This is a genomic window from Methylobacterium aquaticum, assembly GCF_001043915.1.
Taxonomy (GTDB): Bacteria; Pseudomonadota; Alphaproteobacteria; order Rhizobiales; family Beijerinckiaceae; genus Methylobacterium; species Methylobacterium aquaticum.
The window spans coordinates 1-46,553 of record NZ_LABX01000256.1 but is presented as its reverse complement, the minus strand read 5'-3'; the positions used below and the strand labels follow the sequence as shown (position 1 = coordinate 46,553).

Below are 46,553 nucleotides of genomic sequence, written 5' to 3'. Positions count from 1 at the left end.
CGGTGGTCGCCACCGGCATCGAGCCGGCCCTGATCAACGCCAACGCCATCGGCTCGCCGGAGATCGCCCAGACCGAGCAGCGCATCGCCGAGGTCGCCGAGCGCCTGCGCGCCGAGGCCCGGGCCCGGGCCGCCGCCCCGTCGGCGCCCCCCTCCACCGCCTCCTTTCGTCCCGCCGAGGCCCCGGTAGCGCGGGCCCCGGCGCCGGAGCCGGTGGCGCATGCCCCGATCCATGCCCCGCTGCATGTCCAGACCTCGGCGCCCGAGCCGGCCCGGATGGACCTGTCCGCCGCCCACCAGGCCGCCAGCCTGCTGCGCGACGAGGTGCAGATCACCCCGGCCCAGCCGCGCAGCCCGGTCTACGAGCCGGCCCCGGCCCCGGTCGCCACGCACGATCCGTCGATGCCGATGTCCTCCGGCCCGTTCATCCCGCCGTCCCCGGCGGTGGTGCGCGCGCCGCGCATGCCCCGGGTCCAGGACCTGCCGATGCCAGCCCAGAACCAGATCCGGGCCAGCCGCGGCGAGGAGCCGGTGCAGCAGGTGACCCCGGACGCCAAGCGCACCTCGCTGCTGCGCCGTCTGGCCACCGTCGGCTTCGGCGGCCGGCGCGAGGACGAGGCCAGCCACCCGGCCCCGGCTCCGGCTCACGCCCCGGCGGCCCATGTGCCCCAGCCGGCGCCGCGGCCGATGCCCCAGGCTCCGGTGCAGCAGCATCACGCCGCCCCGGCGGCGCCGCGCCAGCCCGCGCCGCAATACGCGCCGCAGGCAGGCTACCCGGCGCAGCCCCAGGGGTACCGCCCGGCGCAAGGAAACCTCGACCCGCAGGGGCGGACGGTGCCGGCCGGCAACCGCATCGATGACGACCAGCTCGAGATCCCGGCCTTCCTGCGCCGCCAGGCGAACTGAGCCAAGCGAACTGAGCCAAGCCAGCCGAGCCAAGCCAACCGAGCCGGATCGGCCCCGCCGGGCCTCCGCCTTTCGGCGGAGCCGGCCGGCGGGCGGCGGTTGCCACGATCCCGCCACGGAAGTGGCCGGTGCCACCCAAAAGACACACCCCGAGGCCGCCCGGCCTCGGGGTTTACGCATTCTTTAAGTTTTTGATCTAGAAGGCGTTTTTGCGAACCGCGTGGGGTCGTTGGGCTGTAACAGATCGTAAGAATCCGTGATTTGGCCGTGCTTTCGAGCGCGACTATAGGTGTCTTACGCACAAGGGCGAAGGCCGCGCGGGACCGCCGGCACGGACACCCACAGGGGCTTCAAGCAACGGACGGATCGCCTCGAACGTGAGCCTGGCAACGGGACACGGTGGTGAGTCGCGGCCGAGGGCTGAGGTAATGAGAACAAGTCAGCAGACGACCCTACGCTCCGCCGCGCCCCTGTCAGGCATCGGCGTCCATTCCGGTAACCCCGTCTCGATCACTCTCCACCCCGCGGAAGCGCATCACGGCATCGCCTTCCTGCGCACCGGCCTCCCCGGAGGCCGGGACCGCCTGATCCAGGCGCAATACGCCCAGGTCGGCGCGACCGAGCTGTGCACCGTCATCGGCAATCGCGAGACCGGTGCCGTCGCCACCATCGAGCATCTGATGTCCGCGCTGTGCGGGCTCGGCATCGACAATTGCCTCGTCGAGATCGACGGGCCCGAGATGCCGATCCTTGATGGCAGCGCCGCCCCCTTCGTGGCGGCGATCGAGGGGGTCGGCACCACCTCCTGCGGCACGCCCCGCCGCTTCATCAAGGTCCTCAGGACCGTCCGGACCGAGAAGGGCCGCGCCTATTCCGAGCTGCGCCCATTCGAGCGCGGCTTCCACCTCGACGTCGAGATCGACTTCGAGAGCCCGGTGATCGGCCGCAGCCGCAAGGCGCTGACCCTGACCCCCGCCGCCTACCGCCGTGAGATCGCCCGCGCCCGCACCTTCGGGATGATGCGTGACGTCGAGCGGTACTGGAAGGCCGGCTTCGCCCTTGGCGCCTCGCTGGAGAACACCGTCGCGGTCGGCGACGGCGGCGTGGTCAACCCCGAGGGCCTGCGCTACCCGGACGAGTTCGTGCGCCACAAGATCCTCGACGCCGTCGGCGACCTGGCGCTGGCCGGCCTGCCGATCCTCGGCGCCTACCAATCCTTCTGTGGCGGCCACGGCCTCAACGTCGCGGTCCTCGGCGAGCTGTTCGCCGACCGGGCCAACTACGCCATCGTCGAGGGGGCTGGCCTCCGTCGCGAGCCGGCCTTCGCCGAGTTCGGCGTCGGCCTCGGCGCCGCGGTCTACGCGCCCGAGCGCTGAATGCCTCCGGCCCCGCGTTGCGGCAGGGCCACATCCGGTCGATTTCGTCGCCGTGGCGCAGCAAGCCGCGGATTCTCCACCGCCTTGCGCCGTCTTGGCGCCCCATTCGCCCGGCACTGTCAGAACATCCCTGACCGACGGTCCCGCGCTGTGGCCGTCATGGGCTTGGCGCGCCGCGCCGGCCTGGGCTAAGGGGCTCGTGGACCAGCGGCCGTACACGCCGCCTGCTTGGGGAAGGACCCGAATGCCGTTCGCCCACCCGCTTCGCGACGCGAAGGTGACCGTTCTGCGGACCGTGCTGCTCGCGGCGTGCGGCCTGGGGCTCGCCGGTTGCGACGCGATCGACTCCATCAACCCGTTCGCATCCGAGAAGTACAAGACCGAGATCGTTCCCGACGTTCCGGCCAACAAGCTCTACAGCCAGGGCCTCGCCAAGCTCGAGGATCGTGACTACGAGGGCGCCACGAAGAAATTCGAGGACCTCGACAAGCAATACGCCTATTCCGACTGGTCGCGGAAGGCGGTGCTGATGACCGCCTACTCGAACTACGAGGGCGGCCGCTACGAGGACGCGATCACCGCGTCGAAGCGCTACCTTCAGCGCCATCCGGGCTCGAAGGATGCGGCCTACGCCCAGTACCTGCTGGCGATGTCGCATTACAAGCAGATCCCGGACGTGACCCGCGACCAGGAGCGCTCCGAGAAGGCTCTGGTGGCGCTCACCGAGCTGGTGCAGAGATACCCGACCTCGGAATACGCTCCCGACGCCAAGGCCAAGATCCAGATCACCCGCGACCAGCTCGCCGGCAAGGAGATGGAGATCGGCCGCTACTATCTCGAGCGGCGCAACTTCCCGGCGGCGATCAACCGTTTTCGGGATGTGGTGAGCAAGTACCAGACCACCCGCCACGTCGAGGAGGCGCTGGAGCGCCTGGCCGAAGCCTACATGGCGCTCGGCATCACCGGTGAGGCGCAGACCGCCGCGGCGGTGCTCGGCCACAACTTCCCCGACTCGCCCTGGTACAAGGATGCCTACAACCTTCTCCAGAGCGGCGGTCTCCAGCCGCGCGAGGAGAAGGCATCCTGGATCAGCAAGGCGTTCCGCGGCGTGATCGGGATGGACACGCGCACCGCCGAGGCGCAGTAAGAGCCGCGCGGCTCACAGTCAGGCATGCGGCCGTGGCGCGCACTCGCGCCGCGGCCCGTTCGTCTGTAGAGACCCACCCCGTTCCCTCTTTCACGTCCCGGCAAGGGTGGCATGCTGGTTCAGCTCGCGATCCGCGACATCGTCCTGATCGATAAGCTCGAGCTGAACTTTCGCGACGGCCTGAGCGTCCTGACCGGCGAGACCGGCGCCGGCAAGTCGATCCTCCTCGACGCCTTCACTCTGGCTTTGGGCGGCCGCGGCGACGGGCGGCTGGTGCGTCAGGGCGAGGCGCAAGGCCAGGTGACCGCAGTCTTCGACGTCCCCGCCGGCCATCCGGCCCGCACCCTGGCCGCCGCCGCCGAGATCGACACCGAGGGCGATCTGATCCTGCGCCGGGTCCAGGTCGCGGACGGGCGCACCCGCGCCTTCGTCAACGACCAGCCGGTCGGCGTTCAGGTGCTGCGCTCGATCGGGGCCGCTCTCGTCGAGATCCATGGCCAGCACGACGACCGGGCCCTGGCGGATTCCTCCACCCACCGGGCGATCCTCGACGCCTTCGGCGGGCTCGGGGCCAAGCAGGCCGCCGTCGCGGAAGCGTCGCGCCGGGTGCGCAAGGCCCGTACCGCCCTCGCCGAGCACCGCGCCCGGGTCGAGGCCGCCCGCAAGGAAGTGGATTTCCTGCGCCACGCCGTCGAGGAACTGGCCGCCCTTGATCCGAAGCCCGGCGAGGAGACCGGGCTGGCCGAGCGCCGCACCGCCATGCAGCAGGGCGAGAAGGTCGCCCGCGAACTCAACGAGGCCCTCGACGCCGTCGCCGGCCAGGGCTCGCCCACCGCTCATCTCTCGGCGGCACTCCGCAAGCTTGAGCGCCGCGCTGCGCAGGCGCCGGGCCTCGTCGAGCCCAGCATCGCCGCCCTCGACCATGCTCTCGTCGCCCTCGACGAAGCCCGTACCAGCCTGGAGGACGCGATCCAGGCGGCGGAGTTCGATCCGCGCGAACTGGAGCGGGTCGAGGAGCGCCTGTTCGGCCTGCGCGCCGCGGGCCGGAAGTACAATGTCGCGGTCGACGATCTCGCCGCCTTGCGCGCGCGCTACGAAAGCGACGTCGCGGTGATCGATGCCGGCGAGGAAGCCCTCGGCCGGCTCGAGGCCGATCTCGCCAGCGCCGACGCGGCCTATCTCGAGAAGGCGCAGGCCCTGAGCAAGGGCCGGCGCAAGGCGGCCGCCGCCCTCGACAAGGCGGTGCAGGCCGAGCTGCCGCCCCTGAAGCTGGAGCGCGCCCGCTTCATCACCGAGATCGCCACCGATCCGGACGCCCGCGATCCGGCTGGCCTCGACCGGGTCGAGTTCTGGGCACAGACCAATCCCGGCACCCGGCCCGGTCCGATGATGAAGGTGGCCTCCGGCGGCGAGCTGTCGCGGTTCATGCTCGCTCTCAAGGTGGTGCTGGCCGACAAGGGCTCCGCCCCGACGCTGATCTTCGACGAGATCGATACCGGCGTCGGCGGTGCGGTGGCCGACGCGATCGGCGCCCGGCTCGCCCGGCTCTCGGCCCGGGTCCAGACCGTCGCGGTCACCCACGCGCCGCAGGTCGCCGCCCGCGCGGCGACGCATTTCCTGATCGCCAAGGAGGCGGTGACGGGCTCGGACCGGGTTGCCACACGGGTGAAGCCCCTGGCGGCGATGCCGCGCCAGGAGGAGATCGCCCGCATGCTGGCCGGCGCGATCGTGACCGAGGAGGCCCGGGCCGCCGCGGCCCGGCTGCTCCAGGCGGCGGAGGCGTAAGCCGGCCTCACGGGCGGGCAGGGCGGCCGGCGATGATGGGGCGGAGCGGTTAAGATCGATGCGTGATCGACGACGCCGCCATCGGCTTCCGCCGGCATGGTAAACGAAGCACGAATGTTAACACTTTCTTTACCATGGTCGACGAGAGTCCTGTGTCTCGGCACGGGTCGGTCTTTCCCTCGGACTCGTGCGACGGTACGGGGCCAGTGGTCCGATGAAACAGGACGTGAGTGCGTGCCGGGAGACCGTTCAGGATCCGGTCATGCCGGCCATCTGCATCGAAGCGCAGCAGCGGCTCGGACAGACGCTGCGCTCGCTCTACGAGCGCACGGTCGATGGCGAGCCCATCCCCCTCGATCAGGTCGACCTGCTGCTGCGCCTGCGGCAACGGGAGCGTGAGTTGAGACGTCAACGCTGACGCGGAGCGACTGCGGTCGGTCCGAGACGGGATCGTGCGTGCAGTCTACTCTGCCATCGGGCAGAGCGGAGGGGCGGAGCCGACATGGCCCCGCTCAGAAGAGCCGGTCCCGCCTGCAACCAGCAGGGGCGGGACTAAGCAGGCTTGCGTTGGAAGGCCAACGCTTCGCCCGCTTAGGTTTTTGTTTTGTCTCAGATTTTTATCGCCGAACCGGTGACCACTTCGGCGAAATCTGCTTAGCAGGGGAGGGCGGTCGGTCAGCGCCGCCGGCGGTCGCGCACGCGCACCGGCACTAATGCCGGAGCCTGCTGCGCCCGCGCCCCGGCGAGCGCGACGGCGCCCGCGAGACCCAGTGCCGTGAGGATGCCGGTCACCACCATCGGCGAGGCCGTCAGAAGACCCGCCAACAGGGCGAGCAGCACGAGGCCGGCACGCAGGGCATTGGAACGGATCATCATAAAGCCTCCATCCAGACGCCGGTGAGAACGTGTGGCGCGAAACCGAGGTTCCGCCCGGCCGCCTCCCGGCCCTGTCCACAATGTGGGGTGTCCGGGCCGTCCGCGCTACCTGCGACAAAGCGGAACCCAAAGTCATGCTTGACGTTGTCTGCTCACGATCGGCCGAAGGCCGAGAGAATCAGACAAGAGAGGGTCTCGCCATGCTGGGTTGGGCTGTCACATTCCTCGTCGTGGCCCTGGTGGCCGCGCTGTTCGGGTTCGGCGGGATCGCCGGCACGGCGGTCGAGGCCGCCAAGCTCATCTTCTTCGTTGCCGTCGTGCTGTTCGCCATCTCGGCCGTGGTCGGCCTGATGCGGGGCCGCTCGCCGACGCTCTGACGTCGGCTGCGTGACACGGTCGGCCGTTCCCGCCGTCCCTCTTGCCCGCCGTCCCTCTTGGCGAGGGGCGGCGCCTGTCCGCGAAGCCGGGCCGGACCCCAGGCGGTCACGTTTCCGGGGGGGATCGCTGGAGGGGGGCAAGTCCGAGCCGCGCTCGAGCCGGGCGATGAGGTCGACGAAGCGGTCGGGAATGGGCTGCTGCATCAGTTCGTCATACATGGCACGCAGATGCGAGCCGATTCGCCCCTGGACGATGCGGTCGAGGGTGGGCTGCTCGGGCCCGGCGGCGGGATCATCCTCTTCCCGGGGCGCCCGCGGGCCCTGCATCCCCTTGCCTTCGATCATGCCATTCCCCTTCGCCCCTCCTGGACACGCGGACAGGGCGATGCCATGGCGCCCGGCATGCCGGGTCGCGTTGCGGCGACAACGCGCGCCGGCCGAGTCAGTTCCAGCCCGCCCGGAACGAATGCGCCTGCAAGGCGTTGAGGCGTGAGGGCCGACGCGCGCAAACGGCAACACCCAAGGGGACCTGAATGTCGACAGCACAACTCGTGGTGCAGCACCTGCCTTACCTGCGCCGCTACGCGCGCGCCCTGACGGGCAGCCAGGTGGCCGGCGATGCCTACGTGGCCGCGACGCTCGAGACGCTGGTGAACGAGCCCGAGACCCTCGGGCGCAGCACCAACGTGAAGGCCGACCTGTTCCGCGTCTTCACCCGGATCTGGAATTCGCTCTCCGTGAATGGCCAGACCGAGCAGGCGCAGCACGACCTGCCGGCCGAGGTGCGGTTGGGCCAGATCACCCCGCTGCCGCGGCAGGCTTTCCTGCTCTCCTGCCTGGAGGGTTTCTCCGAGGAAGACGCCGCCACCATCCTGGGCGTCGAGGTCTCGGAGGTCCGCGACCTCGTCGACGAGGCCGGCCGCGAGCTGGCCGCCGACATGGCGACCGAGATCCTCATCATCGAGGACGAGCCGTTGATCGCCATGGACCTGGAGGCCCTGGTGGAGGGCTTGGGCCACAACGTCACCGGCGTCGCCCGGACGCGGACCGAGGCGGTCAAGCTCGCGTCGAGCAAGCGCCCCGGCCTGATCCTTGCCGACATCCAGCTCGCCGACGGCTCCTCGGGCCTCGACGCGGTCAACGACCTTCTGAAGTCGTTCGAGGTGCCGGTGATCTTCATCACCGCCTATCCGGAGCGCTTCCTCACCGGCGAACGGCCCGAGCCGGCCTTCCTCATCGCCAAGCCGTTCCAGCCCGCCAACGTCTCGGCGGTGATCAGCCAGGCCCTGTTCTTCCAGCAGAGCGCCCGCCGCCGCGAGGCCCGCGCGAGCGCCTGACACAGGACGGATCGCCACGCGCGATCTGTCGGACGAAGCCCTGGGCCCGCCGTCAGGCGGGTGCCGGGGCTTCGCCGTTTTTCGGACATGCCGGTTTCACCCAGGGCCGCATCCAGGGCGCTTTGCCAGGTGAAGGTGTGCCAGGGTGAAGGTGTGCCAGGTAAGGGGCAGCGGTGACGGACTTTCCCGTCTGGTTCCCCGAAGATTCCTGCCGCTCGTGGGGACAGGCGATCGGCTGCGCGGTCGCCCTCGGCTCCGCTCTCTCCCGCCCGAGCCGGCAGCGTGCGTAATCGACAGGCGGCACAGAGATGCGGCCAGGGTCCGGGGCTGGCGATCGGCTCGGCGTCCCGCCGATGCTTCCGCTAGACTGGGGGTGGTCCCGACAATCGAGGCCCAAATCGAAGCCCACGACAAAAGAACGGGCCGGATCAGGATCCGGCCCGTTGAAAGAGTTTCCGGCCGATGCACAAGGGGAATGCGGGGAGGACCAGGTGGCCGGGTTGCCATATCAACGGGAAACACCGGGATCAGGTTCCGTCTGGCGAGGAAGGGTGTTTCTTTTTTTTGTTGCCTGTGGCGAAATTGCTGCGCTTGTGCCTCGCGGGCGCGGCGCCGGCGCCGGTTAACGACAGGTTGACAGGATCCGCCGCATTCGCCGCATGAACTGTCCCGTTCGGGCACGGAGGCGGGAACGACTTGCCGTGGATATGCGTTAACGAAGCAATCTCAAGCTTCGCCGCGAGGGCCATGCGTATGCTCCGCCCGCACTTCTTCTTCGGCATGACGGTTCCGGCTGCGTTTCTCGCCTTGGTCGGGCCGCCGCTGATCGAGCATTCCGTCGGGGCTGTCGCCCGTCCGGCCGTCGAGCAGGCGGCGGTCAAGGGCGACCGTCTCGCGCCGGTCCGGCCGGCCGCGACGGTGCAGGTCCCGGTGGTGGTCGAGATCACCGGCCTCGGTGCCGCCAAGGTCACCCTGCGCAACGCCGCCGGCGACGTGGTCTACCAGGCCGATGCCGCCCGCAACACGACCCTGGTGGCGCGCGACACCGCGATCCCCCACGTGACCGTGCGCGAGCGTACCGGCACGCCGGTGGCGCAGCGCGATCCGGTCCCCGCCGTGCCGTCGGTGCGGCGGATGCCGGAAGGCTGCGAGGGCGCAATCAGCGGCCTCGCCGGCCACGAGGCCCGCCGCCTGCTGCCGAGCCGTTGTCTGGCCGAGGCCGGCGACGTCCTGCCGGCTGGCCTCGCCCCGACCCCCGTCGCGACGCTCTGACGCCGCCGCACGGCCTCCCCACTCCACCGGGCTCCTCGCCATGATCGATTTGCGCGAATACGAGGTTCCCTCGCCTCAACCGCCGCCGCCGGAGCGCATCCATCGCGACGGTCACGTCGAGCCTGATGCCGACCGGTTTGCCAGCGTGCTTGCCGGCGTCACGGTCGTGCGGCCGGGAGACGACGTGGTCTGCGCCGCCCTGGCGCGGCGCAACCTGGTGGTCACGGCGCGAGCCGTCGCGGCCTGACGGCAAAACGACAACGCGCACCCCGGACGCCATCGCGTCCGGGGTGCGTCGTCGCGTGAGCGTATCCCTGTATCGGCCGCGGCCTCACTCAAACACCATCGTTCACGGCCCATGCTGATGCGCCGGAGGTGAGGCGGGCTCCCTCCGGCGCATGAGCGCGGGTCTGAACGGGTCCTTCGGATGAGCGCGCGCGACGCGGCCCGGTCATCGGGGTGACGGCAGTCGTCCACCCGCTGGGCGTGGGCCGCTCGACGGGATCCCACCGTCACTCGTCGGTGGTGCGGCCGCTGCCCGACGCCTGCCCGCCCTTGCGGCCGGCCGACGAGGCCAGTTCACGATCCTGCGAGAAGGAGCGCTTCTCGGCCGGCACGCTGCGACCGCCCTTGCTGGCGATCTCGCGCTGGCGCTCCAGATCCATGGACGCGAAGCCGCGCTTCGAGGTCGAATTTCCGGTTGCCATGATTGCCTCCTTGGCGGGGTTCTCAATCCCGACAACCTTCAGCGGAAATGATGGTTCCTGCCACGCATGCGGGGGCCGCCGGCCGATGGTCCCGATTCGGGGCAGTACAGGCGGACCGGCCGGAGCGCGGCCGTCTCGCGGTGACTTGAGCTAACATCGCGCCTGCACGGCGAAACTTGGCCGCGTGAACCGCCCGGGTGGAACCGGCTGGGCGGGCCGGCGTTCGCCCCGGACTCCGCGGTGGGGCGGCCTGCGGCTGCCTGCCGCACCCTCGACCATGCCGGAGCAGCCGATGACCAACAAGACCATGGTGAGCCGGGACGCCGCCGCGCAACCGGAGACCGCGCCCGCGCCGAACCGCGCGGCGCTGCCGCCAATGCCCGCCGAGGAGGGCAGCCCGCATCCGACGACGACCGAGGAGCCGGGCGACTCGCCCCAGCCGAACCACCAGTTCGGCGACGCGCCGGCCGGCGGACTGAGCACGCGCAAGACCGATCCCCGCCGGGATTAGACCGGACGCCGCCGCAGCCGGGGGCGGCGGCGGTTTCCAGTCCTGCTCCGTCCCTCTACACAGGCAGGCGGGATCTGAGGCGGCTGGACCATGAGCAGTGGGGCGGACACGGCGGAGCGGACGAGCGGCGTGACTCCGGCGGCGGGCCGCGATCCGGCTGGCGGGCGCGGGGCCCGTGCCCGCCCGGCCGGACAGGATCCGGCGACGGCCGCCGCCTCCCGGCCCGGCAACGACCCGGAAGCGGCCGATGCCTCGGGCGGCCTCGACCGCAGCCTGTTCCGCTACATCTGGCGGCATTCCAAGCGCGACCAGATCCTGATCTGTGGCGTCGTGCTGGCCTCGCTGCCGCTCTACTTCGCCTCCCTCGACCTGCCGCGGCGCATCGTCAACGAGGCGATCCAGGGCCACGCCTTCGAGAAGGGCAACGAGACGGCCAAGTTCCTGGTGCTGCGCTTGCAGATGCCGGACTGGTTCGGCCACGACATTGCGCTGTTCCCAGGCTTCGACGTTGATCGGTTCGAGCTTTTGTTCGGCCTCTCCTCGATGTTCCTGCTCCTGGTGCTGATCAACGGCGCGTTCAAGTACTGGATCAACGTGGCCAAGGGTGCGCTCGGCGAGCGGATGCTGCGGCGCCTGCGGTTCCAGCTGTTCTCGCTGATCATGCGCTTCTCGCCGGAATCGTTGCGCCAGACCAAAGCCTCCGAGGTCGCCACGATCATCCGCGACGAGGTCGAGCCGATCGGCGGCTTCATCGGCGACGCCTACATCCTGCCGGCCTTCCTGGGCACCCAGGCGGCCACCGCGATGACCTTCATCCTGCTCCAGAACGTCTGGCTCGGGCTGCTCGCCGCCGGGGTGGTGGGGATCCAGTTCGTGGTGATCCCGCGCCTGCGGCGCGAGCTGTTGCGCCTCGGGCGCCAGCGCCAGCTCGCCTCGCGCCGCCTCGCCGGCCGGGTCGGCGAGGTGGTGGACGGCATCGCGGCGGTGCATTCCAACGGGGCCGAAGCCTGGGAGCGGGCCGAGATCGGCCACCGCCTCGGCGGGTTGTTCGACCTGCGCCTGCGCATCTACCAGCGCAAGTTCATGGTCAAGTTCCTGAACAATCTGCTCGCCCAGATGACGCCGTTCCTGTTCTACTGCATCGGCGGCTACTTCGCCCTGAAGGGCCAGCTCAGCATCGGCCAGCTCGTCGCGGTGATCGCCGCCTATCGCGACCTGCCGCCGCCCTTGAAGGAGCTGATCGACTGGGACCAGCAGCGGCTCGACGTGCAGGTGAAGTACGAGCAGGTCTTGCAGCAATTCCTGCCCGAGCGGCTGATCGGGCTCGACGCGCCCGGACGCGACGAGTCCCTGTGCGGGCGCCTCGCCGCCGAGGGCCTCGGCGTCCAGGAGCCGCACGGGCCGGTCCTGGCCAACGTCTCCCTGTCCCTCCCCCTGCCGGCGCTGATCGGCATCGTCAGCGACGGCGGCCCGGCAGCCTCGACCTTCGCCGAGGTGCTGGCGCGGCTCGCGGTGCCGACCTCGGGGCGACTCACCCTGGACGACCGCGACCTCGCCGAATGGTCCGGCGCGGCGCTCACCCGGCGCATCGCCTATGCGGGGGTCGATCCGATCCTGTTCCCAGGCTCGCTGCGCGACAACATCGTGTACGGCCTCAACCGCCGCCCGCCCGATGCCGCCCTCGTCACGGACGCCAAGGCGCTCGCCGAGGCCCGCCGCACCGGCAACCCGGTCGCGCCGTTCCCGGCCGACTGGATCGACTACGAACAGGCCGGCGTCACGGACGCCGCCGCCCTCGACGCCCTGATCCTCGACTGGCTCACCCGCATCGGCATGGGCGAGGAGGTCTACCGCTTCGGTCTCCTCGGCCAGGTCGATCCCGAGCGCCACCCGGAGCTGGCCGCGCGGCTGATCGAGGCGCGGATCGCCTTCCGCGAGCGCCTGGCGGCGCAGGGGCGGGCGCATCTCGTCGAGCCGTTCGACCCCGCCCGCTACAACCGCCAGGCGACGGTGGCCGAGAACCTGCTGTTCGGCGTGCCGACCACCACGGCGCTCACCGGCCGGGCGCTGGCCGAGCATGCGGTGGTGCGCCTGGTGCTCGACCGCACCGGGCTCGCCGACGAGCTCGTCACCATGGGCGAGCGCATCGCCGCCACGATGCTGGAGATCTTCCAGGGTCTGCCGAGCGGGCATCCGCTCTTCGAGCAATTCTCGTTCCTCTCCGCCGACGAACTGCCGGAATACGAGGCGATCCTCGCCCGCCGCACCGCCACCGAGGCGTCGGCCGCGCGCCATGGCGGCGGCACGCTCGACCGGGTGCGGCGGCGCTGGATCGGGCTCGGACGCTACGGCTCGGCCGACGCGACCCGGCTCATCGCCCTGCCGCTCGCCTATATCGAGCCTCGCCATCGCCTCGGCCTGATCGACGATGCGTTTCGCGGACGGCTCGTCGAGGCGCGGGCGCAGCTGCGCGCCGCTCTCGACGAGGCCGGGATGGGGGGCGTCGATTTCTACGACCCCGATCGCGTCTGCGCCGCCGCGCCCTTACGTGACAACCTGCTGTTCGGCCGCATCAACCAGTCGGTCGCCGATGCCGTCGAGACCGTGACGGCGACCGGCACCGCCCTCGTGCAGGAGATGCAGCTCGCCCCCGCCATCACCCGGGTCGGGCTCGACCATCAGGTCGGCCCGGAGGGACGCTTCCTGTCGAGCGTCCAGCGGGCGGTGGTGAGCCTGGTGCGGGCCCTGATCCGCCGGCCGGACCTGCTCGTCCTCGACGGAGCGCTGTCGCCGATGGGCGAGACCCGCGCCCGCACGGTGCTGGGCCTGCTGCTGGAGCGGTTCGGCCGCGAGAACAGCCTCGTGGTGGTGCTGCCGAACGACCGCCTGGCCGACCGGTTCCAGCTGGTGCTGCGGGCTGCCGGCACGCAGATCCACGGACCGGAGAGTCAGGAGCCGGAGACCCCCGCGACACCGGCGGCGTCCCCCGGAGAGATGAGGGCGGGGGCTGGCGCTGCGGCGCCGGCTGCGGCACTCTCCGGGCGCGCCGGGGACGAGACGGGGTCAGTGCGCGTCGAGCAGGATGTGAAGGCATGACGCTTGAGACCGAAGTGCAGTCGCTGCGCAAGGTGCCGATGTTCCGCGAGGTGGACCCGGCCCGCCTGAAGCTGCTCGCCTTCACCAGCGAGCGGGTGCATTTCGCCGATGGCCAGCGCTTCTTCGACCGGGGCGATGCGGCGGATGCCGCCTACCTGATCCTGGACGGCGAGGCGGCCGTCACCCTGGACGGGCCGCAGGGGCCGATCCGCCTGGCCTTGCTCGGCGCCAATGCCCTCGTGGGCGAGATGGGCATCCTGGCCGACCAGCCGCGCTCCGCCACCGTGACCGCGGTGGTGCCGACGACGGCGCTCCGCATCGACCGGCGGGTCTTCCTCGAACTTCTGAGCCAGTTTCCGCAGATCGCCATCGCGGTGATGCGCGAACTCGCCCACCGCCTCGAGATGACCAACCAGCAGCTCGCCCAGGTCCGGACCGGCTGAGACCGACCTTCAACGAGGCGGGCCCGGACAAGAGGCGCGCCCGACGATACGGGGGACACGCCATGGATCTCGCCGCCGGCCTGAAGGGCCGCCACGTCCTCGTCACGGGGGCTTCGAGCGGCCTCGGCGACCATTTCGCCCGCCTCTGCGCCAGGTGCGGTGCTGCCGTCACGGTGGCGGCGCGGCGCAAGGAGAAGCTCGACGCCCTGGTGCAGGATTTGCGCGACGCCGGAGCGCCTGAGGCCCGCGCCGTCGCCCTCGACGTCGCCGACCCGGATTCGGTGACGGCCGCCTTCGCCAGCCTGCACGCCCTGCCGGACGTGGTGGTCAACAATGCCGGCATCGCCGAGGGCGGGGCGGCGATCGACGTCGACATCGCCACCTTCGACCGGGTGATCGACACCAACCTGCGCGGCGTCTGGGCGGTCTCGACCAATGCCGCCCGTGCCTGGCGCGATGCCGGCCGCGGCGGCGTCATCGTCAACGTCGCGTCGATCCTCGGGCTCAGGGTCGCCGGCGGGGTCGGGCCCTACACGGTGTCGAAGGCGGGCGTGGTGCAAATGACCCAGGCGCTCGGCCTCGAATGGGCCCGCTACGGCATCCGGGTCAACGCGCTCGCCCCGGGCTATATCGGCACCGACATCAATCGCGACTTCTTCGAGACGCCCCCCGGCCAGGCGATGCTCAAGCGCATCCCGATGCGGCGCCTCGGCCGCCCGGAGGATCTGGATGGGGCGTTCCTGCTGCTGGCCGGCGATGCGTCGGGGTGGATGACGGGGGCGACTGTGCCGGTCGACGGGGGGCATCTGGTGTCGGGGTTGTGAGAGGGATTTCCGGAAGCGTTCTTTCAGGGACCTTTTCGCTTAGAGCATTTTCCGACCAAGCGGACACCGATTGGTCGCAGAAAATGCGGCAAAATCAAAGACTAGAATACTCCACGATTACAACGTGATCGGGCAGTGACCTAGATCGAAACGAGATGACTTCTGACGAAGGTCTGCTTCCGACCCTTGCGACATCACGCTCGGGTGTCGGAAAACAGGTATTTCCCGATCCAAGATGGCCAGCGGGGCATGTTGGCTGGCGCCTGACGGGTGCCTCATGGGTCTGCATCCGACCCTTTGCAGACCTAGTAACCAGCTAATCGAAAGGTCCGCTTCGGATGGAGAAGCGGACCACGTCGGGGCGGCTACGACATTCCCCTCCGATGACGTCCGCGCGTCGCAGGGGCGTCCAGGGTCTACGCCGGCAGGAGGCCCGAGGCGCGGTAGGTCGCGATAAGGGCATCGAACTCCGAGACGTCCGAGCGGCTCCGCGCGTAGAGCTGGGCGCCGGATACCGCGGCGAAGATGGCCCGGGCCCGCGCCTCGCCGTCCTCAGGTTTCACCGCCCCGGCCATCACCAGCACCTTGGCGAGCCAGGCGACGTTGACGTCGGCGAAGCCCTGCGCCTCCCGCTGCACGGCCTCGGGCAGGTTGGCGTATTCCGCCGACATGAAGCTGCACAGGCAGAGCCTGTTCCCGTCCTCGAGCGACCGGCGGAAGGTGGTGGGGTAGAGCCGCAGGCATTCCAGCGGGTCGCCGGTGTCGGCCAGCATCGCGTCGAGTTCGGCCGCGATGTCCTCCCAGTAACGCCGCGCCACGGCCGCGCCGAGATCCGCCTTGCTGGCGAAGTGGTGGTAGATGCTCGCCGCCTTGATGCCGACCTCGGCGGCGAGGTCGCGGTAGCTCAAGCCCCCGTAGCCATGGGCCTGCGCGGTCTTCCGGGCTGCGGCCAGGATCGTCTCCTTCGCGTTCGAACTCACTCCCACCTCCGGTCAACGCAAAAAACTAACGACTGTTAGTTAGGGGTTGACGGCCTAAAAATCCAGATCTAACTCTCTTCTGCCTAACGACAGGTAGGGGAATTGCCATGACCCATGACATCATCTTCTCGGACGCCACCAGCCTCGCCGCGCTGATCCGGACCAAGCAGCTCTCGCCCGTCGAGGTCGTACGGGCTCACCTCGACCGCATCGAGGCCGTCGACCCTCACGTCAACGCGATCGTCACCGTCGCCGAGGGGGCGTCGGTCGCCGCGAAACGGGCCGAAGCGGCGGTGATGGCGGGCGAGGAACTCGGGCCGCTGCACGGCGTGCCCTTCACGGTGAAGGACTCGATCGACACCGCAGGCGTCATGACCCAGCGCGGGTCGCCCATCTTCAAGGGCCGCACCCCCGACGCCGACGCGACCAGCGTCGGCCGCCTGAAGAAGGCCGGCGGCATCCTGCTCGCCAAGACCAACCTTCCCGAGTTCTCCTACTGGATCGAGAGCGATAACCTGCTTTCCGGGCGCTCGAACAACCCGTGGGACCTCGACCGCACCCCGGGCGGCTCGAGCGGCGGCGAGTCGGCAGCCATCGCGGCCGGCATGTCGCCGCTGGGCCTGGGCACCGATCTCGCCATCTCGGTGCGCGGTCCAGCCGCGCAGACCGGCATCGTCTCGCTGAAGGCGACCCATGGGCGCGTCCCGATGACCGGCATCTGGCCGCGCGCACCACGCCGCTTCTGGCACGTCGGCCCGATGGCGCGCTCGATCCGCGACCTCGCGCTCGCCTTCTCGCAACTCGCTGGCCCCGACGGCGAGGACGCCTTCGCGACCAGCACCGTCCCGTTCGACGCCGGCGTCACGGCGGACCGCAAGTTCCGCGTCGGCTGGATGGTCGGGCCGGGCTTCGGGCCCGTCGACATCGAGGTCGCCGCAACCGTGCGGGACGCGGCCGGGGCCCTCAGGGGCGAAGGGCATCACGTGGAGGAGGTGCGGATCCCGGCGCTGGAGCGCGACTTCGCCCTCGACGTGTTCAACAAGCTCCACGTCATGGAGATGAAGCCGGCCTTCCGCGCGGCGACTGCGGGACACGAAGAGCAGATGTACAAGATGACCAAGACCATGTTGTCGCTGCCGGACACGTCGATGGATGATTACCTCGCGGCCGAGCAGGCAGCGGAGCGGCTGCGGGACGGTTACGCGGCCTACTTCCGGGACTACGACGTCCTCCTGACCCCCGTGCTGCCGGTGCCGGCGCACAAGCACGGCATCAAGGAACTCGTCGTCAACGGCGAGACCGTCGACCTGACCTACCTCCAGGGCGCGACGGTGCCGCTCAACGTGACCGGCCTGCCCGGGCTAACGATGCGCTTCGGGACGAGCCACGAGGGGCTGCCGATCAACGTGCAACTGGTGGGAAGCTGGCAGGCGGAAACCACGCTCCTGAACGCCGCTATGGTGCTGGAGCGCGTGAGCCCGGTTCGCGACCTGCACCCGAGCCTCTGAGACGGCCGAGACTTGCCGGGATGCGCGCCGCGGTTCGGAGCCACGTCTCGTACTGCGTCCGCTGCGCGCCATTACCCGCGCCAATCGCAGGTGCCTGGCAAGAAGCGGTCACTGTGGGAGCGTCCGACTAAGGTCCGGAATTAGCACGATCCGGCCGCTCAGCATTCATCCGGCGGGCCGCCGCTTCCCACCTCATGCGGTCATTCCACGTGTCAGGTTCGGCTGTACGGAAACCATGTCTTTGCCGACAGGAGCCGCTCCGATCCGACAGCGCGCCAACCGCCGCCGTGGAACTTGTGCGATAACCCCTGTCGGATTGGCAATCTGTACGGAAACCTGGCGTGAGAGGTTTTCCGCACATGACGGTCGTGGACATGCGGCTGTCAGCCGACAATTTCCACCCGTGGCAGTCCGTTGCACTGTCACGCTGACCGAGCGAGGACCGGATCCTGCGGGGCGTGACGAGATACGTCCTCATGCCTGAAGCGATCGCGCCGTGATCGCCATTCGCAAGAGCTTGAAAATCAGAAACTCCCTTCACACCACCGGATAGGTGATGAACTCCAGCAGCGACCCGTCCGGATCCCGGAAATAGACGCTGATCCCCTCGCCCACGGCCCCATGCCGCGGCACCGGCCCCAGCTCGACCGGGACGCCGTGCTGCTCCAGGTGGACGATCGCCTCCTCGATCGGGCCGTGCCAGCGGAAGCAGAGGTCGCTGTTGCCGGGCATCACCGGGATCCGGGCCCGGGGCTCGCCGATCTGGCCCGGGCCGTGGCAGTTCAGCTGCACGCCGCCGAAGCGATAGGCGACGCCCTGCCCGGCCGGGATCACCTCCGCGCCGAGGATGTCGCGGTAGAAGGCGGTGGAGCGCTCCCAGTCCGAGACGTGGATGACGCAGTGGTCGAGGTGGATCGCCGGACGGACGACCGTCTCCGGGAGCGTACCGACGAGGTCGGGAAGGGTCTCGGTGTCCGGCATCAGGGCCTCCGGGCGTTCAGCCCGTAACGTAGCGCCGTGGCGGCGGCGATGAACAGAGGCGGGGCGAGACATGTCGTCTCGCCGTCCGGCGCCGGGGCGCGATCCGGTCAGGCCCGCCAGAACGGTTTCAGGCTTTCCGCCCGCACCTCATCGGGATCGAGGCCGGTATCCCGCATCTGCGCGGGGCTCAGGTCGGCGAGCACCCGGCGGTCCCGGGCGCGCCGCCACCACAGGCGCAGGAGAGAGGAGAGGGGCGGGCGTGGGCCGGCGGCGGAGCCGGAGAGAGGCAGCGAGACAGCGGGCATGACGGTCGATCCGAACAGGGGGAGGCAGTCCGGCCGGGATTGCGCCGCCAGGATTGTACCGATACGAAGGTCGGAGCAATCGAAACATTGTGCTCGGAGCAATGATGGCCGCACGCGATTACCGGGGGATCGCCGATGCGGTGGCGGCGGAGATCGCCGAGGGGCGGCTGCGGCCGGGCGAGCGGCTGCCGCCGCAGCGCGACTTCGCCTATGCCCGCGGCATTGCCGTCTCGACCGCGAGCCGGGTCTATGCCGAACTGGCCCGGCGCGGCCTCGTCCTCGGCGAGGTCGGGCGCGGCACCTATATCCGCTCCGATCTCGGTGCCCCCGACCCGATCCGGCCGGAACCGCCGCCGGCGGCCCTCGATCTCCAGCGCACCATGTCGCGCCTGCCCGAGCAGGAGGCGCTGTTCGCCGAGACCCTGGCGGGGCTCGGGCGCGGGGCGGTCGAGGCGGCGCTGACCCTCTACGGCCCGGCCGGCACGCCGCAGGCGCGGATGGTCGCCGCGCGCTTCCTCGCCCGCGACGGCTTTTCCCCCGATCCCGACGGGATCCTGTTCACCGGCAATGGCCGCCAGGGGCTCGCCGCCGCCCTGGCGACGCTCGCCCCGCCGGGGGAGCGCATCGGCTGCGAGCCGCTGACCTATCCGGTGGTCAAGGGCATCGCGGCGCGGCTCGGCATCGCCCTGGTGCCGCTCGCCGTCGACGGCGAGGGCGTGCGGCCCGACGCCATCCTCCAGGCCCACCGCGCCGCGCCGCTGAGCGGGCTCTACCTGCAACCGACGTTGCAGAACCCGCTCGGGCTGACGATGGGCCCCCGGCGCCGGGCGGAGATCGCCGCTCTCCTGGTGCAGACCGGGCTCACCCTGGTGGAGGATGCCGTCTACGGCTTCCTGCGCGAGATGGCGCCGATCGCCGCCCTGGTGCCCGCGCACACGATCCTGGTCGACAGCCTGTCGAAGCGGGTCATGCCGGGCCTGACCGTCGGGATGATCGTGAGCCCGCCCGAAATGGCGGACCGCCTCGCGGCCTCGGTGCGCCAGGGCGGATGGAGCGCGATGGGCGTCGCGCTCGCCGCGGGCACGCGCTGGATGGAGGACGGGTCCGCCGCTCGGCTCGCCCGCGCCAAGCGGACCGACGCGGCCGAGCGGCAGGCGATCGCCCGGGCCTGCCTCACGGGCCTGCTGGTGACCGGCGATGACGCCGCCTATCACCTCTGGCTCACCCTGCCGGAAACGTGGCGGGCCGAAGCCTATGCGGCGGCGGCCCTGCGGCGGGGCATCGCGCTCATTCCGGCCTCGTCCTTCGCGGTGAGCCCGGGCCACGCCCCGAACGCCGTCCGGCTCGCCCTCGCCACGCCGGCACGGGCCGATCTCGCGCGGGCCCTCGAGGCCCTGCGCCGCCTCGCCCTCACCGGCGACGATCAGGTGGTCGAGTAGACTTTCCGTCCCGGCGGCCCGTCACTGCGCGAGCCGCACCGGCTGGTCCTTCGACGGGCCGACGCCGGACGGCACCGGCACGGTCGAGGAATTGTAGTTGGCGTTGATCATCAGGTTGGCGCTGCCCATCGTGCGCAGCGTGCGCGCCACCACCACCGTCCAGGGCGACTGGTCGGCGACCTTGTTGCCGAACCCGGCCACGGTCAGGCTCGCGTTCGGCAGATAGATCGTGCCGACGATCTTGCGGGCGTTGCTGGTCGAGATGGCGAAATCGCCATAATAGTCACGGTCCGTGATGATGGCGAAGCCCGCATAGGGCCCGCTCTTGCGGCCCTCGATCTCCAGCTTGGACATGCCGATGACCTGGGCCGAGATCAGGCCCTTAAAGATCATCACGACATCGGTGCCGGTGATGACGGAGTTTCCCAGGACGTTAAGATACGGGCCCAAGAAGTAATGATCGCCGGGCAGGAGCACGATCGTCGTGAAGCCGAGCAGGCTGAGCTCGCCACAATGAACGCCGGGATTGAGGTAGATGGTGCCGCTGCCGATGTTGATCGAGAGCGGAGTGTCGCACAGGAGCGGCACGTCGATCCGCATTTTGGCGAAGGGATCCGCCATCGGTGGGGCGTCCGTGACCGGGGCCGGCCGCACGGGGCCGGTGGCGCTGCCCACGGCGCGCACCTCGCCGGCCCAAAGACTGGTGCTGGGGGCCGCCGTCAGGTTGGCGTTGCTCTGGACGAGGCAGTCATTGGCGGTGATTGCGGAGTTGTTGTCCAGGTCGATGGCGGTCGGGGTGACGAGGCGGGTGGGCTCCTGCGAGGCGAGGACGCAGAGCGGCTTACGCGCCGTCCGGACCGCCGTCGCCTTGGCCTCGATGGTCCAGCCGCCCGGCGGCAGCATGTTGCGGAAGAACGAGGCGCGGTGACCCTTCTGCACCACCGTGACGGTGCGCGCCGCCGAGTCGATCGCGACGGCCGACGTGATCGTCCAACGCTTGCGCAGCGGCTCGGCCTCCCCGTCGGCATAGAGGCGGACCCGCTCCGCCGTGGCGGCGGATTGGTCGACGCCGAACTCGCCGGCACCACGGATCGCCGCAGCGTCGACATAGCCCTGGAGCTTTGCGCGGGCGAGCGTCACTTCCGTCATCTCGGCGACGCCAACCGCCGCCATCGCGAGGATCGGCAGGAGCAGGCTCAGCACGACGATGACCGACCCGCCTCGGCTCTGCCGGAAGCGATCGAGGTGCGGAGCAAGGGGCGAGCGGGGATTCATTGTCGCGATGAGCGGCACCCAAGGGTGTGGCCCGGGGAAAACCGTCATCCACGGTTGTTTCCACACGCGACCACGCCAGCCTGACTCAGTGATACCAGACGAGTCCCGAACGAAAACCTAACGTCATTGCTCAGTCGAGCTGGTGTCGCAAGAACGGCAACTTTCCAGTGTATCATAGGTGAATGTGCCCGGCGCGGCCGACCTGTCCCGCGCCGGGCGCGTCGTGCCTCAGCCGGTCACGTCATGCTCGATCGCCCCGAAGATCGAGTGCCCGCCGGCATCCTTCATCTCGACCCGAAGGCGATCGCCGGCCGCCAGATAGGGCGTGCGGACCCAGCCGCCGGTCAGGGCCTCGGCGGCCCGGGCCTCGGCCAGGCAGGCATAGCCGGCCCCGCCCTCGGCCTTGGGGCGGCCCGGGCCGCCATCGATGCCGCGGTTCGAGACCGGCCCGGCACTGACGATCGTGCCGGCGCCCAGGGCGCGGTGCCGCGCCGCCTCCGCCACCAGGGCGAGGAGGCTCCGGCCCAGATCGGCGCCGGCATCGGGGCAGCCGAGGGGCTTGCCGTTGCGGCTCACCAGCAGCGGGCGATGCACGGCGCCGTCCCGCCACGCCTGACCCAGCTCGTCGGGGGTCACCACCACGGGCGCGAGGCTTGCGGCCAGAGCCGGCGCCTCGGCTCCGTCGAGGTCGAGCCCGTCCGGCCGCAGGCGGTCGTGACGGATCACCTCCGCCACCAGCGTCACCAGCCGGATGGCCTCCCCGGCGGCGGTCGCGTCGGCACCCCGCGGCAGGTCGCCGGTGATCACCGCGAGGCCCGCCGAGAGGTCGAGGGAGGCCGCCGGGTCGTCGAGCCCCAGCGGGTCGCGCGGCCCGAGGAACCCGTCGGAGGCGGCCGGCGTCAGCGCCCCCGCCTCGCCGGCCGGCGCCTCGGCGCCCGCAGCCTGGCGCAGCAGCGCCGGGTGGCTTGGCCAGGCCGCGGCGTGCCGGCGGGCATAGGCCCGCGGCAGGGGGGCGGCGCAATCGTGCTCGTGGAAGCGGAACGACGGCACCGAGCCGTGATCGAGCTGCTCGGCCAGGGCACTGAGCGCGGGGGCGTGCCGCTCCCACTCGTCGAGGGCCTGTTGCAGGGTCGGCACCACGATGAAGGCGTCGGTGGCGCGGGTCAGGTCGCGCGAGACCACGACGAGGCGGCCGTCGCGGCCGTGCTTGAGGCTGGCGAGCTTCATTCGGCGTCCCTCCTGTCGCCCGATCGAGCGGGCATCCAGACCTGCCGGCACGGCAGGCTGGCGGCCCGGTTCATCGGGCACGTTGCGCCATCATGGACCGCCCCGGCCGCGGAGGCTACGGCCGAGACGGCGGGATCGCTTCCTCGCGTCAGATCGTGCGCGTCAGATGGTGCCGTGGACGAGGCCGTGGATGAAGCCGAGCTTGCCGATCACCGGCGGGGCCAGCACGAAGGGATAGAGGTCGCCCTGGCCCATCGCGCGGTTGACGCTGTTCAGCGCAAAGACGAAGGGCAGCCAGGCCGCCATGATCTGCTCGATGCCCTCTGCTGCATAAGGGTCGAAGTCGATCCGCGCGGCGAGCTCGCCGCCCGCGTCGAGGAGCGGGTGGACCTGCATGCCGAAGGCGCTCGCCATCTCGAGCGTATCGACGATGTGCAGGTAATGCGCCCAGGTCTCGGCGAAATCCTCCCACGGATGGGTGGTGGCATAGGCCGAGACGAAGTTCTCCTGCCAGTCGGCCGGCGTGCCCTGCTCGTAATGGCGCTTCAGTGCCGCGTCGTAATCCTGCGAATCGTCGCCGAACACCGCCCGGCAGGCGTCGAGCCGGCCGGCATCGCGGACCAGGAGGTCCCAGTAATGGTGGCCGACCTCATGGCGAAAATGCCCGAGCAGGGTGCGGTAGGGCTCGCCCATCTCGCGCCGGCGCTTCTCGCGCTCAGCGTCGTCCGCCTCCACCAGCGCGATGGTGATGACGCCGTTGTCGTGGCCCGTCATCACCTTCGGACCCTGGTTCTCCGGCGGGTCGGCCAGGAAATGGAAGATCAGCCCGTGCTCGGGATCCTCGGCCCGGGTCTGGAGCGGCAGGTTCCAGCGCAGGAGGCTGTAGATCAGCCGGTGCTTGGCGAACTCCATCTCGCGCCATCGGGCGAGGTGTTGCGGGTTCGAGACGTCGGGGATCGTGCCATTGTGGCGGCAGGCGAGGCAGAAGGCGTCGTCCGAGCCCGGCGGCACCAGCCAGTTGCAGGCGTCGTGCACCGCATTGGCGCAGAACCGGCTCGGCCGGTCGGGGGCGGCGAGCGGCGTCCAGTCCTCGCCCCCGGCCGGTTCCAGCGCCGAGAGCAATCCGGTCTCCGGCAGGTAGGCCAGGCGGTGTCCGCAGCGCTGGCAGCTCCGGTTCTCGAAATACAGGATGTTGCCGCAGGACTGGCACTGGAACAGTTTCATCGGGATCTCCACCGGGCGCGCCGCCCGCCGCACGGTGCAACGAACGTGCAAGGTGCCGGGTGGTTGCGAGGTCGTCTCGCCCGGAGGCGCATCGGGGCTCACGTTCCGAATCCGCTGTCTGTGCCCTCCGTGTCCGCGCTCGACGGTCGGTGCCCCTCGCCAAGCGAATGCCTGCCGCCCTGCATGAAGGCAGGTGGAACGTAGAAGGTTGTGACCGACAAAGGCCGCCTGTCGAGACAGGTGAAGTGTCGGCTCCTTGCGATGCGGTCCCTGGCAGCCTTGCCGACCGTCGATGTCCAGGCGTCCGTCGCCCTCAAGGACGCCTGACGTGAACGAGGCGTCGCCCGGATCATGAACGCGAGTGGACAGGGAACGGCAACGTCGTCGTCCAGGTCGTCCATTCGGCGGCCGGTTCGTGCAGGAGCGACCGGGCATGATCGCATCCGGCCTCAGCCGATCATCGCCGGCACGGCGGGTCATCGGGACGTCGGGCACCACGGCGACCACCCATGTGTCCCACGCCCTCACACCCCGCCGGCGAAATCCCCTATCACCGGACGTGCCAACCGAACCGGGCCGTCAGATGCCCACGCGAGAGGAGATGCCGATGGCGATGAACGGGGCCGAGAGCCTGGTCCGCACCCTGGTGGCGGGGGGCGTCGAGGTGTGCTTCACCAATCCGGGCACCTCGGAGATGCACTTCGTCGCCGCCCTCGACCGCGTCGAGGGGATGCGGGCGGTGCTGTGCCTGTTCGAGGGCGGCGCTACGGGAGCGGCCGACGGCTATGCCCGCATGGCCGACAAGCCGGCCTCGACGCTGCTGCATCTCGGGCCCGGCCTCGGCAACGGCATCGCCAACCTGCACAACGCGCGCCGCGCCCGCTCGCCCCTCGTCAACATCGTGGGCGAGCACGCCACCTATCACCGCGCCTTCGACGCGCCGCTCACCTCCGACATCGAGGGGCTGGCCGGCCCGGTCTCGGCCTGGCTCCGCACCGGGATGAGCGCCAAGGCGGTGGCGGCGGACGGGGCCGACGCGATCGTCGCGGCCCGCACGGCGCCCGGCGGCGTCGCCACCCTGATCCTGCCCGCCGACACGGCCTGGGAGGAGGGCTCCGGCATCGCCCCCCTGCCGCCGATCCCGGAGCGGCCGCTTGCGAGCGACGAGGCCATCGCCCATGCGGTCGCGGCGCTCCGCAGCGGCGAGCCGGTGCTGCTGCATCTCGGTGACCGGGCGGTCAGGGGCGAGGGCCGGCGCATCGCGGCCCGCATCGCGGACAAAACCGGGGCCAAGCTGCTGGCCATGACCTCGAACGCCCGCATCGACCGCGGCGCCGGCACGGTGCCGATCGAGCGCCTGCCCTATCCGGTCGATCCCGCCCGCGAGGTGCTGGCCCCCTACAGGCATGTGATTCTGGTCGGCGCGACCCTGCCGGTGGCATTCTTCGCCTATCCGGGCAAGCCGAGCGCGCTCGCAGCCCCCACCTGCGACGTCTTCGCCCTCGCCACGCCCGAGCAGGACCAGATCGATGCCCTCGCGCGCCTCGCCGAGGCGATCGGCGCTCCGGCCGAGGCGCCGTTGCCGCCGCTCGCCCGTCCCGATCTGCCGACCGCCGGCGCCCTCGACCAGGATGCGATTGGCCGCGTGCTCGGGGCATTGATCCCCGAAGGCGCGATCGTCTGCGACGAGTCGGTCACGACGGGGCGCAACTTCTTCGTCTCCACCCATGCGGCGGCGCCCCATACCTGGCTCCAGCTCACCGGCGGCGCGATCGGGCTCGGCATCCCGATGGCGACCGGCGCCGCGGTGGCCTGCCCGGACCGCAAGGTGATCTCGCTCCAGGCCGATGGCAGCGCCCTCTACACCGCCCAGGCGCTCTGGACTCAGGCCCGCGAGCGCCTCGACGTGGTGACGCTGATCTGGGCGAACCGCTCCTACGCGATCCTGCGCCACGAACTGACGAATGTCGGCGCCAATCCCGGCCGCAAGGCCATCGACATGCTGACCCTCGACGACCCGCCGATCGACTGGGTGAGCCTGTCGCGCGGCTACGGCGTCGAGGCGCGCCGGGTCGAGACCCTGGCCCAGCTCGTCGACACCCTGACGGGAGCGCTGTCGCGGCGCGGCCCGTTCCTGATCGAGGTGGCTCTGGGATAGCAACGCGGCCCGGTCGTCCGAATTTTCGGCCGTGCATGCGCCGATTCGTCAGGGAGCCGGCTGACTTTAACCGTCCGGAAGATGTCGAGGGTCTACCAGGAGACGGTTCGGAATCGGGTCGAGCGGGATGAGCGGGAACGCGAAAGGCGACGGCACCCAGGGGCTGCTGCACCGCTGGCGTGCCGCCCGGGCCGCCGCCCGGGGTCTGCCGACCTACGAGGATCTGGTCCTCGGCAATCTCGGCCGCATGGCGAGCCGCGCCGCCCTGGTGGGGGGGCCCGCCGGGCATCTCCGCCTGCTGTGGGTCGGCGAGGCATTCGAGGCTTGGCTTGGCCTCGCGGGGGCGGGCGTTGCTCTCGACGACCTGCCGGGCGGGCTCGCGCAGTCCCTGCGCGAGGTCGTCGGTGACGCGCTCACCATCGGCGAGCCGGTCCGGGCGCCCTGCGCCCGGGTGTCGGGCGGCGTCGCCTACACCACCGGGATGCTCGGCCTGCCCCTGGCGACGCGGGGCCGCGAGCGCCTGGTTCTCCTGTGCCTCGCCGACGAGGCCGCGCGGACGAACCTCCTCAAGACCCTGTTCCGCTCGACCCGGCAGGGCATGGTGGCGGCGGCGGCCCTGCGCGACGCGACGGGCGCCGTGCACGATTTCCGGATCCTCGCTCTGAACGCCGCCGCGGCCGCCATGCTGCGCGCCACCGTCGAGACGGCGCAGTGGCAGCGCCTGACCACGCTGCTGCCGCATCTGCGGGGTTCGGCCACCCTGGCTCGCCTGGTGTCGGCCCTCGACGGCACGACCGGCAGTTTCGAGGGCTCCTATCCGCGACCTGACGGGAGCCTGCTGCACCTGCGCGTCGAGATCGCGGCCATCGGCGAATTGCTCGGCGTCACCCTGACCGATATCGGCGACCTGAAGGCGCGGGAGGCCTCGGCCCGCCTGCTGTTCGAGCACAATCCGGTGCCGATGTGGCTCTCCGACGAGACCGGGGCGGTGCTGGCGGTGAACGATGCCGCCACCGGCCATTACGGCTTCCCGCGCGAGGATTTCCTGACCCTCACCGCGAGCGACCTGCTGGCCGGCGGCGGGCCGGCCCCGGGGGGCTCCGGCCCATCCCAGCGCCACCGCCGCCGCGACGGCAGCCTGATCGACGTCGAGGTGTTTTCCGGCACGATCCCGTTCGAGGGCGTGACCGCCACCCTGACCGCCTGCGTCGACGTCACCGAGCAGCGCCGGGCCGAGCAGCGCATCGCCCACATGGCCCATCACGACGCCCTGACCGGGTTGCCGAACCGCGTGCTGTTTCACCGGCGGCTCGCCGCGGCGGCGGCGGCCGGCACGGGCCTGCTCTGCCTCGACCTCGACCATTTCAAGCTCGTCAACGACACCCTCGGCCACCCGGCCGGCGACGCGCTGCTGCGCGAGGTCGCCGAGCGCCTGCGCGCCTGCCTGGGCGCCGACGGGCTGGTGGCCCGGCTCGGCGGCGACGAGTTCGCGATTCTCAGCCCTGCGGGGCGAGACGGGCTCCTCCGTCTCGCCGACCGGATCATCGCCGCCCTCGGCCGGCCCTTCGCGCTCGCGGGCCAGGACGTGACCATCGGGGTCAGCATCGGCATCGCGCTCGCGCCCGAGCACGGCGACGATCCCGACGGGCTCCTGCGCAAGGCCGATACCGCGCTCTACGCCGCCAAGGCCGACGGGCGCCGCACCCGGCGCCTGTTCGAGCCCGCCATGGACGCGGCCCTGCAAAGCCGCCGGGCCCTCGAGTGCGACCTGCGCGCGGCGATCGCCGCGGAGGCGCTGGAGGTCTATTACCAGCCCCTCGTCGCCACGGGCGATCTCGCCGTCACGGGCTGCGAGGCGCTGCTGCGCTGGCGCCATCCGGAGCGGGGCTTCGTCTCGCCGGGCGCGTTCATCCCGGTCGCCGAGGAGACCGGGCTGATCGCCCCCCTGGGCGAGTGGGTGCTGCGGCAGGCGTGCCGCGAGGCCGCCGGCTGGCCCGGGGCGGTGCGGGTCGCCGTCAACCTCTCGCCGGCGCAGTTCCGCACCCCCGACCTCGTCGGCACCGTGGCCCGGGCGCTCGCCGAATCCGGCCTCGCCCCCTCCCGGCTCGAACTCGAGATCACCGAGCAGGTGATGCTGGAGGAGAGCATCGCCAACGTGGCGGTGCTGCACCGGCTACGCGCCCTTGGGGTCCGCATCGCCATCGACGATTTCGGCACCGGCTACGCCTCGCTGAGCTACCTTCAGGCGTTCCCGTTCGACAAGATCAAGATCGACCGCTCCTTCACCGCCGCGCTCGGCCGCGAGGCCACGGCGGGGGCGATCGTGCAGGCGGTGATCGGGCTCGGCGCCAGCCTCGGCATCACTACCCTGGCGGAGGGCGTCGAGACCAAGGCACAGCTTGCCGCCCTGCGCCGGAGCGGCTGCGGCGAGGTCCAGGGCTTCCTGTTCAGCCGGCCGGTGCCGGCGGCCGAGATCCGCCGGCTGGTCGCCGCCGCCGCGATGCCCTGGATGGCGGCGGCCTGATCGCGGCCGCCGGGTTTCGCCGGCGTTGAGGCCGGGAGGACACACCCTGCGCGGCCGGGAGCGGCTAGGCATGGAACGAATTCCTTGCCCGAAAGGTCGCGCCCGCATGCTCCCGCGCCGTCTCGTCCTCGCCTTCCTGGCCGGGCTGCCGCTCGCGGCCTGCAACGCCCGCGGACCCGCCCCGGTGGCGGCCGTGGACCCGGCGGCGGTCGGTCCGGACGCCGCCTGGTACATCGGCAGCATGCCCGACCAGCCCTACGACGTGCCGCTGGTCGACCGCAGCCGGATGGACCCGAAATACCGGCGCCAGACCGTCGCCTATACGGGCCTGGAGAAGCCCGGCACCGTCGTGGTCGATATCGACGAGCGCATGCTCTACCTCGTCCAGGACGGCGGCCAGGCGCTCCGCTACGGCGTCGGCGTCGGCAAGCTCGGCTTCTCGTGGAAGGGCACCGCCACGGTCGGCCGCAAGGGCGTCTGGCCCGATTGGGGGCCGACCGCCAAGATGGTCAGCCTCAACCCCGACCTGCCGCGCTCGCGCAAGGGCGGCGTCGACAACCCGCTCGGGGCCCGCGCCCTCTACCTCTACCAGGGCGGCCGCGACATCCTGTTCCGCATCCACGGCACCAACGAGCCCTGGAGCATCGGCGAGCAGATGTCCTCGGGCTGCGTCCGCATGCTCAACGAGGACGTGGTCGACCTCTACAACCGGGTGCCGGTGGGCACGACCGTGCTGGTGAAGCGCAACGGAAAGTACCGGGTGTAGGGTCGAGCGCCGTCGGGAGCCGTGCATGAATCCTCCCCTTCTGCGAAGGAGGGTGGACCCTGCGTCAGCAGGGGCCGGGAGAGGAGGGAGCGCAACGCTGTTCGAGGGTGGCGCCTTTCAAAATCGGTTCAGTCCATTCAGGAAGCGTGGTTCCCCTCTCCCGCCCCAGCACGAGTGCTTCGCACTCGCCGTGGGGCACCCTCCCCCGCAGAGGGGAGGGGTCGGCGGGTGGGTGTCCTCACACCGGCGGGTGCATCCAGAACTGGGCGATCAGCGCCGCGCCCAGGAACGTGCCGGCATTGGCCATGAACGACACCACCACGATGCGCCAGCCGAGGCGGCGGAAGGCCGAAAAATCCTTGGCGAGCGACAGGCCCGCGAAGGCGAGGATCGGAGTGGCGAGCGCCAGGAAGTTGATCCGGCCCGTCGCCGCCGCGATGTCGGTCGAGAATGGCGTGCCCGGATAGGTGAGCGCCATGCCGATCAGCGAGACCCACACCACCGCCGGCAGCCGCCGGCCGGCGAGGCGGTAGAGGACCTCACCCACGACCACCGCGCCGACGATGATCGCGGCGCCGGTCAGCACCTGCCCGTCGATCGCCGTGCCGTAGGTGAGCCGGTTGCCGATGAGCCCGAACGCCGCCGTGGCGAGCCAGATCAGCACCAGGGCGGGCAGGCCGAAGGCCGGCGCGGCATGGGCCACCACCGCCTCGGACGGCGCCGTCGCGGTCTCCGTCCGGCCGCGGCCGCGGCCCAGGATCGGCTCCAGCACGCCGTAGGCCCAGACCGTGAAGGGCAGGGACAGGAACAGGGTGAAGTAGGTGCCGATGGTGGTGGTGATGAGGTTGCTCGCCGCCGCGAAGGTGGCGACCTCCTTGGCCATCTCGGGCGTCTGCTGCGCCGCGATGGCGCCGGCCGCCGCCGCCATCATGCTGCCCGATCCGACCCCGGCCCCCATGGCGAGCGCCAGCGGGTTGAAGATCCCGAGGCTGGCGATCAGGCCGGCCAGCAGGGCGATGAACACCGCCCCGAACACCGTGCCGGTGAGGTATTCGGCGAGGACGCCGCGCCCCTCGGGCGAAGCCATGCCGTAGCGCTCGCCGATGATGGCGAGGCTCGGTTCGCGCCCGACCGAGAAGGTGGCGCCGATCGCCTCGCGCTTGAGGCCGAGCAGGAGGGCCACGGGCAGGCCGAACACCATCGTGCCGAAGAAGTGGCCGAATTCCTGGAAGGCGAGGGCCCAGCCGGCACCGAGGATCTTCGGCAGCGAGCCGCCGACCAGGAGCCCGAGCTTGGCGACGAAGAGCAGCAGCGCCGGTTGCAGGATCGCGCCGGCGGCGTGCTGGAGCGCGACCGGCAGCCGGAGGGCGCGCGGCAGGCGCGGCGCCGCGAGGCCGAGGCCGCCGCCCATCAGCAGGGCCCAGAGCAGGGGCAGGAGGACGATCTTGCCGTGGCCGAGCGGAATGGCGACGTTGCCGATCGCCTCCGCCAGGGTCACCACCACGAGGGCGAGCAGGAACAGGATCACGATGCCGGCGCGGCCGGCAGAGGGCACGGGTGGGGGCACGGGTGGGGTTGCGGGTGGGGTCACGGGCGCGACGGCGGGGCTGCCGGTCGCCAGGGTGGCGCTCGTCATCGATGGATCTCCGGTGCGGATGACGGTCCGGAAGCGGCCGCCCCCGGACCGGGAGGGATCAGGCGCCGATTCCGGGGGCGTAGCCGAAGGCGACGGCGGGAGCGGCGGCGGTCTCGACCCAGACGCTCTTGACCTGGGTGTATTCGTGCAGCGCCTCGAGGCCGCTGGAGCGGCCGTAGCCGCTCTTCCCCGAGCCGCCGAAGGGCGAGGAGACGTGGATCGTCTTGTAGGCGTTGATCCAGAAGGTGCCGGCCCGCACCGCCGCCGCGACCCGGTGGGCGCGGCCGACGTCGCGGGTCCAGACCGCGCCGGCGAGGCCGAAGTCGGAATCGTTGGCGATCGCCACCGCCTCCGCTTCCGTGTCGAACGGGATCACCGTCACCACCGGCCCGAAGATCTCGGTGCGGGCGCAGTCCATGGCGTTGTCGGCCTGGGCCAGGATCGTCGGGCGGACGTAGTAGCCGCCATCCGCCGGCGTGCCGTCGCTGCCGGCGGCGAGCTGCGCGCCCTGGTCGAGGCCGCCGCGGATCATCGCCAGCACGTGGCGGTACTGGGTGGCGTTGTTGATCGGTCCGACCTCGGTCTCGGGGTCGAGCGGATCGCCGACGCGGATGCGCGCGGCGCCCGCCGCCAGCATGGCGACGAAGCGGTCATGGACCGACCGCTCGACGAGGAGCCGCGAGCCGGCGACGCAGGACTGGCCGGCGCCCGCGAAGATCGCCGCTTGGGCGCCCAGGCAGGCCCGCTCCAGGTCGGCATCGGCGAAGACGATGTTGGCCGACTTGCCGCCGAGTTCGAGCACGCAGGGCTTGAGGTGGCGCGCCGCGGCCTCCGCGATCTTCGCGCCGGTGGCCGGCGACCCGACGAAGACCACCTTCGCCACCGCACGCTCGGCCAGCGCCGCCTGGCCGGTGGTGTGGCCGTAGCCGGACAGCACGTTGACGGTTCCCGCCGGCAGCCCGGCCCGCTCGGCCAGCGCCGCCACGGCGAGCGAGGTGAGGGGGGTCAGCTCGGACGGCTTGAGCAGCACCGCGTTGCCGGCGGCGAGCGCCGGGGCGAGCTGCCAGCCGCAGGTGAAGGCCGGGGCGTTCCAGGGGGTGACCTGGAGCACGACGCCGAGGGGCTCGCGGCGGGTGTAGTTGAGGTGGCCGGTCGGGACCGGGATCACCTCGCCGTGCAGCTTGTCGGCCCAGCCGGCGTAATATTCGAACATCTCCGCGACCTTGGTCGCCTCGACGCGGCAATCGCGGATCGGCTTGCCGGCGTTCAGCGCCTCGAGCCGGGCGAGCGGCTCGATCTCGGCCCGGATCGTGCGGGCGATCTCCTGCATCACCCGGCCGCGGGCGGCGCCGGTCAGCGCCGCCCAGCGGGCCTGGGCGGCGAGCGCCGCCCGGGCGGCCTCGGCGGCGACGGGGGCGCCGGCATCCGGGTATTCGGCCAGCATCAGGCCGGTGGCGGGATCGACGAGGCGGATGGTCTCGCCGGTGCCCGGCACGAGGCGGCCGTTCACCCAGGAGCCGATGGCGGTCGCGTCGGGGAAGAACGGGCGCAGGAGGGCGGCAAGCGCCTGGGAGCGGGTCTCGGTCATGGCTGGGGCTTTCTGGATCAGGCGAGCTGGAGCGTGACGATGGCGTTGAAGTCGGCGTCGTCCGGGATCTCGGCGCTCTCGCGCCACAACTGGCCGACCTGGGCGGAGAGCGGCAGGTCGAGGGCGAGTGCGCCGATCAGGCTCTCGGCCAGGCGCACGTCCTTGCGCATCAGCTTCATGGTGAAGCCGGAATCGAAGGCGCCGTTCAGCACCCAGGTCGGGAAGTTCACCTGCGTGACGCCGCTGCGGCCCGAGCCGGCATTGATCCCGGCGAGCAGCCGCGCCGGCTCGACGCCGGCTTCCTTCGCCATCCGCACCGCCTCCGCGGCGGTGATGAGGTGGGCGGCGCAGAGCAGGTTGTTGGCGAGCTTGGTGACGTGGCCGGCGCCGACGCCGCCGACATGAACCCGCGTCGCGCTCATGGCGGCGAGGACCGGCTCGGCCCGGGCCAAGGCCGCGTCGCTGCCGCCGAGCACCATCGTCAGGGTGGCGGCATGCGCTCCCTTCGGGCCGCCGCTCACCGGAGCGTCGATCAGGTCGATGCCGGCCGGCTCGAGGGCCGCCGCGATGCGCCGCGTGACGGCGGGATCCGAGGTCGAGGTGTCGACGATCAGGAGGCCGGTCTCCTGGGCGCGCGAGAGCGGCCCGTCGGCGCCGAGCAGCACCGCCTCCACCACCTCGGAGGTCGGCAGCGACAGCACCACCGCGTCGCAGTCCCGCCACAGGGCCGGCAGGCCCTCCGCGACCGTGATCCCGTCCGCCTCGATCGCCGCGCGGGCGGCCGGCGCGGGATCGTAGCCCACCACCTCGAAACCGCCCCGCCGCAGCGAGAGGGCCATGCCCCGGCCCATGTTGCCGAGCCCGACGACGCCGATCGTGTGCATGTCCGATGGTCTCCCGGATCGGCGCCCGGATCCGTGCCGCGGCGCCCTCTGGGAGCCGGAGACTGAGGCCGATCGGTGTTGAGCGGAACGACGTTGGCGAGTATTTTGCGTTGACTTGCCGGCAACGCACCCGGTGAGCGGGAGGGACAACACGATGCATCCCAGCCTCGACGAGCGCTGCCTGCGCTATTTCGCGGAGGCGGTCGGCTGCGGCTCGGTCCGCGCGGCGGCCGACAAGCTCAACGTCAACGCCTCGGCGGTGAGCCGCCAGATCGTCCAGATGGAGGGGCAGCTCGCCACGCCGCTGATCGAGCGCCACCGCCGCGGGGTGCGGGCGACCCCGGCTGGCTCGCTCCTCCTCGACTATTACCGGCGCCAGACTTCCGACCGGCAGGACATCCTGGCCAAGCTCACCGAGCTGAAGGGCCTGCGCCGTGGGCATATCGACGTGGTTTTGGGCGAGGGCTTCGTCGGCGACCTGATGTCGGGCCTGCTCCAGGGCTTCTGGGCCCGCCACCCCGACCTGACCATGACCCTCGACCTCGCTGCGACCAACGACGTGGTGCGCCGGGTCGTCGAGGACGAGGCGCATCTCGGCCTCGTCTACAACCCGCCGCCGGAGCCGCGCCTGCGCACCCACCTGGCGATGCCGCACCCGATCCGGGTGCTGGTGCGGGCCGATCACCCCCTCGCCGCCCATCCGGTCCCGGTCCGCCTCGCCGATCTGTCGGGCCACCGCCTCGGGACGATGCATCCGGCCTTCGGCATCCGGCAGATCATCGCCGCCGCCGAGCAGGCCGAGGGCGTGCGGCTCGAACCGGCGCTGATCACCGGCTCGATCGGCGTGCTCAAGCAATTCGCCGCCTCCGGCACCGGCGTGACGTTGCTGCCGGCCTTCTGCGCCGCCCAGGAGATCGCCGAGGGTGTGCTGGTGGCCCTGCCGCTCGCCGATCCGGGGCTGGACGGCGTCGAGGCCCGGATCGTCACCCGCCTCGGCCGCCAGCTCTCGCCCGCGGCCGCCAAGCTCCTCCAGCATCTCGCCCGCGGCATGGCGGGGGAAGGGCGGGAGGCGCGGCGCGGCGCCCTGTCGTCGCGATGAGGCGGAGACCTGCGTGCCGAGACGTCCCGGGCCCGGCAAGGCGCGGGACGCCGCGCGGGCCGGAGGGAGCGGGTCTGGAGCACTTCACGATCGCATTGCCATCGCGACGCTTCTCTCGCTGTTTGATTTCGCCGCATTTTCTACGACGAACCGGTATCCGCTTCGTCGGAAAATGCTCTAACCGGCGGTGACTTGCGCTTGCATGTCTGTGCAGCGGATCGCGGCGCGTCCGTCTTACCTGGTTCCTGACGCCAGCCTTGTGCGTAGATTATGAGGTTTGACTTCTTAACACGCTCTCATGATTGGGTTAGGAGCCTGGAAAAACCTTCGTTTTTCGTACACATCGTCTCGTCGCGGCAGGCTTTCAGGATGCGCCTTCACGACAATACGGACGTGCGCCGCACAGCACCATACGGACGCTCCGCCCGAAACACGTTCGCCTGCAGACCGGCGATCCACTGCCGTCCCCCCACCGTCACCTCGAGGTAGGTCAACGCGCGCTCCAAATGTGATGAAACGCTGCTCCAGAAAAACTCAGGATAGCGTTCCACCAAATCAGCGGGCGAGGTATAACCGAGCTTGGCGTTGATACCAACTTCCTCGAATTCATGGTAGAGCGCATTGGCTTTGCGCAGGTAAAGCGGATCACCCATCTGCCCGATTAGGTCGGCAGCCCGCACAAGGCGCGCCTCTTCGACGAGCACGCCGTCAGCGGTGCTCGCCCCAGCCGGGAAGCGGGTGTGCTCAATGGCCTGCACGATGCGCGAGGCGTCCAGCAACTCCGATTGACCAAGCCGCGCCCGCACGAACAGCTTGGAGCGCTCCACGTGATACGGCGTCAGAGCGGCATCTGAGGCGCCACGCTGCAGCACAACGCGTTGACCCGCCTCATCGACGACGTAGCCGTCGGTGACCGAGTCACCCTTGAGGATACCGCGCACATAGCCGATGTCGTGCATCAGGCAGGCGACCAGCAGGTGGGCCCAGTCAGCGGGTGTGATCGGTTCCAGCAGCGTGCGGCCACGCAGGATCTCGAGGCCGACCTGGGTGACCAGCAGGGTGTGCTCGAGGTCGTGGTAGAGCGCGTCGGAGTTGGCCAGACACTCGAGCGCGAGGCGGGCGACCGAGCTCACGGTCTCGGCGAGCGGCGCCTGCGTTGCCCCGAAGGTGTTCTGCAACTCCGCAGCCAGGTGGTCGCCGAGCGCCTTCGCGGCGAGCGTGGCAGTCGTGATCATCGCTGTCATGACGTGCGGGGCCGCATCCACGAGTGATGGAGAACCTCAGCCATCTGCTCGAGAGACGTGCCGCGCATCGCGTAGCCCATGACGTCCGGCTGCTCGATCCGCGCTGCATTCTTCTCAGCCGAACACGCAGCCCAGGGGGAGAGCCGCACGGTCATGGCTGCGAGCCACGGGGTCGCCGCCTCAGGCGAGGGACTGGACGAGTGATCTGGCATGAGACGAACCTTCCTCAAACAAAGCGCTCGCATTCTACTCAGCCACACACTGATCACGGCAGACGGTCCGGCAACCCTAAGCAAAATTTCTCGGATCACGCATAGCGCATTTTCAACAAAAAACAACGCTCATTCGAGCAGACAGCAAAATGCATTTGATAGTCTGATTCCTTACCGAATATTTGCCGGCTACAGATAATCTGCCGCGATACGACAGTTGTATGACAGGTCGGCTATCGCTACGCCTGTGGGGTCCGATTCCCCTTTGTGCTCAACCTATCAGGAGGCATCATGAGCGCCCTTCAGGCTATCGCCAAAACCGTGGCGGCCCTCGCCGCGCCAAATTTGAAACCCAAGGAGCTGATCGCCGCAGTCCGCAAGCAACACCCCGATGCATCCAAGAAGGAAATCAGCCGGGGGGCGTTTCTCGCCATGATCCAGGCAGCCGACGGCGACCCGGACCGCGCCCGTCGCGTGCACGAGATGGCGCTGGCCTCGCGCGGCGACCACGCCGAGGATGACCCCGCTAGTCAGGCGACGCCTATCCCTGCGCCGAAACGCAAGAAGGGCAAGCTCTAAGCGCCAGAGCTATTGGAGCATGCAAATGTGCAGCGCTGAACCATATACTTAGCACAGAATTGATTGGCGCTGTATGGCTTTCTTAATAAAAACGATTGTTCTCACAAAAATAATCTAAAATCCTGGGAGAAAAAGCCCAAGAAGGCAGGCTAACTCTAACATCGTTAGGGCTCGCTGACTCTTGCAAGCGCTGCTGTGCCGCAGCAAGCGGACATTCTTTGCTGCAATGCACAAATTGTTGGCATCCGGTGTCATGCATATGCGGGCGGCGCCAAATGAACCCGCCGCTTTCTCGCCCAACAGCTTCATCAAGGCTATCGCAGTGGCCTGTCTCGGGACGAGTTTTCGTAGCATCGAACGATCACAGCAAGGAGCCGGAACAGCAGGGTCATCTTGACGCTCACTCCCGCACGGGCGAGGGCACCCCCGAGAACTGGGGCGACAGCCGAGAACCCATCGCGACACCGCTAAAGCCACACGCTGGATCAGCACCAGCATCGTCGGCGCGCCCGGCATCGGGACGAGGCTCGACACAAGGGGGCTGAGGCGTCGGATTGCGGGACCGCCGCGGCCGACCGCGCCGAGCTTGCCGCGACAGCCGTGCTCGCTCCAGGCGAGGTCCTGGAGGTCGGGATCAGTGCGCGCCGCGACCAGCCGGTCGGCGGGCTCGGCGAGGCTCAGGATCGGGCGGGCAGAGGTGACGGTCGGGGAGGGGGGAGAGCATCACCGGGCGGATCTTTGCCTGCGCCAGCGAGGCCCAACGCTGCGGGTTGCCGAGGATGAACTCGACCAGCGTCTCGGGCGTCGCCACGTTGCCCGCGACGTCGCCCGCGAACCGGTTTGCCGCGAGCGCCCCGAAGCTGAAGCCCGAATGCGACGTCGCCGGGTCGGTGGTGGTGTTCACCACGCGCCCGAACAGATCCGGCACGCCGAGGTCGCGCCGGGAGACGCCCTTGACCCGGAGAGCAGCGTGCGTGCGCACGCTGTCCTGCGCGCCGTGCATCCTCAGGCCCGCAAGCGTGCTGGCCGCCGTCGCCGCGCCTCACGCCTCGCCGGACAGGCGCGCGATCAAGGTCTCGTAGTCCGGTGCGGCGGGAGTCACACCGGCCTCTCCCTCGACATTGTGGTCGACGAAGACGATTCCGGGCTTTCCGCCGCCGCGATAGTCGAAGGCGAACCGGTTGCCGCCGGTGTCGTCGCTGAACGGAACCAGCCCGGGCGGGTAGGCGGCCCGGATGTCCTCGAACGCCGAGACGAGGTCGTAGGACCGGGCTTCCTCGTCCTCGACCCGATCGGGCTGGACCACGTAGAGGTAGACGCCCAGGCGTTCCGGGCGGCCATTGTCCAGGACGATGCGGTCGGGCCGGCGCGTATGCCCCTGATGCGTCTCGACATCGTGCCAATAGGCATCGGGCAGCCGGTGGCCGACGGTATCCTCGATGCGCCGCCGGTCGTCCCCGGTCGGGCGGGGGAACGCGAAATCCAGGTAGTCGATCCACTCGGCGCTCATTCGCCGCCTCCCCACAGAGCTTCACCCCCGGTGTGCTGGTAGGCTTCGTGGATCCCCCGCGGGACCAGGATCAACTCGCCCGGATTCTCGGTGTGGTGCCAGGTCCATCCCTTCGGCGACGCATCCGCATCGCGGCCGATCGACGCCCGGATCTGGTCGATCTGCGTCCCGGTGAGGCCTGCCCGGCTCAGCTGGTTGTCGCCTCCGGAGTCGAGATCGGCCAGGAGCTGCCTGTTCGCCTCCGCGAAATGGGTCGGCCGACCGGCATCGTACAGGTCCGAGCCGATGGCAGCCCGGAAGACGGAGGGAAATTGCGGGAATCCCGCGTCGCTGTAGCGGATGCCGCCGGCATACTGCGCCCGTACCTCGGCCGACAATTGCCCGAGGCCCTGGTCGAACCGCTCCACCGAGCGGTCGCCGTTGGCGGCCTCGGCCCGTAGCTGGTCGCGGGTGAAGAGGGAGCCGGCGTGGATCGCGTTCCGCGGCAGGCGTCCGTTGACGAGCTGGAGCGTGCCCGGGCGCGTCTGTTCCAGGCGCGCATTGTCGTTGTCGCCCCGGAGCGCGTAGGCCGGCAGCTTGTCGGCGAGCTCCGGCCGCCGGGCCGCGACCTCGAGGGCGCCGTTCGGGCCGACCTTCCAGACATACTGGTTGGACAGGCCCTCCGGCAGGGTGTCGAAGAGGCGCTCGACGCCCTGCTGGCGCGCAAGGGCGAGGCCGGTGCTCGGGCCGTCGACCGTCGCGTCGGCGGGATCGCGCGCGAAGGAGGCGACCTTCTCGGACAGCTGGTCGATATAGGCGCGGTCGGCGTCGACGTCGGCCTCGATCTGCGCGCGGGTGCGCCCGTCGAGGGCCGGGTCCTCGAGCGCCCGGGCCTGGCTCGCGAGCCGCTCGTTGATCTTGCCGATGTCGATGCGGGCGTTGTGGCCGACGCTGCCCGGGCCGGGCTCGCCGGTGCGGCGGAACAGGCGGTCGATCTGGCCCTCGAGCGTGACGCCGCGCTGGATCGCCTGTGCGGTCTCCGTGTGCAGGCGGATGTCTTCCGCACTCGCCCCCGGCGCGTGCCGGACGCCCCGCACCACGCCGGTCGCCGGATCGACGTCGATCTTGGCGGCATTGCCGGGGAGGCTCGCATCCACGGCGACCGGCGGCGGGTTTGCCGCCAGGATGGCCTCGCGCACCGTCACGGGGTTGAACATGTCGCCGGGGTTGCGGGTGCCCGACGCCCGCAGGCCGACGCCCGCGCCGACGCCCCAGAAGCCCATCTGGAGGATCGAGGTGGCGCGCTCCTCCCCGCTCATCCGGTCCCAGTTCCGCGCGGTGGCGATGCCCTGGTCGGCGACCGCCGCGGTGTCGAGGGCGAAGGCGCCGGCCTGGGCGTAGCCGTGCAGCGAGGCTTCCAGCGGCGCCACCGCCCGTCCCGCCTGGCCGAGCTGCGACAGGCGCGCCGCGCTGCCGAAGGCGCCGAGCGAGGCGACGTTGGCGCCGAGACTGAGCCACAGGCCGCGGGCCTCGGCATCGGTGACCGGGTTCAGCGACTGGCCGTGCTGGCCGCGGTCCAGAAGCTCGCTTCCGGAGCGGTAGGCGCCCCAGGCGCCGGCGCCGACCGCCACCGCGGTGGCGCCGACCACGACCGGCGTCGCCAGGCCGCCCGTGCCGACGATCAGCACGCCGCCTGCGACGATGCCGCCGACGAGCGCGGCCTTGTCCAGGATTCCGGCGACGTGCTCGCCAAAGGTATCGACGGTCTTCGGCGTGTTGCCCTGGCCGAGTGCGACCCGGCCGTCCGGCCCGGCGGCGAGGTGGCCGCCCTCCGGATAGACCTGGGTGCCCGGCGGCAGGGCGTTGTGGGTGCGCCAATCCTCGAAATCGTCGTAGGCCCGGCCGGTATTGTCGACGTAGCGCTCGGCTCCCGACGGGTCGGTGACGCGGAACAGGGGCAGCTGGACCGGGCCGGTCGTGCCGTCCGAGTAGGTCACGGGCAGCACCGTGACGATCGCCGGCCCGTCGCCCGCGATCGCGCGGATCTGGTCGGCCACCGCCTTGACCGGCTCCGCCGCGTCGCCGCTGGCGTAGAAGTTGAATGCCCCTCGCGCCGCGGCGGCTTCGGCCTCGGCGGGATCGGTGCCCGGCGGCAGCGCCGGCGGCAGGCCCATGGCGGTGCCGACGGTGTTGTCGAGGTCGTTCCCCGCGAGGGCGACGGGTGCGTCGCCGCGGGCGTCGAGGTATTGCCGCGCGCTCGCCTGGGCGGACGGCGCGATGATCGCCGGGTTGGTCCAGGGATCGTCGGTCCGCTCCAGCACCGCGCCGGTCACCGCGGGATCCGCCCGCACGGTCGCGAGGGCGTTCACCCGCGTCTCCAGCGGCGGGCCGTCCTCGCCGCCCGCGCCGAGCAGGCGCCGGCCCTGGTCCGTGGCGAGGATGCCGGTCAGGCGTTCCGCGTCGCGGGCGGCGGCTCCCGCATCGTCCGGGTTCCACTCCCGTGCCAACGCCGCGCCCATGGCGCGCCGCATCGCCGGATCGGCGTAGGCCGAGGCCGGTGTCGCCGCGAAGGCGTTCTGGACGACGCTGCTGCGCGCCTCGCTCGGGGCGCCGCCCTCCAGCGCCTCGAGGGTGCGGACAAGTGGCGAACCGCCCGCCGTGACGACCCCGCCGGCCGTGAGCCCGTCGCCGCCGGCCAGCGTCCGCGCGAGACCGCCCGCGCCCTCGGGGCCGAGCGCCTCGGTCATCGACCGCAACCGGCCGGGCGCGGCCGGATCGTCGGCCTGGCCGGCCGCCCGCACCGCGTTGTTGGCGTAGCCTTGCGCCCGGGCGCGGTTCTCCCAGTTCCCATCCGGCCGGTCCGGGTCGAACGGCGTCTCGTGGGTGATCGCCGCGGCGCGGGCGGCGAGGCGCTCGCCGACGAGGGTCCGGCTGTCGGGGTCGTCGGCCAGCGCGTCCACCAGCCGCGCCGGCCCGCTCGCGCCGTCGCCGCGCCCGGCCTCCCAGCGCGCGATCATCCGGTCGGCGAGCGCCCGCTGCTCGCCCGCGTCCAACGGCCCGAGTTCCGAGCGGCCGGCGAGCGCGTCGCGCACCTTGTCGCTCGACTCGGTGCCGCCGAAGCCGAGGACGCCGCCGCTCTGGTCCGATTTCGCGTCGACCCAGCCGGCGATCGCCGCCCGGCGCTCGGGCGAGACCGGGTCGGCCGGCGGTATGGCGGATTCGGTGGCAGCCTGGGACGCAGGCTCGTTCTCGTTGGCGCCCGCGGGCCCGGCGGCCGGCGCGAATGCCTGCTTCTCCTCGGGTCTTTCCGCGGGTTTTGGCGGCGTCGCCGGGGCGGCGTGCCGCGGGGCGACGGAAGCGGTCGAGGCCATGCTCGGTCTCCTCGTGCGAGCGGGGCGCCGCCCCGGGTTGTGTCGCGCCTAAGCAGATTTCGCCGAAGTGGTCACCGGTTCGGCGATAAAAATCTGCGATAAAACAAGAACCTAAGCGGGCGAAGCGGTGGCCTGCCAACGCAAGCCTGCTTGGCGACCCGCGAGGGTCGGGACGCGGGGGGGTGTCGCTCAGCCCGCCGCGGCGGCGAGCGCGTCTTGCGCGCCGGGGCGCGCCTTGACCTGCGCCTTCGGGGCGGGCTTCGGCGCGGCCTGCGAGCGCGACAGGTTGATGGAGCCGACCGGCTGGATCGTGAACTCGTCGGCGAGGTCCTGGTAGGACAGCACCGCGATCCCGATGCCGTTGCGGGACAGGAAGCCGCGCACGAAGCGGCGGATGTCCATGGAGGCGAGCAGGACCGGGCGCCCGGCCTCGTCCGCTCCGTTGCGGGGGCCCAAGCCCTCCTGGATGCGGCGCATCTGCGCGAGCAGCGCCTCGGAGGCCCGTTCGTCGAGCACGAGATAGGGACCGACCGCGGTGTCGCGCACGGCGGCGCGCACCGTTTCCTCGGCCTCGCGCTCCATCACGTAGGCCGCCACCATCTTGTGGCCGTTGGCGTGGCGGTGGCAGATCTGGCGCTTGAGGCCGGAGCGGACATACTCGGCGAGCAGCATCGGGTTCTGCTCGCGCTCGCCCCATTCGGCGAGCGATTCCAGCAGGATGCGGGTGTTGCGCATCGGGATGCCCTCGTCGAGGAGGCGGCGCAGCACCTCTGCGACCCGCGGCACCGGCACCGAGCGCAGCACCTCCTTGACGAGGTCGCCGTAGCCCGCCTCCATCCGCGCGAGCAGGGCCCGGGTCTCCTGGATGCCGACGAAGCGGCCGGCATGCCGCGTGAGCACGGCGCGCACCCGGGCGGCGATCACGCCCGCCGCGTCGTGGTAGCCGATGCCGGCCTCGTCGAGCGCGGGCGCGCGGGCGGCCTCGATCAGCACCGGCGCCTCCGACCCCGCCTCGCGGGTGAAGGGGATCCCGGCGAGTTCGAGATTGGCCGCGTCGTCGTCGAGGACGAGCCGGTCGGGACGGACATGGCCGCTCTCGACCGGCACACCCTCGACGTCGAGGCGGAACTCGCCCTCGGCGAGCGTCGGGTCGACGGTCGAGCCGACCTCGGGGATCAGCACACCGAGATCGGTCGAGACGTGGCTCCGCGTCCGGGCGATCGCCCGGGCGAGGGCCTGCGCGTCGATGCGCTCGATCAGGCCGGGGGCGAGGTTGAGCATCACCGGCACGACCTCGGCGGGCAGTGCGGGCTTGCCCGCGCGACGCGCCGCCTCGCTCTCCTCCTGGGCCGCCTCTGTCGCCTCCGGCATGGGCTTGCGGCGCAGGCTCGCCGCGGCGAAGACGAGGGCGAGCACGAGGAAGACCGGGGCCGGGAAGCCCGGAATCGCCGCCATGCCGAGCAGCACGGCGGCGGCCAGCCGCAGGGCCCGCGGGTCGGAGACCAGCTGCTCGGCGATGTCGCGCCCGAGCGCGATGTCGCGCCCGCCGGTGACGCGGGTCACGATGGTGCCGGCGGTGAGCGAGAGCAGCAGCGCCGGGATCTGCGCGATCAGCGCGTCGCCGATCGACAGCAGGGTGTATTCGTGCAGCGCCTGGCCCGCCGGCATGCCGCGGGTCAGCATGCCGATGGCGAGCCCGCCGATCATGTTGACGGCGATGACGACGAGGCCCGCGATGGCATCGCCCTTCACGAACTTCATCGCGCCGTCCATCGCGCCGTAGAGCTGGCTCTCGCGCTCCAGGGTGACGCGGCGGGCCTTGGCTTGCGCCTGGTCGATGTCGCCGTTCCGGAGTTCGGCGTCGATCGCCATCTGCTTGCCGGGCAGGGCGTCGAGGGTGAAGCGCGCGCCCACCTCCGCCACGCGCTCGGCGCCCTTGGCGATGACGATGAACTGCACCAGCGTGATGATGAGGAACACCACGAGCCCGACGATCAGGTTCCCCGAGATCACGAACTCGCCGAAGGTGCGGATGATCTCGCCCGCGTCGCCCTCGGCCAGGATCAGGCGCGAGGTGGTGATGGTGAGCGCGAGGCGGAACACCGTCGAGATCAGGATGATGCCGGGCAGGGCCGAGAAGTCGAGCGGGCTCAGCACGTAGAGCGCCACCATCAGCAGCAGCACCGAGAAGCCGAGGTTGAACGCGATCAAGGTGTCGACGAGCAGGTGCGGCATCGGCAGCACCATCATGGCGATCGCCAGGATCACCACGAGGGCGACGGCGATGTCGGGGCTCGCCGGCAGGCGGCGCAGGGTGGTCTTCAGGGTGGCGATCACGCGGCGATCTCCCGGTTCGGTGTCCGGCCGCGCCGTGCCGCCACGAAGCGGCGGAAGGTGGCCCGGCCCTCGTCGAGGCGGCCGGCGAGCCGCAGGGCCTGGCTGCGCAGGAGCAGCAGCGGTGCGGGCGGGTCCCCGTCCTCCGCGTCGTCCCGGAGGTCCTCCAGCCGGTCGAGGGCGTCGAGCGCGCCAGCGCCGTCGCCGGTCGCGACCCGGGCATAGGCCATGAGCCGCAGGACCCCCGCATCGGCCGGCGCCTCCCGCAGGACGAGGTCGAGCAGCGTCACGGCCTGGGAACCGTCGCCGACGCCGAGCGCCACGTAGGCGAGGGCGCAGAGCAGGTCGCGCTGCTCGCGGGCGATCAGCGGCGTGCGGTCTGGCGGGGCGGCGAGGGGGCGGGCGCGCGCCGGGACCGGCAGGGCGTGACCGGGTTCCCGGTCGTGAGTTGCGTCGACCATGGCGCTCATCCCTCCACCAGCGCGTTGCGCCCGGCCCGGAGCAGGGCGAGGCGGCGTAGCTCGCGATGGACGACGAGCGCGCCCTCGCGGACCACGCCGTCGCCGCCCTCCGCCGCGAGCCCGTCGGCCAGATCCTCCAGCAGCGCCCGGTGACGCTCGGCCCGCAGCACCTCGGGGTGATGCAGGCGCGGCATGACGAAGCGGAACAGGGCGCGCGAGAGGCTCGACCCCTCGAATCCGTCCGCGGCCGGTCCGGCGGCGCTGTCGGCGATGGCGCGACGCGCCTCGCTCAGCTGCACGCGGGTGACGGCGTCGACGCCGCCGGCCGCCAGCATCGCGTCGATGGCGGCATCGAGCGGCATGCCCTCCTCGGCCGGCCCGCGCGCGTGATCGCCGCGGGCATTCCGCTCGCCGACGCCGTCCACGGCCCCGACCCGCGCGTCCGCGCCCGCCTGGTGGCGGCCGGCGAGGCGATCGCGCTCGAGGGCGTAGGCACCATCGGCGGAGGAGGGGATCGACGAGGTCACGCGGGTGCGGCGGGCCATGATGGATTCCTGATGCGTCTCGTTCCGGCGGGCGCGGCTGCTCTAGGAGCGCAGTCCTCAGATGCGCAGTCCTCAGAAGCGCATGGCGACGAGGCGACCGTCGCGCTCCAGCATCACCCGGTCATGCTCGATCTCGCGCAGGGTCCAGCCGCCATCGACCACGGCGCCCGCGAGGTAGCGCTGGCCGCGGACGACGATGTACGGCTGGGGCCCGCGCCAGACGCCCTCGATGCCGAGCGACGCCGGCAGCTTCTCGGCCTTCACCGCGACGCTGTTGACGAGGGTGACGTCGCCGGCGAAGCGCTCGTCGAACGCCCGTTGCAGCGTTTCCCAGCGGCCGGCCAGCGCCGGCTCGATCGTGCCGCTCGCCGCGACGGCGCCGCCGCTCGCCTTGACGTGGACGTTGAGCAGCCCGGCCTGGGCGGCGTCCTCGCGGAGCGCCTTGGCCGCCGTCTCGACGCCGCCGGGTTTCTGCGGCGGCAGGGCAGGGCCGGAGGCCGGCGCCGGCCGGAGCGTCGACGCCTGCGCGGCAGTGGCGGGTGCCGCAGGATCGGGCGCGGCCGGCGCGGGCTGGCTCGTGGCGGTGGTCGGCGCGCGGCCGCCCTTGCCTGCGCCGTCCTTGCCTGCGCCGGCGACGAGGGCGGCCCCGGAGATCGGGTCGGCCAGCGTGAAGAAGACGGTCGCGGCGAGCAGGCCGGCCGCGGCGAGGCCCGGCACCGCCGGCCGCGCGAGCAGGCGCCGCACCAAGCCGAGCGACGCCACCGCCGGCACCGTCTCCAGGGCCGCGCCGGGCGCGACGTCCCAGGCGAGGGCGACGCCCGCGATCTCGACGACGGTCGGCAGGCGCAGCGTCCGCGCGGCGCCCGCGGGCACCGGCCCGACGCCGGCCACGGTCACGTCCTCGGCCAGCCCCTCGACGCGGATCGTCCGGTCCTGCAGGACGAAAGCCGCGTGCATGGGGGCGAAATCGGGCTCCATCAGCAGGATGTCCGCATCGGGGCCGCTGCCGAGCACGAGCCGGCCCTCGCCCACGTCCTGCGTCACTCCCGCATAGAGCCCCGAACGAATCTCGAGACGGTAGAAGCCGGCCTCGTTGCCGCCGGCCGTCGTCGCGCTGGGCACGTTCGCCTCCTCTGCATGTCCTGGGCCCCAGACCGTTCGGGTCCGGGTGCATCCGCGCCTCGCGCGCCTCGTCCTGCGCGCGCCTCCGGCGCCTGATCCTGCGCGCCTCCCGCGCCTCCCGGGCCGAGGCGCGGGACAGGGCCGCTTGGGCCCCGTCCCGTCGGCAACAATGGCCGAATGGTTCGGCCGCTTACTGCTGCGGCTTCTCCTTGGCGGCGTTCTGCTCGGTGCCGAGCTTGGCCGAGACCATGCGCAGCTCCATGCTCTTCTGCTGTTGCTCCTCGCTCACCTGCTTGAGCTGAGCGAGGTTGGCCGCGAAGCTGTCGCCGCCGCCGCCGGCCGCACCACCCGCAGCGCCGCCGCCCGTCAGAGCGCTGACAGCACCACCCACGAGTCCACCGATTCCACCAGCCATGATCGACTCCTCAATTGGAAGTTGAAAATCCACGTGCGACGATGTCGGGAATTCCGCGTGAGCCGGCCGGCTACGCGAAATCCTCCTCGGTTTCCGACATCGCCTGGTTCATCTCGTCCATCGCGTCGCCTGCGACCTGCATGGCGAACTGGCCGAGCGCGTCCTGGAAAGCCTTGGCCTGCCCGGAATCGCCCCCGCCACCGAGGATGCTTCCGACCGCCCCGCCAACGAGGCCGCCGACCGGACCGCCGAGGGCGGTCCCCGCGATGTTCCCGATTGCTTCGAACATCGTCACTCCTCCTGCGGCCGCTCCCGGTGCCCTGGGGCGAGCGGAAGAGGCCGTCCACACGCTGGGCCGGGCCGCCCGCGCTTGGCGCAGACGATTCGGCACTGCGGCGGCGCTCCGCGGAGGTCCGGGGGCGATCCCCGGCCGCCGCGACGGCGCCACAGGTCAGGACGCTAGAGCATTTTCCGTTCAAGTAGAAATAGCAGAGCTTTCATCTTAGTCTGCATCGTAGCCGGCTGCTGCGA

Annotated in this window: 41 protein-coding genes and 2 pseudogenes; 20 read left to right on the top strand and 23 right to left on the bottom strand. The window is 71.1% G+C overall.

All coding sequences use genetic code 11. The annotated features are described in order from the left end of the window. The 5 genes and pseudogenes from VP06_RS28130 to VP06_RS28110 form a co-directional block, all read left to right on the top strand. Positions 1 to 905, top strand: a pseudogene (locus VP06_RS28130) (cell division protein FtsZ); the annotation flags it as partial. A 428-nt stretch (positions 906 to 1,333) separates the two neighbouring features. Beyond that, the gene (gene lpxC / locus VP06_RS28125; protein ID WP_048467108.1) at positions 1,334 to 2,281 is read left to right on the top strand and encodes a UDP-3-O-acyl-N-acetylglucosamine deacetylase; all 948 of its coding nucleotides are present in this window, start codon (positions 1,334 to 1,336) and stop codon (positions 2,279 to 2,281) included. Between the two features lie 244 nt (positions 2,282 to 2,525). Beyond that, entirely contained in the window at positions 2,526 to 3,428 is a 903-nt protein-coding gene (locus tag VP06_RS28120) for an outer membrane protein assembly factor BamD (RefSeq protein WP_048467107.1), read from the top strand. A gap of 111 nt (positions 3,429 to 3,539) precedes the next feature. Beyond that, positions 3,540 to 5,213, top strand: a complete 1,674-nt coding sequence (gene recN / locus VP06_RS28115; protein ID WP_048467106.1) for a DNA repair protein RecN — start codon at positions 3,540 to 3,542, stop codon at positions 5,211 to 5,213. A 214-nt stretch (positions 5,214 to 5,427) separates the two neighbouring features. Next, on the top strand, positions 5,428 to 5,631 hold the full coding sequence (locus VP06_RS28110; RefSeq protein WP_048467105.1) for a hypothetical protein: 204 nt from the start codon (positions 5,428 to 5,430) through the stop codon (positions 5,629 to 5,631). Between the two features lie 257 nt (positions 5,632 to 5,888). On the opposite strand, the gene VP06_RS28105 is transcribed toward VP06_RS28110, so the two are convergent. Beyond that, the gene (locus VP06_RS28105) at positions 5,889 to 6,089 is read right to left on the bottom strand and encodes a hypothetical protein (protein ID WP_048467104.1); all 201 of its coding nucleotides are present in this window, start codon (positions 6,087 to 6,089) and stop codon (positions 5,889 to 5,891) included. A gap of 200 nt (positions 6,090 to 6,289) precedes the next feature. Here VP06_RS28105 and VP06_RS35430 point away from each other — a divergent pair, with 200 nt between their 5' ends. Then, positions 6,290 to 6,466 (top strand): DUF1328 domain-containing protein, encoded by a 177-nt coding sequence (locus VP06_RS35430; protein WP_048429091.1) that lies wholly within the window; start codon positions 6,290 to 6,292, stop codon positions 6,464 to 6,466. 159 nt (positions 6,467 to 6,625) lie between these two features. Here the strand turns inward: VP06_RS35430 and VP06_RS37400 are convergent. Further along, positions 6,626 to 6,793 (bottom strand): annotated as a pseudogene (locus VP06_RS37400) (NepR family anti-sigma factor); the annotation flags it as partial. A gap of 206 nt (positions 6,794 to 6,999) precedes the next feature. Here VP06_RS37400 and VP06_RS28095 point away from each other — a divergent pair. Continuing rightward, on the top strand, positions 7,000 to 7,803 hold the full coding sequence (locus VP06_RS28095; RefSeq protein WP_048467103.1) for a response regulator: 804 nt from the start codon (positions 7,000 to 7,002) through the stop codon (positions 7,801 to 7,803). A gap of 527 nt (positions 7,804 to 8,330) precedes the next feature. Here VP06_RS28095 and VP06_RS36765 read toward each other — a convergent pair. Further along, a complete protein-coding gene (locus tag VP06_RS36765; RefSeq protein ID WP_156295817.1) occupies positions 8,331 to 8,552 on the bottom strand; it encodes a hypothetical protein in 222 nt (73 codons plus the stop codon). Here VP06_RS36765 and VP06_RS28090 point away from each other — a divergent pair. After that, a complete protein-coding gene (locus VP06_RS28090) occupies positions 8,551 to 9,075 on the top strand; it encodes a hypothetical protein (RefSeq protein ID WP_245291345.1) in 525 nt (174 codons plus the stop codon). The genes VP06_RS36765 and VP06_RS28090 overlap by 2 nt on opposite strands. Before the next feature lie 40 nt (positions 9,076 to 9,115). Beyond that, on the top strand, positions 9,116 to 9,322 hold the full coding sequence (locus tag VP06_RS28085; protein WP_048467101.1) for a hypothetical protein: 207 nt from the start codon (positions 9,116 to 9,118) through the stop codon (positions 9,320 to 9,322). A 265-nt stretch (positions 9,323 to 9,587) separates the two neighbouring features. Here the strand turns inward: VP06_RS28085 and VP06_RS28080 are convergent, their stop codons facing one another. Further along, a complete protein-coding gene (locus VP06_RS28080) occupies positions 9,588 to 9,782 on the bottom strand; it encodes a con-10 family general stress protein (RefSeq protein WP_048467100.1) in 195 nt (64 codons plus the stop codon). Between the two features lie 292 nt (positions 9,783 to 10,074). Between VP06_RS28080 and VP06_RS28075 the strand changes: the two genes are divergently transcribed. From VP06_RS28075 to VP06_RS28060, 4 genes are all read left to right on the top strand, one after another. Beyond that, the gene (locus tag VP06_RS28075; RefSeq protein ID WP_048467099.1) at positions 10,075 to 10,293 is read left to right on the top strand and encodes a hypothetical protein; all 219 of its coding nucleotides are present in this window, start codon (positions 10,075 to 10,077) and stop codon (positions 10,291 to 10,293) included. A gap of 90 nt (positions 10,294 to 10,383) precedes the next feature. After that, the gene (locus VP06_RS28070; RefSeq protein WP_082167669.1) at positions 10,384 to 13,389 is read left to right on the top strand and encodes an ABC transporter ATP-binding protein/permease; all 3,006 of its coding nucleotides are present in this window, start codon (positions 10,384 to 10,386) and stop codon (positions 13,387 to 13,389) included. Continuing rightward, positions 13,386 to 13,832, top strand: coding sequence for a Crp/Fnr family transcriptional regulator (locus VP06_RS28065; RefSeq protein ID WP_048467098.1), 447 nt, complete (start codon positions 13,386 to 13,388; stop codon positions 13,830 to 13,832). Before VP06_RS28070 ends, VP06_RS28065 begins: the two co-directional genes overlap by 4 nt. Positions 13,833 to 13,894: 62 nt before the next feature. Beyond that, the gene (locus VP06_RS28060; protein ID WP_048467097.1) at positions 13,895 to 14,656 is read left to right on the top strand and encodes an SDR family NAD(P)-dependent oxidoreductase; all 762 of its coding nucleotides are present in this window, start codon (positions 13,895 to 13,897) and stop codon (positions 14,654 to 14,656) included. Between the two features lie 416 nt (positions 14,657 to 15,072). Here the strand turns inward: VP06_RS28060 and VP06_RS28055 are convergent, their stop codons facing one another. Further along, the gene (locus VP06_RS28055) at positions 15,073 to 15,636 is read right to left on the bottom strand and encodes a TetR/AcrR family transcriptional regulator (protein WP_048467096.1); all 564 of its coding nucleotides are present in this window, start codon (positions 15,634 to 15,636) and stop codon (positions 15,073 to 15,075) included. 107 nt (positions 15,637 to 15,743) lie between these two features. Here VP06_RS28055 and VP06_RS28050 point away from each other — a divergent pair, with 107 nt between their 5' ends. After that, positions 15,744 to 17,144, top strand: a complete 1,401-nt coding sequence (locus VP06_RS28050; protein ID WP_048467095.1) for an amidase — start codon at positions 15,744 to 15,746, stop codon at positions 17,142 to 17,144. 537 nt (positions 17,145 to 17,681) lie between these two features. Here VP06_RS28050 and VP06_RS28045 read toward each other — a convergent pair. After that, entirely contained in the window at positions 17,682 to 18,125 is a 444-nt protein-coding gene (locus VP06_RS28045) for a VOC family protein (protein WP_048467094.1), read from the bottom strand. A gap of 107 nt (positions 18,126 to 18,232) precedes the next feature. Continuing rightward, the gene (locus tag VP06_RS28040; RefSeq protein WP_048467093.1) at positions 18,233 to 18,430 is read right to left on the bottom strand and encodes a DUF1127 domain-containing protein; all 198 of its coding nucleotides are present in this window, start codon (positions 18,428 to 18,430) and stop codon (positions 18,233 to 18,235) included. Between the two features lie 104 nt (positions 18,431 to 18,534). On the opposite strand from VP06_RS28040, the gene VP06_RS28035 reads away from it, so the two are divergent. Then, complete coding sequence (locus VP06_RS28035; protein WP_048467115.1) at positions 18,535 to 19,869, top strand: aminotransferase-like domain-containing protein; 1,335 nt, start codon at positions 18,535 to 18,537, stop codon at positions 19,867 to 19,869. 21 nt (positions 19,870 to 19,890) lie between these two features. Here the strand turns inward: VP06_RS28035 and VP06_RS28030 are convergent, their stop codons facing one another. The 3 genes from VP06_RS28030 to VP06_RS28020 all read right to left on the bottom strand — a co-directional run bounded on the left by VP06_RS28030 (position 19,891) and on the right by VP06_RS28020 (position 23,595). Next, on the bottom strand, positions 19,891 to 21,144 hold the full coding sequence (locus VP06_RS28030; protein WP_280950251.1) for a TadE/TadG family type IV pilus assembly protein: 1,254 nt from the start codon (positions 21,142 to 21,144) through the stop codon (positions 19,891 to 19,893). 228 nt (positions 21,145 to 21,372) lie between these two features. Further along, positions 21,373 to 22,371 (bottom strand): fumarylacetoacetate hydrolase family protein, encoded by a 999-nt coding sequence (locus tag VP06_RS28025; RefSeq protein ID WP_048467091.1) that lies wholly within the window; start codon positions 22,369 to 22,371, stop codon positions 21,373 to 21,375. Between the two features lie 162 nt (positions 22,372 to 22,533). After that, entirely contained in the window at positions 22,534 to 23,595 is a 1,062-nt protein-coding gene (locus VP06_RS28020) for a zinc-binding metallopeptidase family protein (RefSeq protein WP_048467090.1), read from the bottom strand. Positions 23,596 to 24,202: 607 nt separating this feature from the next. Here VP06_RS28020 and VP06_RS28010 point away from each other — a divergent pair. From VP06_RS28010 to VP06_RS28000, 3 genes are all read left to right on the top strand, one after another. Beyond that, positions 24,203 to 25,753 (top strand): acetolactate synthase large subunit, encoded by a 1,551-nt coding sequence (locus tag VP06_RS28010; protein ID WP_048467088.1) that lies wholly within the window; start codon positions 24,203 to 24,205, stop codon positions 25,751 to 25,753. 127 nt (positions 25,754 to 25,880) lie between these two features. Then, positions 25,881 to 28,277, top strand: coding sequence for a putative bifunctional diguanylate cyclase/phosphodiesterase (locus VP06_RS28005; RefSeq protein ID WP_082167667.1), 2,397 nt, complete (start codon positions 25,881 to 25,883; stop codon positions 28,275 to 28,277). Between the two features lie 106 nt (positions 28,278 to 28,383). Continuing rightward, entirely contained in the window at positions 28,384 to 29,043 is a 660-nt protein-coding gene (locus VP06_RS28000; RefSeq protein WP_048467087.1) for a L,D-transpeptidase, read from the top strand. Between the two features lie 238 nt (positions 29,044 to 29,281). Here the strand turns inward: VP06_RS28000 and VP06_RS27995 are convergent, their stop codons facing one another. Genes VP06_RS27995 through VP06_RS27985 form a run of 3 tightly spaced genes read right to left on the bottom strand, consistent with a single transcriptional unit; the run spans position 29,282 to position 33,304 of the window. Next, positions 29,282 to 30,679 (bottom strand): DUF3100 domain-containing protein, encoded by a 1,398-nt coding sequence (locus VP06_RS27995; protein WP_082167666.1) that lies wholly within the window; start codon positions 30,677 to 30,679, stop codon positions 29,282 to 29,284. 58 nt (positions 30,680 to 30,737) lie between these two features. Next, positions 30,738 to 32,267: an aldehyde dehydrogenase family protein gene (locus VP06_RS27990; protein ID WP_048467085.1), complete on the bottom strand. Its 1,530-nt coding sequence runs from the start codon at positions 32,265 to 32,267 to the stop codon at positions 30,738 to 30,740. Positions 32,268 to 32,284: 17 nt separating this feature from the next. Then, the gene (locus tag VP06_RS27985) at positions 32,285 to 33,304 is read right to left on the bottom strand and encodes an NAD(P)-dependent oxidoreductase (protein WP_280950250.1); all 1,020 of its coding nucleotides are present in this window, start codon (positions 33,302 to 33,304) and stop codon (positions 32,285 to 32,287) included. A 1-nt stretch (position 33,305) separates the two neighbouring features. On the opposite strand from VP06_RS27985, the gene VP06_RS27980 reads away from it, so the two are divergent. Continuing rightward, complete coding sequence (locus VP06_RS27980) at positions 33,306 to 34,250, top strand: LysR family transcriptional regulator (protein ID WP_048467083.1); 945 nt, start codon at positions 33,306 to 33,308, stop codon at positions 34,248 to 34,250. A gap of 377 nt (positions 34,251 to 34,627) precedes the next feature. Here the strand turns inward: VP06_RS27980 and VP06_RS27975 are convergent, their stop codons facing one another. Then, complete coding sequence (locus VP06_RS27975; protein ID WP_048467113.1) at positions 34,628 to 35,485, bottom strand: HD domain-containing protein; 858 nt, start codon at positions 35,483 to 35,485, stop codon at positions 34,628 to 34,630. A gap of 512 nt (positions 35,486 to 35,997) precedes the next feature. On the opposite strand from VP06_RS27975, the gene VP06_RS27965 reads away from it, so the two are divergent. Then, positions 35,998 to 36,285 carry a hypothetical protein gene (locus tag VP06_RS27965; RefSeq protein WP_048467081.1) on the top strand — a complete coding sequence of 96 codons (288 nt, stop codon included), beginning with the start codon at positions 35,998 to 36,000 and terminating at the stop codon, positions 36,283 to 36,285. 634 nt (positions 36,286 to 36,919) lie between these two features. On the opposite strand, the gene VP06_RS27960 is transcribed toward VP06_RS27965, so the two are convergent. The 9 genes from VP06_RS27960 to VP06_RS27920 form a co-directional block, all read right to left on the bottom strand. After that, positions 36,920 to 37,288, bottom strand: a complete 369-nt coding sequence (locus VP06_RS27960) for a hypothetical protein (RefSeq protein WP_048467080.1) — start codon at positions 37,286 to 37,288, stop codon at positions 36,920 to 36,922. 39 nt (positions 37,289 to 37,327) lie between these two features. Continuing rightward, positions 37,328 to 37,795 carry an SMI1/KNR4 family protein gene (locus VP06_RS27955; RefSeq protein ID WP_048467079.1) on the bottom strand — a complete coding sequence of 156 codons (468 nt, stop codon included), beginning with the start codon at positions 37,793 to 37,795 and terminating at the stop codon, positions 37,328 to 37,330. Then, positions 37,792 to 41,145: a DUF4781 domain-containing protein gene (locus VP06_RS33925; protein WP_053082071.1), complete on the bottom strand. Its 3,354-nt coding sequence runs from the start codon at positions 41,143 to 41,145 to the stop codon at positions 37,792 to 37,794. Before VP06_RS33925 ends, VP06_RS27955 begins: the two co-directional genes overlap by 4 nt. A 189-nt stretch (positions 41,146 to 41,334) precedes the next feature. Continuing rightward, a complete protein-coding gene (sctV, locus tag VP06_RS27945; RefSeq protein WP_048467078.1) occupies positions 41,335 to 43,482 on the bottom strand; it encodes a type III secretion system export apparatus subunit SctV in 2,148 nt (715 codons plus the stop codon). After that, positions 43,479 to 43,940, bottom strand: coding sequence for a type III secretion apparatus assembly chaperone SctY (sctY, locus tag VP06_RS27940; RefSeq protein WP_053082070.1), 462 nt, complete (start codon positions 43,938 to 43,940; stop codon positions 43,479 to 43,481). Before sctY ends, sctV begins: the two co-directional genes overlap by 4 nt. Before the next feature lie 5 nt (positions 43,941 to 43,945). Then, positions 43,946 to 44,485, bottom strand: a complete 540-nt coding sequence (locus VP06_RS33920; protein WP_053082069.1) for a hypothetical protein — start codon at positions 44,483 to 44,485, stop codon at positions 43,946 to 43,948. A 72-nt stretch (positions 44,486 to 44,557) separates the two neighbouring features. Next, a complete protein-coding gene (locus VP06_RS27930; protein ID WP_048467077.1) occupies positions 44,558 to 45,607 on the bottom strand; it encodes a SctD/MshK family protein in 1,050 nt (349 codons plus the stop codon). Positions 45,608 to 45,797: 190 nt separating this feature from the next. Beyond that, positions 45,798 to 46,022 (bottom strand): hypothetical protein, encoded by a 225-nt coding sequence (locus VP06_RS27925; protein ID WP_156295815.1) that lies wholly within the window; start codon positions 46,020 to 46,022, stop codon positions 45,798 to 45,800. A 70-nt stretch (positions 46,023 to 46,092) separates the two neighbouring features. Then, on the bottom strand, positions 46,093 to 46,311 hold the full coding sequence (locus VP06_RS27920) for a hypothetical protein (protein ID WP_048467075.1): 219 nt from the start codon (positions 46,309 to 46,311) through the stop codon (positions 46,093 to 46,095). Positions 46,312 to 46,553 lie beyond the last annotated feature (242 nt).

Excerpts from the sequence above, each read along its gene's own strand:
- VP06_RS28040 (WP_048467093.1), bottom strand. The coding sequence starts at position 18,430 with ATGCCCGCTGTCTCGCTGCCTCTCTCCGGCTCCGCCGCCGGCCCACGC.
- VP06_RS28030 (WP_280950251.1), bottom strand. The coding sequence starts at position 21,144 with ATGAATCCCCGCTCGCCCCTTGCTCCGCACCTCGATCGCTTCCGGCAG.
- VP06_RS27965 (WP_048467081.1), top strand. The coding sequence starts at position 35,998 with ATGAGCGCCCTTCAGGCTATCGCCAAAACCGTGGCGGCCCTCGCCGCG.
- VP06_RS28120 (WP_048467107.1), top strand. The coding sequence starts at position 2,526 with ATGCCGTTCGCCCACCCGCTTCGCGACGCGAAGGTGACCGTTCTGCGG.
- VP06_RS28000 (WP_048467087.1), top strand. The coding sequence starts at position 28,384 with ATGCTCCCGCGCCGTCTCGTCCTCGCCTTCCTGGCCGGGCTGCCGCTC.
- VP06_RS28090 (WP_245291345.1), top strand. The coding sequence starts at position 8,551 with ATGCGTATGCTCCGCCCGCACTTCTTCTTCGGCATGACGGTTCCGGCT.
- recN (WP_048467106.1), top strand. The coding sequence starts at position 3,540 with ATGCTGGTTCAGCTCGCGATCCGCGACATCGTCCTGATCGATAAGCTC.
- VP06_RS28025 (WP_048467091.1), bottom strand. The coding sequence starts at position 22,371 with ATGAAGCTCGCCAGCCTCAAGCACGGCCGCGACGGCCGCCTCGTCGTG.
- VP06_RS28110 (WP_048467105.1), top strand. The coding sequence starts at position 5,428 with ATGAAACAGGACGTGAGTGCGTGCCGGGAGACCGTTCAGGATCCGGTC.
- VP06_RS28070 (WP_082167669.1), top strand. The coding sequence starts at position 10,384 with ATGAGCAGTGGGGCGGACACGGCGGAGCGGACGAGCGGCGTGACTCCG.
- VP06_RS35430 (WP_048429091.1), top strand. The coding sequence starts at position 6,290 with ATGCTGGGTTGGGCTGTCACATTCCTCGTCGTGGCCCTGGTGGCCGCG.
- VP06_RS27955 (WP_048467079.1), bottom strand. The coding sequence starts at position 37,795 with ATGAGCGCCGAGTGGATCGACTACCTGGATTTCGCGTTCCCCCGCCCG.
- VP06_RS27975 (WP_048467113.1), bottom strand. The coding sequence starts at position 35,485 with ATGATCACGACTGCCACGCTCGCCGCGAAGGCGCTCGGCGACCACCTG.
- VP06_RS27925 (WP_156295815.1), bottom strand. The coding sequence starts at position 46,022 with ATGGCTGGTGGAATCGGTGGACTCGTGGGTGGTGCTGTCAGCGCTCTG.
- VP06_RS33925 (WP_053082071.1), bottom strand. The coding sequence starts at position 41,145 with ATGGCCTCGACCGCTTCCGTCGCCCCGCGGCACGCCGCCCCGGCGACG.
- VP06_RS27960 (WP_048467080.1), bottom strand. The coding sequence starts at position 37,288 with ATGCACGGCGCGCAGGACAGCGTGCGCACGCACGCTGCTCTCCGGGTC.
- VP06_RS28005 (WP_082167667.1), top strand. The coding sequence starts at position 25,881 with ATGAGCGGGAACGCGAAAGGCGACGGCACCCAGGGGCTGCTGCACCGC.
- VP06_RS28085 (WP_048467101.1), top strand. The coding sequence starts at position 9,116 with ATGATCGATTTGCGCGAATACGAGGTTCCCTCGCCTCAACCGCCGCCG.
- VP06_RS28020 (WP_048467090.1), bottom strand. The coding sequence starts at position 23,595 with ATGAAACTGTTCCAGTGCCAGTCCTGCGGCAACATCCTGTATTTCGAG.
- VP06_RS36765 (WP_156295817.1), bottom strand. The coding sequence starts at position 8,552 with ATGGCCCTCGCGGCGAAGCTTGAGATTGCTTCGTTAACGCATATCCAC.
- VP06_RS28105 (WP_048467104.1), bottom strand. The coding sequence starts at position 6,089 with ATGATGATCCGTTCCAATGCCCTGCGTGCCGGCCTCGTGCTGCTCGCC.
- VP06_RS28065 (WP_048467098.1), top strand. The coding sequence starts at position 13,386 with ATGACGCTTGAGACCGAAGTGCAGTCGCTGCGCAAGGTGCCGATGTTC.
- VP06_RS27920 (WP_048467075.1), bottom strand. The coding sequence starts at position 46,311 with ATGTTCGAAGCAATCGGGAACATCGCGGGGACCGCCCTCGGCGGTCCG.
- VP06_RS28045 (WP_048467094.1), bottom strand. The coding sequence starts at position 18,125 with ATGCCGGACACCGAGACCCTTCCCGACCTCGTCGGTACGCTCCCGGAG.
- VP06_RS28080 (WP_048467100.1), bottom strand. The coding sequence starts at position 9,782 with ATGGCAACCGGAAATTCGACCTCGAAGCGCGGCTTCGCGTCCATGGAT.
- VP06_RS28035 (WP_048467115.1), top strand. The coding sequence starts at position 18,535 with ATGGCCGCACGCGATTACCGGGGGATCGCCGATGCGGTGGCGGCGGAG.
- VP06_RS28010 (WP_048467088.1), top strand. The coding sequence starts at position 24,203 with ATGGCGATGAACGGGGCCGAGAGCCTGGTCCGCACCCTGGTGGCGGGG.
- VP06_RS28050 (WP_048467095.1), top strand. The coding sequence starts at position 15,744 with ATGACCCATGACATCATCTTCTCGGACGCCACCAGCCTCGCCGCGCTG.
- lpxC (WP_048467108.1), top strand. The coding sequence starts at position 1,334 with ATGAGAACAAGTCAGCAGACGACCCTACGCTCCGCCGCGCCCCTGTCA.
- VP06_RS27995 (WP_082167666.1), bottom strand. The coding sequence starts at position 30,679 with ATGACGAGCGCCACCCTGGCGACCGGCAGCCCCGCCGTCGCGCCCGTG.
- sctY (WP_053082070.1), bottom strand. The coding sequence starts at position 43,940 with ATGGTCGACGCAACTCACGACCGGGAACCCGGTCACGCCCTGCCGGTC.
- VP06_RS27990 (WP_048467085.1), bottom strand. The coding sequence starts at position 32,267 with ATGACCGAGACCCGCTCCCAGGCGCTTGCCGCCCTCCTGCGCCCGTTC.
- VP06_RS33920 (WP_053082069.1), bottom strand. The coding sequence starts at position 44,485 with ATGGCCCGCCGCACCCGCGTGACCTCGTCGATCCCCTCCTCCGCCGAT.
- VP06_RS27980 (WP_048467083.1), top strand. The coding sequence starts at position 33,306 with ATGCATCCCAGCCTCGACGAGCGCTGCCTGCGCTATTTCGCGGAGGCG.
- VP06_RS28060 (WP_048467097.1), top strand. The coding sequence starts at position 13,895 with ATGGATCTCGCCGCCGGCCTGAAGGGCCGCCACGTCCTCGTCACGGGG.
- VP06_RS28095 (WP_048467103.1), top strand. The coding sequence starts at position 7,000 with ATGTCGACAGCACAACTCGTGGTGCAGCACCTGCCTTACCTGCGCCGC.
- VP06_RS28075 (WP_048467099.1), top strand. The coding sequence starts at position 10,075 with ATGACCAACAAGACCATGGTGAGCCGGGACGCCGCCGCGCAACCGGAG.